Source organism: Albidovulum inexpectatum, assembly GCF_002927635.1.
Classification (GTDB): Bacteria; Pseudomonadota; Alphaproteobacteria; order Rhodobacterales; family Rhodobacteraceae; genus Albidovulum; species Albidovulum inexpectatum.
Map to the genome: position 1 here is coordinate 391,226 of NZ_PRDS01000001.1, position 55,808 is coordinate 447,033.

At 65.4% G+C, this 55,808-nt stretch carries 55 protein-coding genes, 1 tRNA gene, 1 pseudogene and 1 riboswitch (2 of these 58 running past the window's edge); of the genes and pseudogenes, 34 read left to right on the plus strand and 23 right to left on the minus strand.

Translation table 11 applies throughout. The annotated features are described in order from the left end of the window. The 8 genes and pseudogenes from LV82_RS02020 to LV82_RS02060 all read left to right on the plus strand — a co-directional run. Window positions 1–694, plus strand: the 3' portion of a protein-coding gene (locus LV82_RS02020) for an NAD(P)-dependent oxidoreductase (RefSeq protein WP_104069017.1). 743 nt of this gene lie to the left of the window's left edge; 694 of the gene's 1,437 nt are visible here — the last part of the coding sequence; the start codon falls outside the window, past its left edge; the stop codon is at window positions 692–694. Window positions 695–703: 9 nt separating this feature from the next. Beyond that, window positions 704–1,417: a hypothetical protein gene (locus LV82_RS02025; protein WP_104069018.1), complete on the plus strand. Its 714-nt coding sequence runs from the start codon at window positions 704–706 to the stop codon at window positions 1,415–1,417. A 58-nt stretch (window positions 1,418–1,475) separates the two neighbouring features. Beyond that, window positions 1,476–6,014, plus strand: coding sequence for a glutamate synthase large subunit (gene gltB, locus LV82_RS02030; RefSeq protein WP_104069019.1), 4,539 nt, complete (start codon window positions 1,476–1,478; stop codon window positions 6,012–6,014). A gap of 152 nt (window positions 6,015–6,166) precedes the next feature. Next, window positions 6,167–7,135: pseudogene (locus LV82_RS15095) on the plus strand (Hint domain-containing protein). A gap of 33 nt (window positions 7,136–7,168) precedes the next feature. Next, window positions 7,169–7,933 carry a monofunctional biosynthetic peptidoglycan transglycosylase gene (gene mtgA / locus LV82_RS02045; RefSeq protein WP_104069022.1) on the plus strand — a complete coding sequence of 255 codons (765 nt, stop codon included), beginning with the start codon at window positions 7,169–7,171 and terminating at the stop codon, window positions 7,931–7,933. A gap of 58 nt (window positions 7,934–7,991) precedes the next feature. Further along, complete coding sequence (gene fzlA / locus LV82_RS02050; RefSeq protein WP_104069023.1) at window positions 7,992–8,657, plus strand: FtsZ-binding protein FzlA; 666 nt, start codon at window positions 7,992–7,994, stop codon at window positions 8,655–8,657. A gap of 31 nt (window positions 8,658–8,688) precedes the next feature. Further along, a complete protein-coding gene (gene queG / locus LV82_RS02055; protein WP_104069024.1) occupies window positions 8,689–9,795 on the plus strand; it encodes a tRNA epoxyqueuosine(34) reductase QueG in 1,107 nt (368 codons plus the stop codon). Window positions 9,796–9,836: 41 nt separating this feature from the next. After that, window positions 9,837–10,031: a hypothetical protein gene (locus LV82_RS02060; RefSeq protein WP_104069025.1), complete on the plus strand. Its 195-nt coding sequence runs from the start codon at window positions 9,837–9,839 to the stop codon at window positions 10,029–10,031. 39 nt (window positions 10,032–10,070) lie between these two features. On the opposite strand, the gene dxs is transcribed toward LV82_RS02060, so the two are convergent. The 6 genes from dxs to LV82_RS02090 form a co-directional block, all read right to left on the minus strand. Beyond that, entirely contained in the window at window positions 10,071–12,002 is a 1,932-nt protein-coding gene (dxs, locus tag LV82_RS02065; RefSeq protein ID WP_104069026.1) for a 1-deoxy-D-xylulose-5-phosphate synthase, read from the minus strand. 13 nt (window positions 12,003–12,015) lie between these two features. Then, on the minus strand, window positions 12,016–12,876 hold the full coding sequence (locus LV82_RS02070; RefSeq protein ID WP_245873036.1) for a polyprenyl synthetase family protein: 861 nt from the start codon (window positions 12,874–12,876) through the stop codon (window positions 12,016–12,018). A gap of 3 nt (window positions 12,877–12,879) precedes the next feature. Next, entirely contained in the window at window positions 12,880–13,116 is a 237-nt protein-coding gene (locus LV82_RS02075) for an exodeoxyribonuclease VII small subunit (RefSeq protein WP_104069027.1), read from the minus strand. After that, the gene (locus LV82_RS02080; protein WP_104069294.1) at window positions 13,113–14,042 is read right to left on the minus strand and encodes a histone deacetylase family protein; all 930 of its coding nucleotides are present in this window, start codon (window positions 14,040–14,042) and stop codon (window positions 13,113–13,115) included. Before LV82_RS02080 ends, LV82_RS02075 begins: the two co-directional genes overlap by 4 nt. Window positions 14,043–14,138: 96 nt before the next feature. Beyond that, window positions 14,139–14,855, minus strand: a complete 717-nt coding sequence (locus LV82_RS02085; RefSeq protein ID WP_104069028.1) for a response regulator — start codon at window positions 14,853–14,855, stop codon at window positions 14,139–14,141. Beyond that, window positions 14,852–15,361, minus strand: a complete 510-nt coding sequence (locus LV82_RS02090) for a MarR family winged helix-turn-helix transcriptional regulator (RefSeq protein ID WP_104069029.1) — start codon at window positions 15,359–15,361, stop codon at window positions 14,852–14,854. Before LV82_RS02090 ends, LV82_RS02085 begins: the two co-directional genes overlap by 4 nt. 165 nt (window positions 15,362–15,526) lie before the next feature. Here LV82_RS02090 and LV82_RS02095 point away from each other — a divergent pair, with 165 nt between their 5' ends. Then, entirely contained in the window at window positions 15,527–16,396 is an 870-nt protein-coding gene (locus LV82_RS02095) for a branched-chain amino acid aminotransferase (protein ID WP_104069295.1), read from the plus strand. Between the two features lie 22 nt (window positions 16,397–16,418). Here LV82_RS02095 and LV82_RS02100 read toward each other — a convergent pair whose 3' ends face one another. From LV82_RS02100 to LV82_RS02110, 3 genes are read right to left on the minus strand one after another with little or no spacing between them, the layout of a single operon-like run. Then, window positions 16,419–17,297, minus strand: a complete 879-nt coding sequence (locus tag LV82_RS02100; RefSeq protein WP_104069030.1) for an SDR family oxidoreductase — start codon at window positions 17,295–17,297, stop codon at window positions 16,419–16,421. A 55-nt stretch (window positions 17,298–17,352) separates the two neighbouring features. After that, complete coding sequence (locus LV82_RS02105; RefSeq protein ID WP_104069031.1) at window positions 17,353–18,192, minus strand: SDH family Clp fold serine proteinase; 840 nt, start codon at window positions 18,190–18,192, stop codon at window positions 17,353–17,355. After that, window positions 18,189–18,488, minus strand: coding sequence for an Rdx family protein (locus LV82_RS02110; RefSeq protein ID WP_104069032.1), 300 nt, complete (start codon window positions 18,486–18,488; stop codon window positions 18,189–18,191). Before LV82_RS02110 ends, LV82_RS02105 begins: the two co-directional genes overlap by 4 nt. A gap of 172 nt (window positions 18,489–18,660) precedes the next feature. Between LV82_RS02110 and LV82_RS02115 the strand changes: the two genes are divergently transcribed. The 6 genes from LV82_RS02115 to LV82_RS02140 all read left to right on the plus strand — a co-directional run bounded on the left by LV82_RS02115 (window position 18,661) and on the right by LV82_RS02140 (window position 23,342). Continuing rightward, window positions 18,661–18,909, plus strand: a complete 249-nt coding sequence (locus tag LV82_RS02115) for a hypothetical protein (RefSeq protein WP_104069033.1) — start codon at window positions 18,661–18,663, stop codon at window positions 18,907–18,909. A gap of 1 nt (window position 18,910) precedes the next feature. Then, window positions 18,911–19,282 (plus strand): hypothetical protein, encoded by a 372-nt coding sequence (locus tag LV82_RS02120; RefSeq protein WP_104069034.1) that lies wholly within the window; start codon window positions 18,911–18,913, stop codon window positions 19,280–19,282. Then, complete coding sequence (locus tag LV82_RS02125) at window positions 19,275–20,342, plus strand: sulfotransferase (RefSeq protein WP_104069035.1); 1,068 nt, start codon at window positions 19,275–19,277, stop codon at window positions 20,340–20,342. The genes LV82_RS02120 and LV82_RS02125 overlap by 8 nt, the downstream gene beginning before the upstream one ends. A 108-nt stretch (window positions 20,343–20,450) precedes the next feature. Further along, window positions 20,451–21,932: an AMP nucleosidase gene (locus tag LV82_RS02130; protein ID WP_104069036.1), complete on the plus strand. Its 1,482-nt coding sequence runs from the start codon at window positions 20,451–20,453 to the stop codon at window positions 21,930–21,932. A 139-nt stretch (window positions 21,933–22,071) separates the two neighbouring features. Further along, window positions 22,072–22,359, plus strand: coding sequence for an HU family DNA-binding protein (locus LV82_RS02135; protein ID WP_104069037.1), 288 nt, complete (start codon window positions 22,072–22,074; stop codon window positions 22,357–22,359). A gap of 89 nt (window positions 22,360–22,448) precedes the next feature. Next, complete coding sequence (locus LV82_RS02140) at window positions 22,449–23,342, plus strand: DMT family transporter (RefSeq protein ID WP_104069038.1); 894 nt, start codon at window positions 22,449–22,451, stop codon at window positions 23,340–23,342. On the opposite strand, the gene aroC is transcribed toward LV82_RS02140, so the two are convergent. Beyond that, a complete protein-coding gene (gene aroC / locus LV82_RS02145) occupies window positions 23,291–24,445 on the minus strand; it encodes a chorismate synthase (RefSeq protein ID WP_104069039.1) in 1,155 nt (384 codons plus the stop codon). The two genes, LV82_RS02140 and aroC, sit on opposite strands and share 52 nt — an antisense overlap. 105 nt (window positions 24,446–24,550) lie before the next feature. Beyond that, window positions 24,551–24,659: riboswitch (TPP riboswitch) on the plus strand. A 202-nt stretch (window positions 24,660–24,861) separates the two neighbouring features. Between aroC and thiB the strand changes: the two genes are divergently transcribed. From thiB to thiQ, 3 genes are read left to right on the plus strand one after another with little or no spacing between them, the layout of a single operon-like run. Continuing rightward, window positions 24,862–25,860, plus strand: a complete 999-nt coding sequence (gene thiB, locus LV82_RS02150; protein ID WP_104069040.1) for a thiamine ABC transporter substrate binding subunit — start codon at window positions 24,862–24,864, stop codon at window positions 25,858–25,860. Beyond that, complete coding sequence (locus tag LV82_RS02155) at window positions 25,836–27,398, plus strand: thiamine/thiamine pyrophosphate ABC transporter permease ThiP (protein WP_104069041.1); 1,563 nt, start codon at window positions 25,836–25,838, stop codon at window positions 27,396–27,398. Before thiB ends, LV82_RS02155 begins: the two co-directional genes overlap by 25 nt. Continuing rightward, window positions 27,391–28,086, plus strand: coding sequence for a thiamine ABC transporter ATP-binding protein (thiQ, locus tag LV82_RS02160; protein WP_104069042.1), 696 nt, complete (start codon window positions 27,391–27,393; stop codon window positions 28,084–28,086). The genes LV82_RS02155 and thiQ overlap by 8 nt, the downstream gene beginning before the upstream one ends. A 51-nt stretch (window positions 28,087–28,137) precedes the next feature. On the opposite strand, the gene LV82_RS02165 is transcribed toward thiQ, so the two are convergent. The 5 genes from LV82_RS02165 to dapF all read right to left on the minus strand — a co-directional run bounded on the left by LV82_RS02165 (window position 28,138) and on the right by dapF (window position 33,107). Continuing rightward, complete coding sequence (locus tag LV82_RS02165) at window positions 28,138–28,920, minus strand: cytochrome c1 (protein ID WP_104069296.1); 783 nt, start codon at window positions 28,918–28,920, stop codon at window positions 28,138–28,140. Window positions 28,921–28,940: 20 nt separating this feature from the next. After that, window positions 28,941–30,263 carry a cytochrome b gene (gene petB, locus LV82_RS02170; RefSeq protein WP_104069043.1) on the minus strand — a complete coding sequence of 441 codons (1,323 nt, stop codon included), beginning with the start codon at window positions 30,261–30,263 and terminating at the stop codon, window positions 28,941–28,943. A gap of 11 nt (window positions 30,264–30,274) precedes the next feature. Continuing rightward, entirely contained in the window at window positions 30,275–30,841 is a 567-nt protein-coding gene (gene petA / locus LV82_RS02175) for a ubiquinol-cytochrome c reductase iron-sulfur subunit (protein ID WP_104069044.1), read from the minus strand. A 176-nt stretch (window positions 30,842–31,017) separates the two neighbouring features. Continuing rightward, window positions 31,018–32,271 (minus strand): tRNA (N(6)-L-threonylcarbamoyladenosine(37)-C(2))-methylthiotransferase MtaB, encoded by a 1,254-nt coding sequence (gene mtaB, locus LV82_RS02180; RefSeq protein WP_104069045.1) that lies wholly within the window; start codon window positions 32,269–32,271, stop codon window positions 31,018–31,020. Then, window positions 32,268–33,107: a diaminopimelate epimerase gene (dapF, locus tag LV82_RS02185; protein ID WP_104069297.1), complete on the minus strand. Its 840-nt coding sequence runs from the start codon at window positions 33,105–33,107 to the stop codon at window positions 32,268–32,270. Before dapF ends, mtaB begins: the two co-directional genes overlap by 4 nt. Window positions 33,108–33,201: 94 nt before the next feature. Here dapF and LV82_RS02190 point away from each other — a divergent pair. The 9 genes from LV82_RS02190 to LV82_RS02230 all read left to right on the plus strand — a co-directional run bounded on the left by LV82_RS02190 (window position 33,202) and on the right by LV82_RS02230 (window position 39,328). Then, window positions 33,202–33,277 (plus strand) — tRNA-Lys (locus LV82_RS02190). Between the two features lie 79 nt (window positions 33,278–33,356). Continuing rightward, the gene (locus LV82_RS02195) at window positions 33,357–33,971 is read left to right on the plus strand and encodes a ribonuclease D (RefSeq protein ID WP_104069046.1); all 615 of its coding nucleotides are present in this window, start codon (window positions 33,357–33,359) and stop codon (window positions 33,969–33,971) included. Beyond that, window positions 33,952–34,944 (plus strand): KpsF/GutQ family sugar-phosphate isomerase, encoded by a 993-nt coding sequence (locus LV82_RS02200; RefSeq protein WP_245873037.1) that lies wholly within the window; start codon window positions 33,952–33,954, stop codon window positions 34,942–34,944. The genes LV82_RS02195 and LV82_RS02200 overlap by 20 nt, the downstream gene beginning before the upstream one ends. Before the next feature lie 4 nt (window positions 34,945–34,948). After that, entirely contained in the window at window positions 34,949–35,572 is a 624-nt protein-coding gene (locus LV82_RS02205) for an LPS export ABC transporter periplasmic protein LptC (RefSeq protein WP_104069047.1), read from the plus strand. 2 nt (window positions 35,573–35,574) lie between these two features. Continuing rightward, window positions 35,575–36,081, plus strand: coding sequence for a lipopolysaccharide transport periplasmic protein LptA (gene lptA / locus LV82_RS02210; protein ID WP_104069048.1), 507 nt, complete (start codon window positions 35,575–35,577; stop codon window positions 36,079–36,081). Then, window positions 36,081–36,842: an LPS export ABC transporter ATP-binding protein gene (gene lptB, locus LV82_RS02215; RefSeq protein WP_104069049.1), complete on the plus strand. Its 762-nt coding sequence runs from the start codon at window positions 36,081–36,083 to the stop codon at window positions 36,840–36,842. The genes lptA and lptB overlap by 1 nt, the downstream gene beginning before the upstream one ends. A 30-nt stretch (window positions 36,843–36,872) precedes the next feature. Then, a complete protein-coding gene (locus tag LV82_RS02220; protein WP_104069050.1) occupies window positions 36,873–38,192 on the plus strand; it encodes an RNA polymerase factor sigma-54 in 1,320 nt (439 codons plus the stop codon). A gap of 59 nt (window positions 38,193–38,251) precedes the next feature. Continuing rightward, a complete protein-coding gene (gene hpf, locus LV82_RS02225) occupies window positions 38,252–38,827 on the plus strand; it encodes a ribosome hibernation-promoting factor, HPF/YfiA family (RefSeq protein WP_104069051.1) in 576 nt (191 codons plus the stop codon). Window positions 38,828–38,863: 36 nt separating this feature from the next. Beyond that, window positions 38,864–39,328, plus strand: a complete 465-nt coding sequence (locus LV82_RS02230) for a PTS sugar transporter subunit IIA (protein ID WP_104069052.1) — start codon at window positions 38,864–38,866, stop codon at window positions 39,326–39,328. Window positions 39,329–39,394: 66 nt separating this feature from the next. Here the strand turns inward: LV82_RS02230 and LV82_RS02235 are convergent, their stop codons facing one another. The 7 genes from LV82_RS02235 to cysQ all read right to left on the minus strand — a co-directional run bounded on the left by LV82_RS02235 (window position 39,395) and on the right by cysQ (window position 47,295). After that, window positions 39,395–40,807, minus strand: coding sequence for a nodulation protein NodH (locus LV82_RS02235; protein ID WP_104069053.1), 1,413 nt, complete (start codon window positions 40,805–40,807; stop codon window positions 39,395–39,397). A 9-nt stretch (window positions 40,808–40,816) separates the two neighbouring features. Next, window positions 40,817–42,529 (minus strand): DUF5927 domain-containing protein, encoded by a 1,713-nt coding sequence (locus LV82_RS02240; RefSeq protein ID WP_245873038.1) that lies wholly within the window; start codon window positions 42,527–42,529, stop codon window positions 40,817–40,819. Beyond that, the gene (locus LV82_RS02245) at window positions 42,526–43,536 is read right to left on the minus strand and encodes a glycosyltransferase family 2 protein (protein ID WP_245873039.1); all 1,011 of its coding nucleotides are present in this window, start codon (window positions 43,534–43,536) and stop codon (window positions 42,526–42,528) included. The genes LV82_RS02240 and LV82_RS02245 overlap by 4 nt, the downstream gene beginning before the upstream one ends. A 112-nt stretch (window positions 43,537–43,648) precedes the next feature. Further along, on the minus strand, window positions 43,649–44,635 hold the full coding sequence (galE, locus tag LV82_RS02250; protein WP_104069055.1) for a UDP-glucose 4-epimerase GalE: 987 nt from the start codon (window positions 44,633–44,635) through the stop codon (window positions 43,649–43,651). Window positions 44,636–44,641: 6 nt separating this feature from the next. After that, on the minus strand, window positions 44,642–45,535 hold the full coding sequence (gene galU, locus LV82_RS02255; RefSeq protein WP_104069056.1) for a UTP--glucose-1-phosphate uridylyltransferase GalU: 894 nt from the start codon (window positions 45,533–45,535) through the stop codon (window positions 44,642–44,644). Window positions 45,536–45,700: 165 nt separating this feature from the next. Further along, window positions 45,701–46,501 (minus strand): 3-deoxy-manno-octulosonate cytidylyltransferase, encoded by an 801-nt coding sequence (locus LV82_RS02260; RefSeq protein ID WP_104069057.1) that lies wholly within the window; start codon window positions 46,499–46,501, stop codon window positions 45,701–45,703. Further along, the gene (cysQ, locus tag LV82_RS02265) at window positions 46,501–47,295 is read right to left on the minus strand and encodes a 3'(2'),5'-bisphosphate nucleotidase CysQ (protein ID WP_104069058.1); all 795 of its coding nucleotides are present in this window, start codon (window positions 47,293–47,295) and stop codon (window positions 46,501–46,503) included. The genes LV82_RS02260 and cysQ overlap by 1 nt, the downstream gene beginning before the upstream one ends. Before the next feature lie 118 nt (window positions 47,296–47,413). Between cysQ and LV82_RS02270 the strand changes: the two genes are divergently transcribed. After that, window positions 47,414–48,253, plus strand: coding sequence for an ABC transporter permease (locus tag LV82_RS02270; RefSeq protein WP_342750170.1), 840 nt, complete (start codon window positions 47,414–47,416; stop codon window positions 48,251–48,253). Window positions 48,254–48,276: 23 nt separating this feature from the next. Here the strand turns inward: LV82_RS02270 and LV82_RS02275 are convergent, their stop codons facing one another. Beyond that, on the minus strand, window positions 48,277–48,924 hold the full coding sequence (locus tag LV82_RS02275; protein ID WP_104069059.1) for an alpha-ketoglutarate-dependent dioxygenase AlkB family protein: 648 nt from the start codon (window positions 48,922–48,924) through the stop codon (window positions 48,277–48,279). Window positions 48,925–49,094: 170 nt separating this feature from the next. On the opposite strand from LV82_RS02275, the gene dnaK reads away from it, so the two are divergent. The 6 genes from dnaK to LV82_RS02305 form a co-directional block, all read left to right on the plus strand. After that, window positions 49,095–51,008 carry a molecular chaperone DnaK gene (dnaK, locus tag LV82_RS02280; protein ID WP_104069060.1) on the plus strand — a complete coding sequence of 638 codons (1,914 nt, stop codon included), beginning with the start codon at window positions 49,095–49,097 and terminating at the stop codon, window positions 51,006–51,008. Between the two features lie 72 nt (window positions 51,009–51,080). Then, window positions 51,081–52,223 (plus strand): molecular chaperone DnaJ, encoded by a 1,143-nt coding sequence (gene dnaJ, locus LV82_RS02285; protein ID WP_104069061.1) that lies wholly within the window; start codon window positions 51,081–51,083, stop codon window positions 52,221–52,223. A 127-nt stretch (window positions 52,224–52,350) separates the two neighbouring features. Continuing rightward, window positions 52,351–53,112 carry a RadC family protein gene (radC, locus tag LV82_RS02290; protein ID WP_104069301.1) on the plus strand — a complete coding sequence of 254 codons (762 nt, stop codon included), beginning with the start codon at window positions 52,351–52,353 and terminating at the stop codon, window positions 53,110–53,112. A gap of 100 nt (window positions 53,113–53,212) precedes the next feature. Continuing rightward, window positions 53,213–53,866 carry a protein-L-isoaspartate O-methyltransferase family protein gene (locus LV82_RS02295; protein WP_104069062.1) on the plus strand — a complete coding sequence of 218 codons (654 nt, stop codon included), beginning with the start codon at window positions 53,213–53,215 and terminating at the stop codon, window positions 53,864–53,866. A 44-nt stretch (window positions 53,867–53,910) separates the two neighbouring features. After that, the gene (locus LV82_RS02300) at window positions 53,911–55,275 is read left to right on the plus strand and encodes a TolC family outer membrane protein (protein ID WP_104069063.1); all 1,365 of its coding nucleotides are present in this window, start codon (window positions 53,911–53,913) and stop codon (window positions 55,273–55,275) included. Between the two features lie 67 nt (window positions 55,276–55,342). Further along, window positions 55,343–55,808 carry the 5' portion of a hypothetical protein gene (locus tag LV82_RS02305; protein ID WP_104069064.1) on the plus strand. The gene runs 125 nt beyond the window's last position, so 466 of the gene's 591 nt are visible here — the first part of the coding sequence; its start codon is at window positions 55,343–55,345; its stop codon lies beyond the right edge, outside the window.

Here is a 55,808-nt window from a genome sequence, read left to right on the forward strand (position 1 = left end):
CCTGAACGTCCCCAACGCCACCGCCCCGGGCATCGTCCGGGCGATCGATTACCTGACGGCATCGAACCGCAAGTCCTTTGGCGACGAGGTGCCGGAATTCGACTCGGGCGAACTGAACGCCGAAGGCAAACGGGTCGTCGTGATCGGCGGTGGCGATACCGCGATGGACTGCGTGCGCACCGCGATCCGCCAGGGCGCGAAATCGGTCAAGTGCCTGTATCGCCGCGACCGCGCCAACATGCCTGGCAGCCAGCGTGAGGTCGAAAACGCCGAGGAGGAGGGCGTCGAATTCGTCTGGCTGACCGCGCCGCGCGGATTTGTCGCCGAGGAGCGAGTCGAAGGCGTGATGGTCAGCCAGATGCGGCTGGGCGCGCCCGATGCCACCGGCCGGCGCAGCCCCGAAGTGATCGAGGGCGCCGATTACGTCGAGCCCGCCGATCTCGTTATCAAGGCCCTGGGCTTCGAGCCCGAGGATCTGCCGCGTCTTTGGGGGGTCGAAGGGCTGGACGTCACGCGCTGGGGCACGATCCGCGCCGACTTCCGCACCCATGCGACCAGCCTGCCGGGCGTCTTTGCCGTCGGCGACATCGTGCGCGGCGCCAGCCTTGTGGTCTGGGCAATCCGCGACGGGCGCGAAGTGGCCGAAAGCGTGCTGGACTATCTGGCCGATGCCCCGGCCATCGCGGCCGAATAGGGGCCGCGGATGGCAAGGCGAATCGTTTCACTGCTTGCGCTTCTGGCGCTGTCGACGCCTGCGGGGGCCGGCGCCCGCTTTTCGCCGCCTGCCGGCTGCGAGGTCTATGCGACCATCCAGATGCGCGGCTGCCAGGTGTCGAACCATTACCGGTGCGCGGCCGACGCACCGGGCGATCAATGGGCCATCTACCTTGATGGCAACGGGCCCTTCTTTCTCAACCGGATCGATGCCGAGACCCGCTGGATCATCAGCCACGATCTGGTCACCGGCGCGGCAGAGCGGCTGAGCAAGGAAATCGACCCGGCCTCGTTCACCACCCTCATCGAGACGGGGCGCGACGACTATGACTTCCAGACCGAAACCACGGCGGGCGTGACACGCCGCTATGTCGGTTTCGACCGGCTGACGGGGGAAAGCGTGACCATCGGTGGCGTGACCTTCGAGCGCACCGAATTCGACCTGACGGCACGCGACGCCGATGGCAACCTGCTTTGGCACCGACGGGGCCGGCAGCTGATCCAGCGCGACTGGCGGCTGTTCCTGGCCGATCAGGAAACCTTCGAGACGCCACTGGGCGGCGCGGACCTCATCGTCAGCACCCCGGTGACGATCGCCTTGCCCGGCGAGGATGGCTTTCTGGCCGCCGAGCCGATCCACGAATGCAACATGCTGATGACCCGCGCCGCGCCGCCCGCCGGCGGTGCCCGGGTCCTGCAATGAACGACACGCGCGCCCCAGGTCCAGATCCATGGCCGGCGCAAGAAAGAGGAGACGACCGATGACGCGGTTCGACGAGAACTGGGCAGCCGCCGAGGAGGCCAAGCGCAAGTGGATGAGCGAGCATTCGCTCTATCGCGCCGATGACGAGCACGCCTCCTGCGGCGTGGGCCTTGTCGTGGCGCTGAACGGAAAGCCCAGCCGCAAGGTCGTCGAAAACGGCATCGATGCGCTCAAGGCCGTGTGGCACCGGGGCGCCGTCGATGCCGACGGCAAGACCGGCGACGGGGCCGGCATCCATGTGCAGATCCCGGTGCGCTTCTTCTACGACCAGATCCGCCGCACGGGGCACGAACCCGATCCGAATTCGCTGATCGCCGTCGGTCAGGTCTTTCTGCCGCGCACCGATTTCGGCGCGCAGGAAACCTGCCGGACCATCGTGGAAACCGAAGTGCTGCGCATGGGCCATTACATCTATGGCTGGCGGCATGTCCCGGTGAACACCCATGTGCTGGGCGAGAAGGCCAATGCCACGCGGCCAGAGATCGAGCAGATCCTGATCCGGAACGCCAAGGGGATCGACGAGGAAAGCTTCGAACGCGAACTCTACATCATCCGCCGTCGGATCGAGAAGGCCGCGCATGCCGCCGGGATTTCGGGCCTGTATTTCTGCTCGCTCTCCTGCCGGTCAATCATCTACAAGGGCATGATGCTGGCCGAACAGGTCGCGGAATTCTATCCCGACCTGAAGGACGAACGTTTCGAATCGGCCTTTGCCATCTATCACCAGCGCTATTCGACCAACACCTTCCCGCAATGGTGGCTGGCCCAGCCCTTCCGCATGCTTGCCCATAATGGCGAGATCAACACGCTGAAGGGCAACCTGAACTGGCTGAAGAGCCACGAGATCCGGATGGCATCCTCGACCTTTGGCGACCTTGCGGGCGACATCAAGCCGATCGTGCCGCAAGGCTCGTCGGACTCGGCCGCGCTCGATGCCGTTTTCGAGGTCCTTGTGCGCGCGGGACGCAGCGCACCCATGGCCAAGACCATGCTGGTGCCCGAGGCCTGGTCGAAGACCGCAACCGAAATGCCGAAGGCGTGGCGCGACATGTATGCCTATTGCAACGCGGTGATGGAGCCCTGGGACGGTCCCGCCGCGCTGGCCATGACCGATGGCCGCTGGGTCTGCGGCGGGCTGGACCGCAACGGCCTGCGCCCCATGCGGTATGTCGTGACCGGCGATGGGCTTCTGATCGCGGGCTCCGAGGTCGGAATGGTGCCGGCGGACGAATCCTCGGTGCGCGAGAAGGGCGCCCTGGGTCCGGGCCAGATGATCGCCGTCGACATGACCGAGGGCAAGCTGTACCACGACGCCGAGATCAAGGACCGCCTGGCGGCAAGCCAGCCTTTCGGCGACTGGCTGGAAAAGGTCGTGGACCTGAACGAGATCATGCGGGACGTGCCCGAAAAGGCCCTGCATGAAGGCGAGGCGCTGCGGCGGCGCCAGATCGGCGCGGGTTATACGCTGGAGGATCTGGAACAGGTCCTGGCCCCGATGGCCGAGGATGGCAAGGAAATGATCGCCTCGATGGGCGACGACACGCCGCTGGCGGTTCTGTCCAGCAAATATCGGCCGTTGTCCCACTTCTTCCGCCAGAACTTCAGCCAGGTCACCAACCCGCCGATCGACAGCCTGCGTGAGACGCGGGTGATGAGCCTCAAGACGCGGTTCGGCAACCTCAAGAACGTCCTGGACGAATCCAGCGCCCAGACCGAGATCCTGGTGCTGGAGAGCCCCTTTGTCGCCAATGCCGAATTCGACGAAATGGTGCGCCAGTTCGGCGACAATGTCGCCATCATCGACTGCACCTTCCCAGCAGGGTCGGAATCCGACGCCCTGCGCCAGGGGCTGGAGCGCATTCGCGCCGAAGCCGAGGACGCCGTGCGCTCGGGCGCGGGGCATTTGGTGCTGACTGATCAGCACCAGGGGCCGGACCGCGTGCCCATGCCGATGATCCTGGCGACCAGCGCCGTGCATTCGTGGCTGACGCGCAAGGGCCTGCGGACCTTCTGTTCGCTGAACGTCCGGTCGGCCGAATGCATCGATCCGCATTACTTCGCGGTGCTGATCGGTTGCGGCGCCACCACGGTGAACCCCTATCTGGCGCTTGACTCGATTGCCGACCGCATCCGCCGCGGCCTGCTGGAAACTAGCCTTGAGGACGCGGTGCGGCGCTATCGCGCGGCGATCGATTCCGGTCTGCTGAAGATCATGGCCAAGATGGGGATCTCGGTCGTGTCGTCCTATCGCGGCGGCCTGAACTTCGAAGCCGTGGGCCTGTCGCGCGCCATGGTTGCCGAGTATTTCCCCGGCATGCATTCGCGCATCTCGGGCATCGGCGTATCGGGGATCCAGCGCAAGCTCGAGGAAATCCACGCCCAGGCGTGGAACGGGCCGGCCAATGTCCTGCCGGTCGGTGGTTTCTTCAAGTTGCGCCGGTCCGGCGAGAAGCACGCCTGGGAGGCGCAGACGATGCACTTGCTGCAATCGGCCTGCGACAGGGCGTCCTATGACCTGTGGAAACAGTATTCCGCCGCGATGCGGGCAAATCCGCCGATCCATATCCGCGACCTGCTGGACATCAAGCCGCTGGGCCGGCCCGTGCCGATCGAGGAGGTCGAATCCATCACCTCGATCCGCAAGCGCTTCGTCACGCCGGGCATGAGCCTTGGCGCATTGTCGCCCGAAGCCCACATGACGCTGAACATCGCCATGAACCGCATCGGCGCCAAGTCCGACAGCGGCGAAGGCGGCGAGGATCCGGCGCATTCCCACCCGCTGCCCAATGGCGACAATCCCTGTGCCAAGATCAAGCAGGTCGCCTCGGGCCGGTTCGGCGTCACGGCGGAATACCTGAATGCCTGCGAGGAGCTGGAGATCAAGATCGCGCAGGGCGCCAAGCCCGGCGAAGGCGGCCAGCTGCCCGGCATCAAGGTGACAAAGCTGATCGCGCGGCTGCGCCATTCGACGCCGGGCGTGACGCTGATCTCGCCCCCGCCGCACCACGATATCTATTCGATCGAGGATCTGGCGCAGCTGATCTATGACCTCAAGCAGATCAACCCGCGCGCCAAGGTGACGGTCAAGCTGGTCGCGGCCAGCGGCGTGGGCACGATCGCGGCGGGCGTGGCCAAGGCCAAGGCCGATGTCATCCTGATTTCGGGCCATAATGGCGGCACGGGCGCCAGCCCCGGCACGTCGATCAAGTATGCGGGCCTGCCCTGGGAAATGGGTCTGACCGAGGCGCATCAGGTTCTGGCGATGAACAAGCTGCGTGACCGTGTCACGCTGCGCACCGATGGCGGTCTGCGCACCGGCCGCGACATCGTCATCGCCGCCATGATGGGCGCCGAGGAATTCGGCATCGGCACCGCCGCGCTGATCGCGATGGGCTGCATCATGGTGCGCCAGTGCCAGTCCAATACCTGCCCCGTGGGCGTCTGCACCCAGGACGAAAGGCTGCGCGCCAAGTTCACCGGCACGGCCGACAAGGTGGTCAACCTGATCACCTTCTACGCCCAGGAAGTGCGCGAGATCCTGGCCTCGATCGGTGCTCGCAGCCTGGACGAGGTGATCGGCCGGGCCGATCTTCTCAGCCAGGTCAGCCGCGGCTCGCCGCATCTGGACGATCTGGACCTGAACCCGCTGCTGATCACCGTCGATGGCGCGGACAAGATCGTCTATGACCGCACCAAGCCGCGCAATGCGGTGCCCGACACGCTGGATGCCGAGATCATCCGCGACGGCGCGCGCTTCTTCGAGGACGGCGAGAAGATGCAGCTGTCCTATGCCGTGCGCAACACGCACCGGACGATCGGCGCGCGCGCCTCGTCCCTGATCGTGCAGAAGTTCGGGATGCGCAACAACCTGCAGCCCGACCACCTGACCGTCAAGCTGACGGGCTCGGCCGGGCAGTCTCTGGGCGCCTTCGCTGCCCCGGGTCTGAAGATCGAGGTATCGGGCGATGCCAATGATTATGTCGGCAAGGGCCTGTCGGGCGGCATCATCGTCGTGCGTCCTCCGATGGTCTCGCCTCTTGAGGCCTCGGAAAACACGATCATCGGCAACACGGTCCTGTACGGTGCGACCGATGGCTATCTGTTCGCGGCTGGCCGCGCGGGCGAACGCTTTGCGGTGCGCAATTCGGGCGCGAAGGTGGTGGTCGAGGGCTGCGGCTCGAACGGCTGCGAATACATGACGGGTGGTGTCGCCGTGATCCTGGGACGGATCGGCGCGAATTTCGGCGCGGGCATGACGGGCGGCATGGCCTATGTCTATGACCCCGAGGGTACGGCCGAGTCGCTGATGAACATGGAAACGCTGGTCACCTGCCGCGTCAGCCATCCCCATTGGGAAGCCGAGCTGAAGGGTCTGATCGAGCGCCATGTCGCCGAGACCGGCAGCCGCAAGGCGCAGGAAATCCTGCGCCACTGGGCGACCGAGCGCGACCACTTCGTCCAGGTCTGCCCGAAGGAGATGCTGCCCCACCTGGCCGCGCCGCTGACGGACGAAGCTGCCGCGATGCCGGCCGAGTAGGCTCGACGACACATCTTGAATACGGGGCTGGCTATCGGGCCAGCCCCGCTTCCGAATGCCGGACCGTTGAATCGTCAGGATTGCGCCGAAAAATTCGACCGAACGGGTCCTTGCTATCCAGACGAGTGAAAATTTTTCGGTAATCGCCCGGGATGCCAACCAACTATCTTGACCAGTTCTATCAACTAGACCCTGCTTTTCCCCCGCCGCCCGGCACGGCTGTAGCGTTCGTCAAGCTGACATTGACGGATCAGAACGACGACGACGATCTTGATCGTTTCAATGGGGACAGTCTCGACGGTATCGATATTACACGGTCCTGGCCCGGCGACACCGTGACGATCAACGTGCCTGGTATCGGCAACATCACCTATACTGGCACGACGTTCTATCTGGCTGACGGACGCAGATTCTTCACGCCGACCGATGGTCAGGTTCTCAGGAACGGGACATTCGTCTCCTCGACCTATGTAACGACACAGGGACCGCTTCTCGTCTCTCAACTCGGCCCGCCCTGTTTCACCGCTGGCACTTTGATCGATACGCCCGCCGGGCCGGTCCCGGTCGAGGACCTGCGTCCGGGCGACATGGTGATGACGCTTGATCACGGCGCCAGACCCCTGCATTGGGTCGGCCGCCGTACCGTTGCAGGTTCTGGCAAGTTCGCGCCCATCACGATCGAACCGGGCATTTTCGACAATGACATCCCGCTGGTTGTTTCACCCGAACACCGGATCCTGTATCGCGGATGACAGGTGCAGCTTTGGTTCGCCGAAGACGAGACGCTGGTCGCTGCACGACACCTCGTCGGCCTGCCTGGCATCAGGAGCAAGCAGATGCAGCGGGTCACCTATTATCACCTATTGTTCGAACGGCACGAAATCGCCCGCTCGAACGGCGCGTGGAGCGAAAGTCTTCATCCGGGTGGCTGGCTGATCGAACAGGATGAATCGTTGCGGACTGAAATCGCAGCGCTTTTTCCCGAAATCCTGTGTTCCGAAACGCAGGCACTTCCCGCGGCGCGGCGCGTCCTGACGGCGCGCGAAGCAAGCATCCTGCGCGATCTGCCTGAACGCTTTGCGGGCACAGGTTTCCCCGCCAATCGTCTGGCAATGCCTTGACCTTGGCCCGAAGGGCATGGTTGATCACGCCCGATGACGAAGGCCAAGAGCAAAACGCAGGCGAAATCGCGATCGGCGACTCGGAGGAAATCCAAGGGCCGGACCGCATCCAGCGCGACCCCCGGATGGACCTGGGGCCGCATCCTGCGTCTTGCGCGCAACGTGATGCTGGGCCTGATCGGCGCGGTTCTGGCGCTGGTCGTGCTGTTTTCCTTCGTCAATCCGGTGATGACGCCCTACATGATCGCCGAAAGCTGGCGCCAGGGCGGAATCCAGCGTGCGTGGGTCGATCTGGACGATGTCTCGCCCGAACTGGCCCGATCGGTCGTCGCGGCCGAGGACGCGAATTTCTGCCGCCATTGGGGGTTTGATCTGAAGGCCATCCGCGCCGCGATCGAGGAAGGCTCGGGACGCGGGGCCTCGACGATCAGCCAGCAGGTGGTCAAGAACGTGTTCCTTTGGCAGGGACGGTCCTGGCCGCGAAAGGCGCTGGAGGCGCTGCTGACGCCGGTGGTCGAAGCCGTCTGGACCAAGAGGCGTATTCTCGAGGTCTATCTGAACGTGGCCGAAACCGGCCCTGGTATCTTTGGTGTCGAGGCCGCGGCGCGGCACTATTTCGGGCGTTCGGCCGCCGAACTGACCCCAAGGCAGGCCGCGCTGATCGCCGCGATCCTGCCCGATCCGAAGGGTCGCAACCCGGCCCGGCCGTCCAATTTTTTGCGCGCGCGCGCCACATCGATCCTTGAAGGGGCGGCAACGATCCGCGCCGATGGGCGCGCTGATTGTTTCCAGCATTGAACCAGCCTTGGGGCGGCTTTATCACGGGCTGCATTCAAAAGCGTAACAGGGCTGTGCGATGACCCGTCTGTACCACTTTCCGCTTTCCCCCTTCTGTCGAAAGGTGCGCCTGACCCTGGCCGAAAAGAGGATCGAGGTCGAACTGGTCGAAGAACGGTACTGGGAACAGGACCCGGAATTCCTGCGCCGCAACCCCGCGGGCAAGGTGCCGATCTTGCGCATGAACGGGCGCAACATGGCCGAAAGCCAAGCGATCTGCGAATATCTTGACGAAATCGCGCCCGAACCCCGGCTGATGCCGCGCGACCCCGAGGCCCGATACGAGGTGCGCCGCCTCTGCGCCTGGTTCGACGACACGTTTCATGACGAGGTGACCTCGAAGCTGGTCTATGAGCGCGTCAACAAGAAGGTGATGAAGCTGGGCTATCCCGATTCGCGCAACGTCAAGGCGGGGGCGATGCGAATCAAGTTCCATCTGGACTACATGGACTGGCTGCTGGAACAGCGCCGCTGGCTGGCAGGAAACGAAATGACGCTGGCCGATTTCACGGCGGCCGCGCATCTGTCCTGTCTGGACTATATCTCGGATGTCGACTGGAACCGCAGCCAGAATGTGCGCGACTGGTATGCCAAGATCAAGTCACGCCCGGCCTTCCGTTCGATCCTGGCCGACCAGGTTCCCGGTTTTCCGCCGCCGCCGCACTACGCCGATCTGGATTTCTGACCCCGGCGGCCGGGGCCCAAGAGGATTGCCAATGGATGCCCGCGCCTTCCGCAACCGGCTGACAGCCAAGGCTCTGGAAGAGGGCTTCTCGCAGGTCGGCTATTGCGCGCCCGACGCCATTCCCGATGCCCCCGCGCGCCTTGCCAGCTTTCTGGAACAGGGGCGCCACGGCCAGATGCACTGGATGGCCGAACGGACAGGCTGGCGCGCAAATCCCGCGGCGCTCTGGCCCGAGGCGCGCACCATCGTGATGCTGGCTGAATCCTATACGCCAGACCATGACCCGTTGGCCGTATTGCAGCACAGGGATCGCGCCGCGATCTCGTGCTATGCACAGGGGCGGGACTATCACGACCTGGTCAAGAAGCGGCTCAAGCGCGTCGGCCGCTGGTTGATCGAACAGGCCGCAAAGGAAGGCGTCGAGGCGCAGATCAAGGTCTTCGTCGACACCGCCCCGGTCATGGAGAAGCCGCTGGGCCAGGCGGCGGGCCTGGGCTGGCAGGGCAAGCATACCAATCTGGTGGGGCGCCAGCTGGGCAGCTGGTTCTTTCTGGGGGCGATCTTTACCACGCTGGATCTGCCGAAGGACCAGCCCGAAACCGACCATTGCGGGAACTGCCGCCGCTGTCTGGACATTTGCCCGACGGCGGCCTTCCCCGCGCCCTATCAGCTGGATGCGCGACGCTGCATTTCATACCTGACCATCGAGCATCGCGGACCGGTGGCCGAGGATCTTCGCCCGGCCTTGGGCAACAGGATCTATGGCTGCGACGACTGCCTTGCTGTCTGTCCATGGAACAAGTTCGCACAGAAAGCGCGCGAGATCGGCTATGCCGCCCGGGTCGGCGCGCCGGAACTGGCCGAACTGGCCGCATTGGACGATGCCGCCTTTCGTGCGCGGTTTTCCGGTTCACCGATCAAGCGCATCGGGCGCGACCGGTTCGTGCGCAACGTGGCCTATGCCATCGGCAATTCCGGCCGGTCCGAACTGGCCCGCTCGCTGATGCCTTTGCTGAACGACCCCGACCCGGCCGTCGCGGATGCGGCGCGATGGGCGCTGGACCGCCTGCAAGGCCGGCAAGGTCCGGCCGACCGGCCCGCCGGGGGTGGAAATCAGACCGATTCGGCCCCATCATGATTCGTGGTCGGGCAATCCGGCCACAGCAATGGGAGGATCCGATGACACGACATATCGCTGACCGCAGAGAGCCGGACCATGGCGGGCGGGTAAAGCATTACGTGGCACTGGATCGTGCCATCGCACCGGAAGGCTCGCATCCTGCCTCGCGGCGTCTGGCCCGTCGCCCAAGGCAGGAATCCCAGCCGCCGCGGATACGGCATTTCCTGCGCATCGAACGGGGCATCACGGCCTGATGCCCTGCCCCGGCGCGACGGGCGCCGGGGAATTCGCGCTCAGGCGCGCTGATCGCGGACAATCCGCGCCACACCCAGAAGATCCAGAACCTTCGCTTCGATATGCGGGGCGTTCATTCCTGCCACGTCGTACATTTCGCGCGGGCTGGCCTGATCGATAAAGGTATCGGGCAGGAACATCGACCGGAACTTCAGCCCCGTATCGAAAATCCCCTCTTCGGCCAGAAGCTGTGCGACATGGCTGCCGAAGCCGCCGATCGCGCCTTCCTCGACGGTGATCAGCGCCTCGTGGTGGCGGGCCAGCTGCAGGACCAGCTCGCGGTCCAACGGCTTGGCAAAGCGCGCATCCGCCACGGTGACCGTTATCCCCCGCGCGGCCAGGTTTTCCCGCGCCTTCATCACCTCGGCCAGCCGCGTGCCGAAGGACAGGATGGCCACCTGCGACCCTTCGGCGATCAGCCTTCCGCGCCCGATTTCCAGCGGCCGGCCGCGCTCGGGCATCTCGACCCCCACCCCTTCTCCGCGCGGATAGCGGAAGGCGCTGGGCCGGTCGTCGATGGCGGCGGCCGTGGCGACCATGTGAACCAGCTCGGCCTCGTCGGCCGCGGCCATCACCACCATGCCGGGCAGGTTCGACAGAAAGGCGATGTCGAAGGCCCCGGCATGGGTCGCGCCATCGGCGCCGACCAGCCCGGCCCGGTCGATGGCAAAGCGCACCGGCAGGCGCTGGATCGCCACGTCATGCACGACCTGGTCATAGCCGCGCTGCAGGAAGGTCGAATAGATCGCGCAGAAGGGCTTCATGCCCGCGGCCGCCAGCCCCGCCGAGAAGGTCACGGCATGCTGCTCGGCAATGGCCACGTCGAAGCAGCGGCGCGGGAAACGCTCGGCAAACAGGTTCAGGCCCGTCCCGTCGGGCATCGCCGCCGTGATGGCGACGATCCTGTCATCCTCTTCGGCCTCGCGGATCAGGGCGCGCGCAAAGACCTTGGTATAGCTTGGCGCGTTCGACGGGGCCGATTTCTGCTTGCCGGTCACCACATCGAACTTGCCGGTCGCATGGCCGCGATCGGCCGCGCGTTCGGCCGGGGCATAACCCTTGCCCTTCTTGGTGAGCACGTGGATCAGCGTCGGCCCGGTGGCGCGCGCCTTGACCGTGCGCAACACCGGCAGAAGCTGGTCCAGATCGTGCCCGTCGATCGGGCCGACATAGGTAAAGCCCAGCTCCTCGAACAGCGTGCCGCCGACGGTCATGCCCTTCAGCATCTCCTTGGCGCGGCGGGCCCCTTCCTGGAAGGGTTCGGGCAGCAGGCTGATCGCGCCCTTCGCGGCGGCCTTCAGCTCCTGATAGGGCGCTCCGGCATACAGGCGGGCCAGATAGGCCGACATCGCCCCGACCGGCGGGGCGATCGACATCTCGTTGTCGTTCAGGATGACGATCAGGCGCTTCTTCAGGTGACCCGCATTGTTCATCGCCTCATAGGCCATGCCCGCGCTGATCGCGCCATCTCCGATCACCGCGATCGCGTCGCCCAGGCCCCCTTCGCAGGTCCCGCCCAGATCGCGCGCCACCGCAAAGCCCAGCGCCGCCGAGATCGAGGTCGAGGAATGCGCCGCCCCGAACGGGTCATAGGGGCTTTCCGATCGCTTGGTGAATCCCGACAGGCCGTCCTTCTGCCGCAGGGTGCGGATCCGGTCGCGCCGCCCGGTCAGGATCTTGTGCGGGTAGCATTGATGCCCGACATCCCAGATGATCTTGTCCCGCGGCGCGTCAAAGACCGCATGCAGCGCCACGGTCAGCTCGACGACGCCCAGCCCGGCGCCCAGATGGCCGCCCGTTTCGGATACCGCGCTGATCGTCTCGGCGCGCAGTTCATCGGCCAGCTGGCGCAGCTCGCGATCCGAAAGCGACTTGAGGTCGGCCGGAACCTTGACGCGGTCCAGAAGCGGGGTATTCGGTCTGTCGGTCATCGCTGGCCCCTGTTCAGGTTTCGCGACTGATAACGAAACGTGCCGCTTCTCTCAAGTTGTCTGCCCGCTGGCCATAGGGCGCAAGGGCCGCGATTGCATGTTCGACAAGCTCTTCGGCACGCTGGCGCGCACCATCGACGCCCAGAAGCGAAACGAAGGTCGCCTTGCCCGCAGCCGCATCCTTGCCCAGCTTCTTGCCGGCCTTGGCCGGATCGCCCTGCACGTCCAGCAGATCATCCGCTATCTGAAAGGCCAGCCCGATCGCGCGGGCGTAATCTCGCAACGGCCGGTCATCGGCACCCGCGAGGATCGCGCCGGCAATGGCCGAGAATTCGATCAGGGCGCCGGTCTTGGCGGCCTGAAGGCGGGTGATCTGGTCCATGTCCAGCGGCTGATCGGCGCTTTCGGCCGCGATATCCAGCGCCTGCCCCAGAACCATCCCGCGCGCCCCTGCCGCTTGCGCCAGTGCCGCGACCAGATCGATCCGGCGCGCGCCAAGGACCGGGTCACAGCACAATTCGAATGCCAGCGTCTGCAGCGCGTCACCGGCCAGCACGGCTGTCGCCTCGTCCCATTTCACATGGACCGTCGGCTGTCCGCGGCGCAGATCGTCATCATCCATGCAGGGCAGGTCGTCATGGACCAGCGAATAGGCGTGCAACGCCTCGACCGCGGCGGCGGCTGGCATGGCCTCGTCCTCGGGGATGTCGTGCAGGCGCGCGCCTTCCAGGACAAGGAGGGCCCGCAACCGCTTGCCCCCGCGCAGCGCATAGCGCATCGCCTGGATGACGGGCAGGTCCGGATCGGTGGCCAGCGCCTCGTCCAGCGCCGCCTGCACCCGTTCCTGGACCCGGCGCAGCCGGTCAGCGAACACCTCTTACAGCCCCTCGACCGGTTCGATCCCCGCGGGTTTGCCATCGGGGCCCAGCGTGATGCGGGCGACCTTTTCCTCGGCTTCCTTCAGCTTGCGCTCGCAATGGGCCTTCAGCTTCGCGCCGCGTTCATACAGCTTGATCGACTCCTCCAGCGGCACATCGCCCTGCTCGAGCTTGCGGACGACCTCTTCCAGTTGCTTCATGGCGTCTTCAAAGCTCAGCGCGTCGATCTCGCTCATTCATCCCGCTCCATCAGAACCCGAACATGCGCCGCGCAAGAGGCGCCCAGCGCGCGCAGATCATAGCCACCCTCCAGGCAGGATACCAGCCGCCCCGAACAGGCGTCTTGCGCCAGATCGCAGATCGCGCCCGTCAGCCAGGCAAAGTCGTCCTCGGTCCACATCAGATCCGCCAGGGGGTCATCGCGATGGGCATCGAACCCGGCCGAAACGAGGATCAGGTCAGGCCCGAAATCGCGCACGCGGGCAAGAGCCGCCGCCCAGGCCTCGCGCATCTCGGCCCCGCCCGAACCGGCTCGCAGCGGCAGATTGACGATCTGGTCATGCGCACCCCGCTCGGATACCGCCCCGGTGCCGGGATACAGGGGCATTTCGTGCGAGGAAACGAACATCGCGCGGGGCTCGTCCCATAGGACGTCCTGGGTTCCGTTGCCGTGATGGACATCGAAATCCAGAACCGCGACCCGCGACAATCCATGCGCCTGCAGCGCATGCCTGGCCGCGATCGCCACGTTGGAAAACAGGCAAAAGCCCATGGGCCGGTTTCGTTCGGCGTGGTGCCCCGGCGGCCGCATCGCGACAAAGGCCTTGCGTGGCGGGCCCTCCAGCACCGCATCCACCGCGGCGCAGACGGCGCCGACCGCGTGCAGGGCGGCCTCGAATGAACCGGGCGAGACATAGGTATCTTCATCCAGATGCGCCCAGCCGACATCGGGGATGGCGGCGCGCACGGCCTCCAGATGCGCGGGATCATGCGCGATCAGCACCTTCTCGGGCGCGGCGCGCGGGGCCGCGCGATGCTCCAGACCCGCGAATTCGGGCGCGGCCAGTGCCTGCCGAACCGCATGCAGCCGCGCGACCTGCTCGGGGTGACCGGGCGGGTTCACATGCGCATCCGCCGACGGGTGCGTGTATAGAAGCGTCATCTCCTCCCCCTGTCCAATCGCGCCGTCCAGACGACCCTGATCCTGCCCCGGCACGACGGAAGCCAGAGGCGGGCAACGCCTTCACAGGCGGAATGGCTATTCGGGCGACAGCATGTAGCCCGATCCGCGCACGGTCTGAAGATAGCGCGGCTGTCGGGGGTCCGTCTCCAGCTTTCTGCGCAGACGCGTGATCTGGACGTCCACCGCGCGTTCCTGCGCCTGGCCGGTTTCGCCGCGTCCTGTCACGCGCCCCAGTTCCTCGACCAGCTGGCTGCGGCTCAGCGGCTGATCGGGCCTGGCGGCGAAGATGCGCATCAGGGCGGCCTCGGTCGCCGTCAGGCGGATCGGGGAATCGCCGCGCCAGAGCTCGCCGCGTTCGACATCATAGCGCACGGGGCCAAGGCTCAGCATCTTGGGGCGCGCGGGCTCGGCGATGCTGGGCGTGCGCCGCAGGATCGCGTTGATGCGCAGGACCAGTTCGCGCGGCTCGAACGGCTTTGGCAGATAGTCGTCCGCCCCGGCCTCGAGCCCGGAAATGCGATCATCGGCCTCACCCTTTGCGGTCAGCAGCAGGATCGGGGTCGCAAGCCGTGTCCGCAGGTCGCGGGTCAGGCTGATCCCGTCCTCGCCCGGCATCATGACGTCCAGCACGATCAGGTCGAATTCCAGGCCATCGAGAAGGCGGCGCGCATGGGCGCCGTCGCGCGCGGTCGTCACCAGAAAGCCGTTCCGCACAAGGAACTTGCGCAACAGACTGCGCAGCCGTTCGTCATCGTCGACGACCAGTAGGTGAATGTCGCCCGCCTGGGTCATGCCTCTTCGTCCCGCAAGGCCAGATAGTGACGCCGCAATTCCGGATCCATCATCGCCTCCAGTACCTGCCGAAACCCCGCCACCGCGGCCGGGCCGGCCGCGCGATAGGCCGCGCGCATCCGCGCGCGCTGGGCCTCGGACAATTCGCGCTCCAGCTCCTTGCCACGTTCGGTCAGGTACAGATTGCGCTCGCGCTTGTCACGCTTGCCCACGCGCACTTCGACAAGCCCATCCGAGATCAGCGTGCGCAAGACCCGGTTCAGCGACTGCTTGGTCACGCCAAGCACGGCCAGCAGGGTGCTGACGGTCAGTCCGGGCTGGCGATTGATGAAATGCAGCGCCCGGTGATGGGCCCGGCCATATTCGTATTTCTCGAGGATGCGGTCGGGATCGGCCGTGAAGGCGCGATAGGCGAAGAACATCGCCTCGATCCCCTTGCGCAGCTGTTCGTCCGTCAGGAACAGCAGGCTTTCGCCGCCCTGTGCCTCCTGTCCCGGTCCGTCCATTTCCCTGCTCCCGTCCACGTTTCCATCGCGGTGGATTTTATGTCAGCGATGTTGACTTTCCAAGTTCGAACTGTTAGCGATTCCGCGATTTGGCGCAATATTATGTCCGAACCGGACCGATCGGACGAAACTATCGGAAATCCACCGCGCCTTCAGGAGGACAAGATGGCAGGGTCATATGACGACCGCGACGGCAAGATCTGGATGGATGGCAAGCTGGTCGAATGGCGCGATGCAAAGGTGCACATCCTGACCCATGCCATGCACTATGCGTCGTCCGTGTTCGAGGGCGAGCGCGCCTATGGCGGTCGGATCTTCCTCAGCCGCAAGCATTCCGAACGGTTGCATTTCTCGGCCTCCTGCCTTGATTTCGAAATCCCCTGGACGGTCGATCAGATCGAGGCCGCCAAGGAAGAGGTGCTGAAGGCCAATGGTCTGTCCGATGCCTATGTCCGGGCCATCGCATGGCGCGGTTCGGGCGAAGACATGGGCGTGGCGGCCCGGCGCAATCCCGTCCGGCTGGCCATCGCGGCATGGGAATGGGGCAGCTATTACGGCGATGCCAAGTTCAAGGGTGCAAAGCTCGACATCGCCAAGTGGAAGCGCCCCAGCCCCGAGACGATCCCCGTGCACGCCAAGGCGGCGGGGCTTTACATGATCTGCACCATCTCCAAGCACCAGGCCGAGAACAAGGGCTGCTCGGACGCGCTGTTCATGGATTACCGCGGCTATGTGGCCGAGGCCACCGGCGCCAACATCTTCTTCGTCAAGGATGGCGAGGTGCACACGCCGCTGCCCGATTGCTTCCTGAACGGGCTGACCCGCCAGACCGTGATCGGCATGCTCAAGGACATGGGCGTCACCGTGCATGAACGCCACATCCTGCCCGAGGAACTGGAGGGTTTCGAGCAATGCTGGCTGACGGGCACCGCGGCCGAAGTCACGCCGGTCGGCCAGATCGGCAGCTACAATTTCGAGGTGGGCGAGCTGACGCGGAAGGTCGCGCAGGAATACGAAAAACTGGTCCGGTCCTGACCACAGGCCAGCGCCGGAATCGTCACGACGTTCCGGCGCGGCCCGATCCTTCGGCTTCCAGAAGCGCTGTCAGGCCTGCGCGATAGTCGGGATACAGCAACCGGACGCCCAGTTCGTCCTTGATCCGGTCGTTCTTCACGCGCTTGGATTCGGCATAGAAACTTCGCGCCATCGGGGACATCTCGGCCTCATCGAAGGGCACTTCGGGGGGCGGCGGCAGGTCCAGAAGCTGCGCGGCATGGGTCAGGACGTCCTCGGGCGGCGACGGTTCGTCATCGGCAACGTTGTAGATTGCCCCGGGCCGCGGCCGCGCGATCGAGGCCGCCAGCACATTGGCGATGTCCTCCACGTGGATGCGGCTGAAATACTGGTTGGGCCGGATGATCCGCCGCGCCGTGCCCTTGCGCACCTTCTCGAACGGGCCGCGTCCCGGGCCATAGATGCCCGCCAGACGAAATATGTGCAGCGGAAGACCCGCGCGCGCGGCAAGGTCCTGCCATTGCCTTTCGGCCAACACGCGCAGCTTGCCGCGGCGCGTCGAGGGATTCAGCGGCGTTTCCTCGTCGACCCAACCGCCCTGATGGTCACCATAGACCCCGGTGGTTGACAGATAGCCCACCCATTCCAGATGCGGCGCGGCCTGCGCAATCCGCGAGCCCAGGGCCCGGAAGACCGGATCGCCCGCCTCGTCGGGCGCGATCGACAGCAGGACATGCGTCGCCGCATCCAGCGCGTCCTGCAGATCCTCGCCGGGCCAGATGCGCGCCTCTACCCCAAGCCGGGCCAGTTCGGCGGCCTTCTCGGGCGAACGCGTCGTGCCGATGATGCGCCAGCCATCCAGCCTGCGGCCCAGCGCACGGGCGGAATAGCCGTGTCCAAACGAAAGCAATGTCCTTGTCATGGTTCGCCTTCTTGCACCCCGCCCTGCGACAGGCAAGCCCGGTCGCGCGCGGGGCTCAGGGCCGGGCCTTGCCCGCCCGTCTTGGGGCCTCGCGCGGGATCGGCAGGTATTCCACCCCGCCCGCAGTCCGGATCGGTTGCGGATACAGCGTCATCAGGGTCATCACGTCATCGGGCATGTCGGTGGACACCGGCAAGCCCAGCGCCTTGGCCTCGGCCGCGGGGATCGGATAGTCATGCGTCCATGTGCCCATCGCCAGCTGCTCGGCGACGGCGCGCGCCTTGTCCTGCGGCAGATGCACGGCCAGAAGATCGGTTGCCGCCCTCACCACCTGATCCATCGCCTTCTGGCCCACATCCGCCAGGATCAGCGTCTCGTCGTCAAGTTCGGCCACCGGCTTGGCCTTGACCGCCGCAAGGATCGAGGCCGCCGGGAACTGGCCCAGCTGGGGATCGATCGGGCCCAGGACGGAATGCTCGCACATCACGATCTCGTCGGCGGCCAGCGCGATCAGCGTGCCGCCCGACATCGCGTAATGCGGCACGAAGACCGTGACCTTTCCGCGATGCGCCTCGACCGCGCGGGCGATCTGCAGGGCCGCGAGGACCAGGCCGCCGGGCGTGTGCAGCACGATGTCCAGCGGCATGTCCTTGTCGGTCATGCGGATCGCGCGCAGGACATCCTCGCTGTCCTGAATGTCGATATAGCGCATCACCGGAAAGCCCAGGACGCGCATCGTCTCTTGCCGATGAACCATCAGGATCACCCGGCTGCCGCGCGCCTTTTCAAGCCGCGAGATCATCGACAGCCGCCGCATGTCGGTGATGCGGCGCGCGACAAGAGGCTGCAGCATCGAAAGGATGAAGAACAGCCAGATCGCGTCGGACATGCTCATCGGGAACCGTCCCCCGCAAGGGCGCGGTCCACATGACCCAGCGCACGTTCGGGCGCGATCCGGTCGCGCAGGCGCGCCTTCAGCTCGCGGATATCGGGAAAGCCCCCGTCTCGCTTGCGGTCCCAGATCAGCTCGTCCCCAAGACGGATCTGGAAGACCCCGCCGGTGCCCGGGATCAGCGCGACCTCGCCCACATCGTCGGCAAAGGTCGAAAGGATCTCCTGCGCCATCCATCCCGCGCGCAACAGCCAGTTGCAGCCGGTGCAATAGGTGATCGAAACCCGGGGGCCAGCCATTCGCGCCTCTCAGCCGCCATACGCATTGAGATCCGAGGATAGGGGCTGACCCATCGCTTGCCAAGCGCTGCCCACCATGCGCGGCGCAAATACCTGCCGAACGGAAGTCTTGGTGATTCGGGCCAAAATCTGGCATGGTCTTCGCATTAGGTGCAAAGGTGGGCTATTGATCATGTTTTCATTTCTTCGCTCGGGACGTGTCCTGCGTCCCGCTGTTGCGTTTGCTGGCGCCCTGATCGCGCCGTCGATGGCTGCGGCCTATATCGGTCCGGGCGTGGGTGCGGGGGCGATCGCGGCGGTGCTCGGCGTGATCGGGTCAGTCCTGCTGGCCGTCGTCGCGGTTCTGTACTACCCGATCAAGCGCATGCTGAAAGGGCGCAAGGGCAGCGCCCGCGCCGAGGCCAAGAAACCGGCCGAGTAGGATGGAATGGGTCCTGCTGATCGTCGCGGCCGTTCTTGCAAGTGAACTGATCCTGCGTCTTCCGGTTCTTGCCGAGATCCGGCGGGTTGCGGATTTCTCGCGCCGCGCCGGTCATGTGCTGCGCTCCTCGCGCATTTCGGATCATTGGAAGGAATGGGTGCTGCCGCGCTATGCCTGGCGCATCGGGCGCGGCTCGGTCCTGTTCCTTGCGATGCTGATGATCGCCCTGGCGCCGGTCGCGATGGTCGGCCTGCTGTATCCCGGCGGGCTTGCGGCCTGGAGCGTGGCGCTGATGCGTCCCGTGGCCATGGCGACGCTGTGCATCGTATCGCTGGGCTATATCTGGCTGCGCATCCGGGTGACCCATGCCTGAAGGGACCGCGGCGCGGGGCGCGCAGGCACCGACCTCGTCGGGGTATTCCGCGCTTGACCGGATGCTGCACCGCCTTGCGCTGGCCTCGCCCGCGCGGGCCGAGATGCTGCATGACATCGAGCGCGCGGCATTCCTGAAGAGCGCGCCGCCGGATTCGGGCAACCACGTCTTCGTCACCGGTCTTGCCCGCGCCGGGACCACCATCCTGATGCGCGAGATCCATGCCACGGGCGCGTTCGGGTCGCTGACCTATGCCGACATGCCCTTTGTCCTGGCGCCGAATCTCTGGGCGCGCCTGCGCAGATCAAGCGCCCGCCCCGCGCATCGGGCCGAGCGCGCCCATGGCGACGGCATCGAGGTCGGCACCGACAGCCCCGAGGCGCTGGACGAGGTATTCTGGCGCGTCTTCGACGGGCGGGCCTATATCCGGCCCGACGGGCTTGTGCCGCATGCCCCCGGGCCCGACCTGATTCACGCTTATTCCGACCTGGTCCGCCTGATCCTGCGTCGCACCGGCAAGAGCCGCTATGTCTGCAAGAACAACAACCTGATCCTTCGGCTTCCGGCCCTGGCATCCGCCATGCCCAGGGCGCATTTCCTGATCCCGCTGCGCCACCCGCTTGACCATGCGGCGAGTCTCTTGCGGCAACATCGGCGATTTGCCCGGGCCGACGCCTTCACGCGCGACTACATGACATGGCTTGGTCATCACGAATTCGGAGCAACCCACCGCCCGTTCGTCTTTGGTCGCGCACCACGCGGGAACCCCGAGCATCTCGACTACTGGCTGGACCTGTGGATCCTTGCGCATCGGTCGCTGGCAGAGGTCGAACGGGCGCAGGACAGTGTCCTGTTCGTTCCGCATGAGCGGCTGGCCTCCGATCCCGGCCTGTGGCAACGCCTGGCCCGAAGGATCGAGGCAACCCCCGGCCCCGCGCGCGAGCTTCGCCCCCGCTCCGGCCAGCCCGGAGAGACGGGCCGCGCGCTTCCCCATGACCCCGCACTTGCCGAAACGGCCGAGGCGCTTCACGACGCATTGCTGCAACGCGCCATCGCCTGAGCGGTCGCGCCCCGGCATGCGGTCGCTTGCGAGACCGCGCAAGTTCTGGCACCAATCCACGACCCCGCGCGTCCACACGCGCCTTTCGAACGACAGGAGCCCTTGCCGATGCACGCTGACGGCCAGCTTCCCGTGCTGACACCGCCGACCACCCCGGCCGAGGCCTTCATGGATGCCACGGCGGCCGTGGACCGGCTCGAACAACTCTATTCCCAGGCCACCGCGTTCCTGGTCGAACAATTCTCGCGGGTCGTGCGTGGCGGCAAGCCCGACACCCGAATCCGCGCCTTCTATCCCGAAGTGCGCATCACCACGACCAGCCATGCCAAGGCCGACAGCCGGCTCAGCTTCGGCCATGTCCCGGTGCCCGGCACCTACTCGGCCACGATCACCCGGCCGGACCTGTTCCGCAACTACCTCATCCAGCAGCTTTCCCTGCTGATCCGCAACCACGGTGTCCCGATCACGGTGGGCCCGTCCGGCACGCCGATCCCGGTCCACTTCGCGGTAGCGAACAATCCCGACATCACGGTGCCGCAGGAAGGCGTGCTGGACTTCCCGCTGCGCGACGTCTTCGACGTGCCGGATCTGTCCACGACCAACGATGACATCGTGAACGGAACGGCGGCCCCGAATCCCGATGGATCGGGGCATCTTGCGCCATTCACCGCCCAGCGTGTGGATTATTCGCTGGCCCGGCTGGCGCATTACACCGCCACCGCGCCCGAGCATTTCCAGAACCACGTCCTGTTCACGAACTATCAGTTCTACGTGGACGAGTTCGAGGCCTTCGCCCGCCGCGCGCTGGCCGATCCGAATTCGGGCTACACGTCCTTTGTCGCGCCCGGCAACCACGAGATCACCACCCCGGACGGCGAGATTCCGCTGCTTCCGCGCATGCCGCAGATGCCGTCCTACCATCTCAAGCGCGAGGGCGGGCAGGGCATCACGCTGGTCAATATCGGCGTGGGACCGTCGAACGCCAAGACCGCGACCGACCATATCGCCGTCCTGCGCCCCCATGCCTGGCTGATGGTCGGCCATTGCGCCGGCCTGCGCAACAGCCAGTCGCTGGGCGATTTCGTTCTGGCCCATGCCTATCTGCGCGAGGACAAGGTCCTGGACGACGACCTGCCTGTCTGGGTCCCGATCCCCGCCCTGGCCGAGATCCAGATCGCCCTGCAGGAGGCCGTGGCCGAGGTCGCCAAGGTCGAGGGCTTCGAACTCAAGCGCATCATGCGCACGGGCACCGTCGCCACGGTGGACAACCGCAACTGGGAGCTGCGGGACCAGGCCGGACCGGTGCACCGGCTCAGCCTGTCCCGGGCGATCGCGCTGGACATGGAAAGCGCGACCATCGCCGCGAACGGGTTCCGCTTCCGCGTTCCCTATGGCACGCTTCTGTGCGTGTCCGACAAGCCGCTGCACGGCGAACTGAAGCTGCCCGGCATGGCCACCGAATTCTATCGCCAGCAGGTCGGCCGGCACCTTCTGATCGGGATTCGCGCGATGGAACGGCTGCGCGAAATGCCGCTGGAACGCATTCACAGCCGCAAGCTGCGCAGCTTCGAGGAGACGGCCTTCCTCTGATCCAGCACACTTGCAAAAAAACGTGCCGAAAAGGGCAAAAATGCTTGCCTAGACCCACGAAAACTTGTGTAGCAACACAATATCACGCCTGAATGTGAACAATGACCCCAACGGACGGGGCACAGTGAGGGAGACAGACATGTCCAAACCGATGACCAAGACCCAGCTCGTGGCGGCACTGGCCGAAGAAATGGGCGCAGACAAGAAGACCGCCTCGGCCGCGCTGGACGCGATCACCGCGGTCATCACGCGCGAAGTTGCCTCGGGCGGGGCAGTGACGATTCCGGGCATCGGCAAGTTCCAGTGCCGCGAGCGGCCCGAGCGCCAGGTCCGCAACCCGGCCACGGGCGAAACCATGACCAAGCCGGCCGACAAGGTCGTCAAGGTTTCGATCGCAAAGGCCCTGAAGGACAGCATCAACGGCTGACCGGTCTGCCGGCTGCCACCGGCAGGAAAGGGCCGCCCCGGCAACGGGCGGCCCTTCTTCATTCCAGCCTCGCTTGAAGGTGACGACCAATGGATCTGCGCGCGGTAGTGATGGGGCTGTCCTTTGCCCTGATGTGGTCCTCGGCCTTCACCTCGGCGCGCATGATCGTGGCCGATGCCCCGCCATTGGCCGCGCTGTCACTGCGCTTTCTGATCTCGGGGCTGATCGGCGTGGCAATTGCCCGCGCGATCGGCCAGAGCTGGCATCTGACCCGTCCGCAATTGCGCGGCGTCCTGATCTTCGGCCTGTGCCAGAATGCGATCTATCTGGGCCTGAACTTCGTCGCGATGCAATGGGTCGAGGCCTCGGTCGCCGCGATCATTGCCTCGACCATGCCGCTTCTGGTGGCGGTCCTTGGCTGGCTTGCGCTGGGACAGCGGCTGCGCCCTCTTGGCGTCGGGGGGCTAGTCCTGGGCTTTGCGGGTGTCGCCCTGATCATGGGGGGGCGCGTGTCCGGCGCCGTCGATCCGGCCGGCGTGGCGCTGTGCGTGGTCGCGGCGCTTGCGCTGGCCGTCGCGACGCTGGCCGTGCGCGGGGCGGCATCGGGCGGCAACGTGCTGATGAGCGTGGGCCTGCAGATGTTCGTCGGAGCCGCAATTCTGGGCCTTGCCTCGGTCGTGACCGAAACTTGGCAGGTCAACTGGTCGGCCCGGCTGATCGGCGCCTTTGCCTATACCACCCTTGTTCCGGGACTTCTGGCGACCTGGGTCTGGTTCCGGCTGGTCGATCGCGTAGGCGCGGTACGTGCCGCGACGTGGCACTTTCTGAACCCCTTTTTCGGTGTGCTGGTCGCCGCGGTTCTGTTGGGCGAAAGACTGACCCTGACCGACATGATCGGTGTTGCGATCATCGCGGCGGGCATCCTGGCGGTTCAGGTCTCGCGGCTGGAGCCGGGAAAGGCGTCGCTGTCGGCTCGGGCCTGAGGCCCGATGACACCGCGCCGCCCGCCCGTCTGCGCCCGGTCCAGCAGCAGATGATCCAGGATCACGCAGGCCATCATGGCCTCGCCCACCGGCACGGCGCGAATGCCGACACAGGGGTCATGACGGCCCTTGGTGACGATCTCGGTCTCTTCGCCCGTCACGGTGATCGTGCGGCGCGGCGTCAGGATCGACGAGGTCGGCTTGACGGCAAAGCGCACGACCACGTCCTGTCCGGTTGAAATACCGCCCAGGATGCCGCCGGCATGGTTCGATCCATAGACCGGCCCTCCGTCGGGGCCCATCGTGATTTCGTCGGCATTCTCGATGCCGGTCAGCTCGGCCGCGCCCATGCCCGCGCCGATCTCGACCCCCTTGACCGCGTTGATCGACATCATCGCGGCGGCAAGATCGGTATCCAGCTTGCCATAGACGGGCGCGCCCAGTCCGGGCGGCACGCCCTGCGCCACGACCTCGATCACCGCGCCGACGGAATTGCCGGACTTGCGCAGCTCGTCCAGATGCGCGGCCCAGATCGCGGCCGCATTGGCATCGGGGCACCAGAAGGGGTTGCGCTCGATCTCGGCCATGTCGAACCGGTCGCGGTCGGCCTTGAGCCGCCCCATCTGCACCATGTAGCCGGTGATCTTCAGATCCGGCAACAGATGACGCAGCACGGCCCGCGCGACGCCCCCCGCGGCAACCCGCGCCGCAGTCTCGCGCGCCGAGGACCGGCCGCCGCCGCGCGGGTCGCGGATGCCGTATTTCTGCCAATAGGTGATGTCGGCATGGCCGGGGCGAAAGCGCGCCGCGATCTGGGAATAATCCTTGGACCGCTGGTCGGTATTCTCGATCATCAGCTGGATCGGTGTCCCGGTCGTGCGGCCCTCGAAGACGCCCGACAGGATGCGAACCGCATCGGGTTCGCGCCGCTGCGTGGTGAACCGGTTCTGGCCGGGCTTTCGGCGGTCCAGCCAATGCTGCAGCATGGCCTCGTCGATCTCGACGCCCGGCGGGCAGCCATCGACGACCGCACCCAGCGCGGGCCCATGGCTTTCGCCCCAGGTCGTCACACGAAACAGATGTCCGAAGGTGTTCAGGCTCATGCGCGCTCCCCTTTCCGTGGGGCATAGCCGAGCGCGCGCCCGCGCTCAAGCCTTGGCGGCGGACAGGCGCCCCTTGCGACCGTCCCTGCGGCGGGCTAACCTTGCGCGTGGACCTCGGGGTGTCCCGGCACGGCGCCGGGACTGAGACGCGAACGCGAACCCGTCGAACCTGAACCGGCTAGCACCGGCGGAGGGAAAGGTCAGGCCGAATGGCCGGATCCATCTCCGCCCGCAACCAGCGGAGGACGCGAGATGAGACCTTCTTCTGACACGGTTGGCGGGACTGGCGCAGGAAATGCGCCCCGCGGGGCGCGAACATTCTTGCGCGGACCGGCCGACCCGGCTTGCGGCGCGGGTTTGCCAGGGGCGCGATCGCAACCGAGAGCCATTCATCATCACCACAGCGAGATCGTCCCATGACACGCCATTTCCTTCTTGCCGGCCTTGCCTTTGGCCTGTCCGCCCTTGGCGCGGCGGCCCAGGATCGCCCGGTCCTGACCGTCTATACCTATGACAGCTTCGTGTCCGACTGGGGGCCCGGCCCGCAGATCGAAGCCGCCTTTGAAGAGACCTGCAATTGCGATCTGCGTTTCGAGGCCGCGGGCGACGGCGCCGCGCTTCTGTCGCGCATATTGCTGGAAGGCGAGGGTTCGGAAGCCGACATCGTCCTGGGTCTGGACACCAACCTGACCGCGCAGGCCGCGCAAAGCGGCTTGTTCGCGCCGCATGGCCATGACGACGTGGCACTGGACCTGCCGATCGAATGGAACGACCCGATCTTCCTGCCCTATGACTGGGGCTGGTTCGCCTTTGTCTTCGACCGCAACCGCGTGGCGCAACCGCCCGTAAGCTTCGAAGACCTCGCCCGCTCGGACCTGAAGATCGTCATCCAGGACCCGCGCTCCTCGACCCCGGGACTGGGCCTTCTGTTGTGGGTCAAGGCGGCCTATGGCGAACGCGCCGGAGAAATCTGGCAGGCTCTGGCCGACAATATCGTGACCGTCACTCCGGGCTGGTCCGAAGCCTATGGTCTGTTTCTCGAGGGCGAGGCCGACATGGTGCTGTCCTACACGACCTCGCCAGCCTATCACCTGATCGCCGAGGGCGACGACAGCAAGGCCGCGGCCCCGTTCGAGGAAGGCCACTACATGCAGGTCGAGGTCGCGGCCAGACTGGCCCGGACCGATCAGCCCGAACTGGCCGATGCCTTCCTGGATTTCATGCTGTCGGACGCCTTCCAGTCGGTCATCCCCGAAACCAACTGGATGTATCCCGCACGGCGGCCCGAATCAGGCCTGCCCGAGGGATTTTCGACTCTCATCCAGCCCGCGCGCAGCCTGCTTCCGTCACCCGACGAGGCCGCCGCAATCCGCGATGAGGCCCTTGCCGAATGGCAAGCCGCGCTCAGCCGATAGAGCCCTGGATCAGGGCCGCCGCAAGCATTGCCGCGGCCCTGGTCGCCATCTTGACGCTTGGCACGCTGGCCGCCGTCGCGCGGCGGGCCGAAGGCCTTGGCGGGCTGGGATCCGCCGATTGGGCGGCATTGCGCTTCACGATCATGCAGGCGGGCCTGTCAGCGGCGCTGAGCGTGGCACTGGCCGTTCCGGTCGCCCGCGCCCTTGCCCGGCGGCGATTCCCCCTGCGAAGGCTCTTGATCACGGCCCTTGGGGCGCCATTCATCCTGCCCGTCATCGTCGCCGTTCTGGGCATTCTGGCTGTCTTTGGCCGATCGGGTATCGTGAACGACATCCTGGCGAGCGTCGGCTTGCAACGCATCTCGATCTACGGGCTTTGGGGGGTGGTCCTGGCCAATGTGTTCTTCAACCTGCCCTTTGCCGTCCGCCTGTTCCTGCAGGGCTGGGCCGAGATCCCGGCCGAGCGTTTTCGCCTGGCCGCAAGCCTGGGATTTTCGCCGCGCGATGTCGCCCGTCACCTGGAATGGCCGATGCTGCGGTCGCGCGCGCCGGGAGCCTTTGCGACGATCTTCCTGATCTGCCTGACCAGCTTTGCGATCGCGCTGACCCTGGGGGGCGGGCCGCGGGCGACGACGATCGAACTTGCCATCTATCAGGCCTTCCGTTTCGATTTCGATCTTGGGCGGGCCGCGACTCTGGCCGCGCTGCAATTGGCGCTCTGTGCGCTGACGGCGCTTGCCGCGGCGCGGTTCACCCTGCCCAGCGGGCATGGCGCGGGCCTGGATCGGACCGTCTGGCGCTGGGACGCCGATCGGTGGCTGTCGCGGATCACCGACGGTCTGGTGATCGTCGCCGCGGTCGCGTTCCTGTTGACGCCGCTCGGGGCGGTCATCGCGCGCGGACTGCCCGCGCTGGGAGATCTGCCCGCGCCGGTATGGAAGGCTGCCGGACGGTCTCTGGCCGTCGCCCTGATCTCGACCGGGCTGACGGTGGCCATGGCGCTGCCCATGGCACTGGCGCTTGCCGCACGGCGCCCCCCACGCGGGCTCGAGACCATCGGGATGCTGCCGCTCGCGACATCCTCTCTGGTGATCGGGACGGGATTGTTCCTGATGCTGCGGCCGGTTGTCTCGCCGTCCGATCTGGCTCTGCCGGTGACGGTCGCGGTGAATGCCGTCATGGCGCTGCCGTTCTGCCTGCGGGTGCTTGTTCCCCCGGCGCGCGAGCTGGCGGGCGGGTTCGGTCGGCTGGCCGATTCCCTTGACATGCGCGGCTGGGCGCGGCTGCAACACCTGACCCTGCCGCGCCTGCGCGCGCCGCTGGGGTTCGCCGCGGGGCTGACCGCCGCGCTGTCGATGGGAGATCTGGGCGTGATCGCGCTGTTTGCCGATCAGGACAGCGCGACATTGCCGCTGCAGCTGTACCGCCTGATGGGGGCCTATCGCATGGATCAGGCCGCAGGCGCCGCCGTCCTGTTGCTGGCGCTGTCTTTTGCCCTGTTCTGTCTGTTCGATCGAGGAGCGCGTGGCCATGCTTGAGCTGGACCAGATCGAAATCGAACAGGACGGCTTTCGGCTATGCGCTGACCTGGCTGTCCCGCGCGGCCAGAAGACGGCGGTCATCGGTCCTTCGGGGGCGGGAAAATCCACACTGCTGTCTGCCATTGCCGGGTTCATCGCGCCTTGCGCGGGCCGGATCCTGTGGGAGGGGCGCGATATCACGGGACTGCCGCCGGGACAGCGCCCCATGTCGATCCTCTTTCAGGACCAGAACCTGTTCCCGCATCTTTCGGTCGCGCGGAACGTCGCTCTTGGTCTGCGGCCGGACCTGAAACTGTCGCGCCTGGAATGGGATCGCGTGGACGAGGCGCTGCGCCGGGTGGGACTGACCGGGCTTCAGGACCGAAAGCCCGGCACTTTGTCGGGCGGACAGCAAAGCCGTGTCGCCCTGGCCCGCGCGCTGATCCAGGCACGACCCCTGATGCTGCTGGATGAACCCTTTTCGGCGCTGGGACCCGCCCTGAAAACCGAGATGCTGGACCTTGTCGCCGGGATTGCCGATGAAACCGAAGCAAGCGTTCTGATGGTCAGCCACGATCCGGCGGATGCGCTGCGGTTTGCCAGCCACACGATCCTTGTCGCCGATGGGCGCGCCCTGCCACCGCGGGATACCGGGGAATTGCTGAACGATCCGCCGCCCGCGCTTGCGGCCTATCTTGGGAAATGAAAACGCGCCCCGGTCGGGGGCGCGTTCCGTTATTGTCATGTCAGCCCGGGCTCAGGCCTTTTTCTTGCCCTTGTGCGGTGCCCACAGCTTCTTGTTCGTCAGATACAGAAGCACCGTCAGCAGGCCCAGGAACAGAACGGCGGTAAAGCCCGCGCGCTTGCGTTCCATCATCTTGGGTTCGGCGGCCCAGGTCAGGAAGGCCGCCACGTCCTTGGCCATGTGATGCAGGTCGTTGGGGCTGCCATCGGCGAATTCCACCTGGCCATCGGCCAGCGGCGGGGCCATCGCGATCAGCCCCCCGGCGAACGCCTTGTTTTCGTAGAAGGTCGTGCCGGCCTGTTCGACCTCTTCACCGGTATAGCCGGTCAGGATCGAATAGATGTACTCTGGTCCGCCGATACCGCGGATCAGCTGATTGATGCCCGTGCCGTAAGGGCCATGGAAGCCCGCGCGCGCCTTGGCCATCAGGCTGAGATCGGGCGCATTCTCCAGCGACGAGGGCGGGAAGTGATCGTTCGGCGTGGCCTCGCGCTCTTCCCCGGTTTCCTTGTCGATGACGGTGAACTGCCTGGCATAGGCCCGAACCTGGTCTTCGGGCAGGTGCGGTCCGCCTTCGTCGGCCAACGTCCGGATCGGAACGTATTTCAGCCCGTGGCAGGCCGAGCAGACCTCGGTATAGATCTGAAGGCCGCGCTGCAGCTGATGTTCGTCGAACTTCCCGAACGGGCCTTCGAACGAAAAGGCCACGTCCTCGGTATGGCCGCCTTCGGCACCAAGCGCCGCCCCGGACAGGGCAACAACCGACACGGCTGCGACAGCAAGTTTTCTCAGCATCTCGATCATTCCTTTCCGGATCACTCGGCCGGGGTGCCCTGGGCGCCGTAATGCGCGTTGAAGTCTTCCTCGATCGTCGCGGGCTGGGGCAGCGGCTTCTCGATGACCCCCAGGATCGGCAGGATCACCAGGAAGTACACGAACCAGTACGTCGCCCCGATCAGCGAGATCCAGGTATAGATCCCTTCGGCCGGCATGGCGCCCACCCACATCAGGACGATGAAATCGACCACCAGCAGGAAGAACCACCACTTGAACATCGGGCGATAGCGGCCCGAACGCACCCGCGAGGTATCCAGCCACGGCGCCAGCGCCATGACCGCGATCGCGCCGAACATCGCAAGGACCCCGAAGAACTTGGCGTCAACGATGCCGAAGGTCAGCCAGTTCACCAGGATGACGATCCAGACATCCGAGGTGAAGGCGCGCAGGATCGCGTAGAACGGCAGGAAGTACCATTCGGGCACGATATGCGCGGGCGTCGCCAGCGGGTTGGCCTCGATATAGTTGTCGGGATGGCCCAGATAGTTCGGCATGAAGCCGACCACGGCAAAGAACACGGTCAGGACCACGCCCAGCGCGAAGAGATCCTTCATCACGAAGTAGGGCCAGAACGGCAGGGTGTCCTTCCTGGCCTCTTCCTTGCTGGTGCGGCGCACCTCCACCCCGGTCGGGTTGTTGTTGCCCGTGGTGTGGAAGGCCCAGATATGCAGAACAACCAGCGCCGCGATCACGAAGGGCAGCAGGTAGTGCAGCGCGAAGAAGCGGTTCAGCGTGGCATTGTCCACCGCCGGCCCGCCCAGCAGCCAGGTCTGGATCGCGTCGCCGATGCCCGGAATGGCACCGAACAGGCCCGTGATGACCGTCGCGCCCCAGAACGACATCTGCCCCCAGGGCAGGACGTAGCCCATGAAGGCCGTGCCCATCATCGCCAGCAGGATCAGGATCCCGATGATCCAGGTGACTTCGCGCGGCTCCTTGTACGAGCCGTAGTACAGCCCCCGGAAGATGTGCAGATAGACGGCAACGAAGAACAGTGATGCGCCGTTGGCATGCAGATAGCGCAGCAGGTGGCCGCCATTCACGTCACGCATGATATGTTCGACGCTGGCGAAGGCCAGATCGACATGCGGGGTATAGTGCATTGCCAGGGCGATGCCCGTCGCGATCTGCAGAACCAGACAGAAGGTCAGGACGATGCCCCAGATCCACATCCAGTTCAGGTTCTTCGGCGTCGGGATCATCAGCGTGTCGTAAGCCAGCGCGACGATCGGCAGCCGCCGGTGCAGCCATTTCTCGAACGCCGACTTCGGCTCGTAGTGGTCGTGCGGAATACCAGCCATTGTCAGCCCCCTCAGCCGAGTTTGATCGTGTTTTCGTCAATGAAGGCCGCGACCGGAACGTGCAGGTTCTGCGGCGCGGGGCCCTTGCGGATACGGCCCGACGGATCGTAGTGCGAGCCATGGCAGGGGCAGAACCACCCGCCGAAATCGCCCGCGCCATCGCCAAGCGGCACGCAGCCCAGATGGGTGCACACACCCATCTCGACCAGCCATTCGGGGCGTTCGGGATCGATCAGGCGGTTTTCGTCGGTTGCCGGCGCGTCGGCGGGCAGGTTGGCGTTGCGGGCCAGCGGATCGACCAGATCCGACAGCTCGACGGCGCGCGCGGCCTCAATCTCTTCCTGCGTGCGGCGCCGGATGAAGACGGGCTTGCCGCGCCACTTGACCGTCAGCTGGGTGCCGACCTCGACACCGGAAATATCGACAAAGATCGAGCTGAGCGCCTGAACGTCAGCCGAGGGGTTCATCTGATCGACAAGGGTCCAGACGGCGGCGCCAGTGGCGACCGTGCCCGCCCCAGCCGTGGCATAATAGAGGAAATCCCTCCGGGTGCCTGCGTGTTCTTCTGCGTGGGACACGAGATCTTCTCCCTTCTGCGACCGTCATTCCGGCCGTGCAACGAACGGGCCGCAGTTTCCCGCAGCCTTTCCCGCGCGGTTATTAGCCGTCATTTCCCGGCCAGTCCAGCGGACAATCGGGCGCAGCAATGCGCAATGTGACGCGCCTGCACCAGCGGTCGGGCTGCGCCGGGGCTTCAGACCGTCAGGCGCGCGCCGTCATGGCCACCGATCGTGGCGGTGACGATCGCGCCTTCGGGCTGGTCGCTGGCGAAGGCAACCTCGGTGAACTGTTCGGTACGCCCGATTCGCGGCCCCTCGGTCAGAATGCGATGGGTACGGCCGATCTGTGCGTCCAGGTGACGCTGAAGCGCCGCCTGCCCCGCGGCGCGCAGCCGCGCGGCGCGTTCGCGGATCAGCGCCTTGGCGACCTGCGGCATCCGCGCTGCGGGTGTTCCCTTGCGCGGGCTGAAGGGGAAGACATGCAGGAAGATCAGGCCGCATTCCTCGACCAGCCGCAGGGAGTTTTCGAACATCGCCTCGGTTTCGGTGGGAAAGCCCGCGATGATGTCGGCGCCAAAGACGATGTCGGGGCGCAACCGCCGCGCCTCCTCGCAGAAACGGATCGCGTCGTCGCGCAGATGGCGGCGCTTCATCCGCTTCAGGATCAGGTCGTCGCCATGCTGCAGCGACAGGTGCAGGTGCGGCATCAGGCGCGGTTCGGTGGCGATGGCCAGCATCAGGTTTTCGTCGGCCTCGATCGAGTCGATCGAGGAAATGCGCAGGCGCGCCAGATCCGGCACAAGCCGCAGGATGCGCATGACCAGATCGCCCAGGCGCGGGCTTCCGGGCAGATCCGCGCCCCAGCTGGTCAGGTCCACGCCGGTCAGCACGACTTCCTGAAAGCCGCGATCGACCAGCCGCCGGATCTGCTCGACCACCACGCCGGCGGGAACCGAACGGGAATTGCCACGACCATACGGAATGATGCAGAAGGTGCAGCGGTGATCGCAGCCGTTCTGGACCTGCACATAGGCCCGGTGCCGGCCGAACCCGTCGATCAGGTGACCGGCGGTTTCCTTCACCGACATGATGTCGTCGACCATGATCTTCTCGGTCTGGCCGATCAGATCGGGAGCCGAAAGCGTGTTCCATGTTTCGGGCCGCATCTTTTCGGCATTGCCGACGACGCGGGTCACCTCGGGCATGGCGGCAAAGGTGTCGGGCTCGGTCTGGGCCGCACAGCCGGTGACGATGACCGGAACGCCGGGATTCTCGCGGGCAAGCCGGCGAATCTCCTGCTTGGCCTTGCGCACGGCCTCGGCGGTGACGGCGCAGGTATTGACCACGACCGCGCCATCCAGCCCGGCCTGCTGGGCCAGTTCCTTCATCGCCTCGGTTTCATAGGCGTTCAGGCGGCAACCAAGGGTCGAGAAGATCGGCGCGCTCATTCCACCTGCTCCATGAATTCGGCCGTCAGCCGGCCGTCAAAGACATGGGCGGTGGGCCCGGCCATCCAGACGCCATCATCGCGCCAGTCGATCTCGAGCCGCCCACCGTCGAGGTCCAGCACCACGCGCCGTCCTGTCAGACCGCGCAGATGCGCCGCGACCGCCGTGGCACAGGCCCCCGATCCGCAGGCCAGGGTGATCCCGGTGCCACGTTCCCACACGCGCATGCGCAGATGGTTCGGGCCAAGAAGGCTGGCGAATTCCACATTGGTGGCCTGAGGAAACAGCGGGTGGCGCTCGATCCCGGGACCCTCATCGGCAGGATCGATCGCGTCCGCATCCTCGACAAAGAAGACGCAATGCGGATTGCCCATGCCGATGGCGGCGGGGTCGCCAGCGATCGGCAGATGCAGCAGATCGACCTCGTGCGACAGGGGCACCTTGCGCCAGTCGAGGATCGGGTCGCCCATATTGACCTCGACCAGACCATCCACGCGGCGGCGCGCGGACAATTCGCCACGCTCGGTGACAAAGCACACCTGCCCCGCGCCTGTCTCGCGCAGGATCATGTCGGCCACGCAGCGCGAGGCATTGCCGCAAGCCCCCGCGCGCGAGCCGTCGGAATTCCAGAACTCCAGCGCGTAATCGGCGTCCGCGGCATCCAGGATCTCGGCCAGCTGGTCGAAGCCCACGCCGCGATGGCGGTCGCCCAGCGCACGCGCAAGCCCGGTCGTGACCACGCTGCCGCGCCCACGCGAGTCGATGATAACAAAGTCGTTCCCCGCGCCATGCATCTTGCGAAAGGTCAGGCCGGGGCTGTGTCCTGCGTCTGTCATGCGCGCCATATACGCCCCGGATCGGAAATTTGCCAGAGAGACCGATTTTGGCCTTGACCACCCCGCCGTGGATTCATAAAGAGGCGCCCGTGGCGGGCCCGTAGCTCAGTTGGTAGAGCAACTGACTTTTAATCAGTGGGTCACAGGTTCGAATCCTGTCGGGCTCACCACTGTTTCCCCAAATGACGGCATGTTGCGCGCCCGGCGCTGACGCGCTATTGCGCCCCTGATCTGACAAGGGGGCCATGGATGGCACATCACCTGCATATCGGCGACCTGCCTGACGGGCTTGATCTTGGGCCGGTCGTCGCGATCGACACCGAAACCATGGGTCTGGACCCACGCCGCGACCGGCTTTGCGTCGTACAGCTGTCCTCGGGCAATGGCGAGGCGCATCTGGTCCAGATCGCGCGCGGCCAGACCCGCGCCCCGAATCTCGAGCGTCTGCTGACCGATCCCGGCGTGCTGAAGCTGTTTCACTTCGCGCGGTTCGACATCGCCGCGCTGAAGAACGCCTTTGGCGTGACGACTGCCCCGGTCTATTGCACCAAGATCGCCTCGAAGCTCGTGCGCACCTATACGGACCGGCACGGGCTGAAATTCCTGCTGCAGGAGCTGTTGGGAATCGACATCTCGAAACAGCAGCAGATGTCGGACTGGGGCGCCGAGACGCTGAGCGAGGCCCAGATCGACTATGCCGCGTCGGACGTGCTGTATCTGCACCGCCTGAAGGCCGAGCTGGATGCCCGCCTGGAGCGTGAAGGTCGCACCGGGCTTGCGCAGGCCTGCTTCGACTTCCTGCCGACGCGTGCGACCCTGGATCTTCTGGGATGGGATGATGCCCGTGACATCTTCATGCACTGAGCCCTCTGGCGACCGCGAAAGGTTCCTTGCCACCGCGCGCCGGGTGATCGAGATCGAGGCGCGCGGCCTGGCGGCTCTGGCCGACAGCCTTGGCGACAGCTTCTCGGCCGCGATCGACCTGATCCTGAAGGCGCGGGGCCGCGTGATCGTCTCGGGCATGGGCAAGTCGGGACATGTCGGGCGCAAGATCGCGGCGACGCTTGCTTCGACCGGCACGCCCGCGCAGTTCGTGCATCCGGCCGAGGCCAGCCATGGCGATTTGGGCATGGTGACCGAATCGGACGTGGCGCTGGTCCTGTCCAATTCGGGCGAGACGCCCGAACTGTCCGACATCATCGCCCATACGCGGCGCTTCTCGATCCCGCTGATCGGCGTCGCCAGCCGGCCCGAATCGACCCTTCTGCGGCAATCCGACGTGGCAATCGTCCTGCCGCGCGCCGAAGAGGCTTGTGGCCAGGGGATCGTACCCACGACCTCGACCACGATGACGCTTGCCCTGGGCGACGCGATCGCCGTGGCGCTGATGGAGCATCGCCGCTTCACGCCCGAACATTTCCGCACCTTCCATCCGGGCGGCAAGCTGGGCGCGCGGCTATTGAAGGTCGCCGATCTGATGCATGTCGGCGAGGCGCTGCCGCTGGTCGGCGAAGCCACTCCGATGACCGACACGCTGGTCGAAATGAGCCGCAAGGGCTTTGGCGTGGTGGGTGTGACCAATACCGAGGGCCGGCTGGTGGGGATCATCACCGATGGCGACCTTCGGCGTCACATGCAGGGCCTGCTGGAACGCAGCGCGGCCGAAGTGATGACCCGCGATCCGCGCACCGTCGCGCCCGATGCGGTTGCCGAGACGGCTGTCGCGATCATGCGCGAACGACGGATCACCTGCCTTTTCGTCGTTTCGCCCGATGGACCGGGCCGGCCCGAGGGCTTGCTGCACATTCACGACTGTCTGCGCGCGGGCGTGGTGTAACGCCATGGCACGGCCGGACAATCCGCATTCCCGGCTGGTATTCTGGCTGAAGATCGCCCTGCCCCTGGTGGCGCTGGCGCTTCTATCCTCGATGTTCCTGCTGGCGCGCAGCCCGCAGCGCGGAACCCCGCCACCAGTTTCGCCCGAGGAGCTGGCCGCGCTGATCCGCGAGCAGCGCCTGCGCAATCCCGAATATGCCGGCGTGACCAAGGACGGCGCCGCCCTGCGCGTCTCGGCCGATCTGGCGCGGGCGCCGGGCGGTGGCGGTGCCGGCCAGTCAGCGCCGTCCGAGGCCAGCGCCGAAGGTGTTGCGGCCGATTACGCGCTTCCCGATGGACGGCACATCACCATCCTGGCGGGGCAGGCCCTGATGGACCGCGCCGACAGGGTCCTGCGCATGGCCGAAGGCGTCGAGATCGTGACCAGCACGGCCTGGCGGCTGACCACCCAGACGCTTCAGGCCGCGCTGGACCGCACGCGGCTGGTCTCGGACGGATTGGTCCAGGCCGAAGCCCCGTTCGGCACCCTGACGGGAGGAAGAATGGAGATCCGGCGCGAAGGCGAGACATATCTTCTGGTCTTCACCGACGGGGTGAAGCTGATATACCAACCTCGTAAACAGGAGTGATCATGCCCCGCCCTCGCCTTGCCGTCGCGCTTGCCTTGACCCTTGTCGTCCTGACGGGGATCGCGGGCGCGTTGCATGCGCAGGGCACGGCAATATCGTTCGGCGGATTGCGGGCGGATACCAGCCAGCCCGTCGAGGTCACCGCCGACAGCCTGACCGTCGATCAGGGCACCGGCACGGCGGTCTTTTCCGGCAATGTGATCGTCTCGCAGGGCGCAATGCGCCTGTCCGCGCAGACTTTGCGCGTGGAATATGCCACGGGGGACCAGAGCCGCATCGAGCGGCTGGTCGCCTCCGGCGGGGTCACCCTGGCCGCCGGCGCAGACGCGGCCGAAGCGCGCGAGGCCACATATGAGGTGGCGCGGGGGACCGTGGAGCTCGTGGGCGACGTGCTGCTGACCCAGGGGCAAAGCACGATCGCGGGTCAGCGTCTGGTCGTCGATCTGGCCACCGGCACCGGCCGGATGGAGGGACGCGTGCGCACCATCCTGGTTCCGGGGGGGCAGTGATGCCGGGCCTGCCCGACCTGGTCGCAAGGGATGGCGGCGCCGGACTGTCGGTGCGCAACCTGCGCAAGTCCTATCGGCGCCGACCGGTCATCCGCGATGTCTCGATCGAGCTGGCGCGCGGCGAGGTCGTGGCGCTGCTTGGCCCGAACGGATCGGGCAAGACGACGTGCTTTTACAACATCGCCGGGCTCATCCGCCCCGATGCCGGCCAGGTGCTGATCGACGGGATGGATGTCACGCTGCTGCCCATGTATCGCCGGGCGCGGCTGGGCATCGGATATCTGCCGCAGGAAGTGTCGATCTTTCGAGGCCTTTCGGTCGAAGACAACATCATGGCGATTCTTGAAATCGTCGAAAGCGACATCCACAAGCGGCGCGAACGGCTTGAGGAACTGCTGTCGGATTTCTCGATCACCCATCTGCGCCGCGCTCCGGCGCTGGCGCTGTCGGGCGGCGAACGCAGGCGGGTCGAGATTGCCCGCTGCCTGGCCTCGAACCCGAAATACCTGTTGCTGGACGAACCCTTTGCCGGGGTCGATCCGATCTCGGTCAGCGAAATCCGCGATCTGGTGCACGATCTGAAATCGCGGGGCATCGGCGTGCTGATCACCGACCACAATGTGCGCGAGACGCTGGAAATCGTCGATCGAGCCTATATCCTGCATGATGGCCGCGTTCTGATGAGCGGCACCGCAGACGAGGTCGTGCGCGATGACAATGTCCGACGCGTCTATCTTGGCCAGAACTTCCGCATTTCGTGACACGCGCCGAGGCGCTGCCAGAGGCCGGGGATGAGCCTTGCCCCGCGGACACGGCAGACCCTGACGACGCGGCTTGCGCTCAGCCCCGGAATGCGCCGCTCGCTTGCCCTGCTGCGCCTGCCCCTGCCCGATCTGCACGAAGACCTGGCCCACGAGGCCGAAACGAACCCGTTTCTGGCCTTTCGCCCCGGTCGCCTTCCGGGTGCCGCGCTCGACGCCGCCCTTGCCACGACGGCCGCGGGGGAATCGATCGCGCAAAGCCTGGCCCATCAGATTCGGATGCAGGGCCTGGACCGGACCACCGAAGCCGTGGCCCTGTTCCTGGTCGAGGAGCTGCGCGAAGACGGCTATCTGGATGTGGAACTTGACGAGATCGCCGAACGGTTCGGCCTGGAGCATGCGGTTCTTGATCGCGCGGTGGCAGCCCTGCAGGCATGCGAGCCGACCGGGATCGGCGCCCGCTCGGCCGAGGAATTCATGGCGCTATCGCTGCGCGAGACCGGGATATCGCCGGATCTGGCGCAGCGGCTTTGCCAGCGGCTGACCGAGCTGGCCGAAGGCCGCTGGTCCGCCTTGCGCCGCGACACCGGCCTGCCGGTGCGCGAACTGGAGCGAATCGCCGATTTTCTGAGATCCCTGCCGTCGGCGCCGCTGCAGGCCGAGGGCGACCCCGCATTGCCGATGATCCCGGAAATCGCAATCCAGCGCAGCCCCGACGGCCTGCTGTCGGTCCGGCCGGTGGCCGAGGCGTGGCCCGCGGTTCGCGTGCGGCGCCTGCCGGATGAGGCCCAATCGAACGCCGATCTGGTCGCCCTGCACCGGCGGGCGGTCGAAATCGCATCGGCGCTTTCGGCGCGATCGGCGACGCTGATTCGGATCGGCGAGCTGATCGCGCACGAGCAGGCCGAATTCTTCATCGGCGGGTTCGAGCGCATCAAACCGATGACGCGACGCGATGTCGCCTCCGCCCTGTCGCTGCACCCATCGACGGTCGGACGGGCGATCGCGGGCAAGGCCCTGGAGTTCGAGGGACGCGTGTTCGCGCTTGCAACCTTCTTTTCCCGATCGGTGCCGGGCAACGACACCGGCAACGGCCCGGCGCCTTCGGCATTCGATGTCCAGCGGCGCATCCGTCAGCTGATTGCCGCCGAATCCCCCGACGCCCCCCTTGCGGACGAGACGATCCGCGCCCAGTTGAAGAATGAAGGCGTTGACATGGCACGTCGAACTGTCGCCAAATATCGCAAATGCATGCGCATACCCTCATCCCACGGGCGACGGCGCCCAAAAGGCACCCCAAACGGGGCTGTGGCGGACTGCAGGCATTTGAAAAACCAAAAGAATCCGTAAAGCATACCCATCGGCGGCCCTGCCGCTGAACCGGGTGTGCAAAACTCACAGGAGGTGTCATGCGATACAAGATCAGTGGCCGGCAAATCGAGATCGGCGAAGCGCTTCAGACCCATGTGAAGAGCGAACTGACCGAGACGCTGGAGAAATATTCCCTGCGTCCGACGGATGGCACCGTGATCTTTTCGCGCGATGCGCATTACTTCGTCTGCGAGGCAACGGTGCACCTGTCCACCGGGCTGAACGTCTCGGCCAAGGGCCGCGCGACCGAGATCTATGCCGCTTTCGAGGATTGCCGCGAAAAGATGGACAAGCAGCTGCGCCGCTACAAGCGTCGCCTGCGGGACCACCACCGCGAACGCGCACAGCCGGTTGAATTTGCCGAAGCCTCCATGTATGTGCTCGCCGCGAATGGAGAAGCGGCCGAGGCCGAGCCCGAGGACTTGCAGCCCATCATCATCGCCGAGACGGAAACGCGGATTCCTTCGCTTTCGGTCGGCGAGGCGGTGATGCAGATGGAACTGGCAGGGGCGCCGCTTCTTGTGTTTCGGGACGAAAAGACCGGTGGCGTGGGTGTCGTCCACCGCCGGGAAGATGGGAACATTGGCTGGATCGACACCTCGGCCAACAGATAGGGCACCGGTTGAACGGTGCATGAACGGTTAGGACAGATGGACATATCCAGTTTCCTGGACCCGGCGGCTGTTCGGGTCCTGTCTCAGGCCAGCAGCAAGAAGCGGCTTTTTCACGAGCTCGCCGAAACGGCGCACACGGTCTATGGCATCGACAGTGCAGAGGCCGTGGACGCCCTGCAGGAACGTGAAAGCCTTGGGCCGACGGGTGTCGGGCATGGCGTTGCCTTGCCGCATGCGCGGCTGGAAAACCTCGATCGTGTCGTGGGTGTGTTCATCAAGCTCGAGAAACCGCTGGATTTCGACTCGATCGATCGCCAGCCGGTCGATCTGATCTTTGGCCTGTTCGCGCCGAAGGATTCGGGGGTCGAGCACCTCAAGGCCCTGGCAACGGTATCGCGCACGCTGCGCGACGAAGCCATCTGCGCCAAGCTGCGCGCCAATGACGCACCGGCAACGCTGCATGCGATCATGACCGAATCGCAGGCCAGCAAGGCTGCCTGATCGCTGCCCCAACCAAATCGGACGGGCGCCGGCCAAGGCCGGCGCCCGATCGATTTGCGCTGGCCGCTAAAGCCGCCAGCGGCCGAAGCCAAGGACCAGGTAATCCCTGGGCCAGGCTGCGCGGGCGGCGTCCTCGATCTCTTCGTCGGCCACAGCCTTGGCGGGATGGGGTGCCAGCTGCTCGAGAGCCGCAGGCGGTTCGCCCGGCCTGACGCCGACACTGCGCGCCAGCTGAGCAAGGTTGCGGTGCAGCTCCTCCTCTCGGCAGACCAGATCGGGAGGGGCGAATTGCGAAAATCCCTGGATCACGCCGATCTGGCTGGCCCAGAGCAGGTCCTGACGAACGGCCGTCTGGCCATTCAGGTTGGCCTTCACGAAGCGCAGGAAGGCCAGCAGCATCGCGCGCCATTCGTCCGGCGCAATCGGCGCATCCCGCGCATCCTCTTCGGGCAGCGCCACGTCGTGGTGGGACCGCAAGATCGCGCGGATGTCGGCCAGATCGTCGCGCCGCAGCAATGCGGCAAGGCATTCATTCGCGCGCGTGACGGGATGACGCAGGACGGTGAAGAATCTGTGACGCGGATTGCGCCGCAGCCAGGTCCGCAGGGTCTTTTGCGAGAATCCTTCGACAAGCCCGGGTTCATCCCCCAGCCCTGCAAGCCAGTCGCGCAGCGGTCGATCGCAGTTGGGCAGGATCGGCATGAAGACCAGCCCCGCCCCGCGCGCCGCCACGTGACGCGGCACGCCGGGGCCCCGGCGCGGTTCGAAATTCGGGGTGCGCGACAGATTGGCCCAGTCGATTTCCTTCAGCGCGGCGCGCATCTCGCCGGGGTTTCGGACCTTGTCTTCGGGCGGCTCGGGGTTCTGTCGGATCATTCCGGGCGCAAGCGTAGCGACACGCGACTCGACCCCAAGAAAGGACAGCAGGCCATTTATCACGTCGACTTCCAGCGCGTCTTCGTAATCCAGGTAAAAGGCCGTCTGTCCCGTCACCTGCAATGCCCGAAGAACGCGCAGCTGGAATTCCTGCCGTTCCCGCAGGAAGGCCTCGAACTCGGCCGGCTTGAAGGGTGGTTTCCATTCGATCCGGTCACGCACGTCGCTCAGCCGCCAGCGATTGGTGTTATAGGCGATCTTCAGGCTGACATAGGAATCCACCGGGTTGCGGGTCAGCACGATCTTTGCGCAGCGCGGATCGTTCAGAAAGCTGTCCACGACCCGGGGATCGTGGTCGAAGAAGAACCGGAACCCGTTCAGGCCCGGCGCATTGCGGATCCGGTCAAGCAGGGCAAGCGGGTTCTTGATTCGCTCGGGCATGGTCATGCCCAGAAGCCGTCTGGCGCCCGGCCTTCCAAGATGATCCGGGTTGAAGGCTTCGCCGTGGCAATGGATGTCCTCGACCTGCTCCAGCGTCGCCTCCAGCAGGTTGGAACCGGTGCGCATCTCGGCGAGAATCACGAAATAGTCGAAGCGCTGCATTGGGCCTTCCTATTGCACGATCCTGGGGCGATCGGACGTTCTGCCAACCGGATGCGGGCGGACGGCAGGGAAATCGCCGATCAGCTTTGGCTGCATCCCGGCATTCTTCAGCCGTTGCAGGAATTCGGGCAGCCCCCCCAGATCGACCATGCGCGGCACTTCGGTCACGGCGGGAAAACCGCGCGGCAGGATCTCGTCCAGGATTTCCTGCAAGGGTTCGATCGGGTTTTCGACCATGTCTGCCAGCGACCAGATGCGCACCCGCGCCTTGACATACATCGACCGCAAGATGTCCACATGGTGGCTTTCGATGCGTTGAAGACGCGCCGCCTCGGCCTTGATCGTGGCGAAATCATCCTCGCGCTGCATCAGCGGAATCACCCAGGCACCGGTGATGACCGAAATCTGCGCGTTCGCATCCGTGGCCATGAACCAGTTGCAGGCCTGATTGTCGCGCGGGCTGAACTGGAAACACTGACGTTCGCCACGATTGTTCCATATCAGGTTGGTCAGAAAGGCGCGCGGGTTGTAGTCGCGCAAGGCGGCAGAATCGCTCAGACAGCCCTTGAATATGCGTGCGCCACCGGCGAACTCGGCCCGGCCGGGGGCAAAGAGGTGGCCGTGGACACGATGCCCCGTAACCTTTGTCAGCCAGCTGTCGAAATCCTCGAACAGATCCGAGAACCCGTGAAAGACCGAATATGGACCGGCGGTCTTGCCGTTCTCATGGTCCTGTCTGGGAAAACGGCTTTGCATGTACAGGCCCGGTCGGCCGCGCATCCGACGTTCGACCGCGCGTGAAAACAGCCTGTCGATCCGCCCGGGATCCGGATCGGCGCGCGTCCGTCCGCTTGGGTCAGCGGAAAGAAATGCCTGGTACAGCCGATCCGCGCCGGGCCAGATCTTGCGCGCAAAGAAGCAGTCCGACCTGCGAAGAAGCTGCAGGTGGTCGTCATAGAAGATGTGCGGCCGGCCGTTGACGTCGAACTTGGACAGCGTCAGCGAACGGCTTTCGATCCTGTCGGACCAGCGCCGCGCCATGGTCTGGAAATAGCTTTCATCGGGAATCCAGACCCAGCGGAAAAACCTGTCGATCCGCGTCCGATCGGGGTCATCCAGGATCGCAGACAAGGTCCTGCGCGTCAGGCACCACCACTGGCTGCCCAGATGGGGCACGATCCCGTCCGGCAAGCGGCGGCGGACGCCCAGTCTTCTTTGCAGGCTGACAGACAGATCGAACAGCTTTCGCTGCGACCGCCAGTTGAAGGGGAAGTACAGCGAAAACCGCTCGGCCTCGAGCCCGCCGACCGTCCAGTTCACGTCCGGCGTCGTGACGCTCTCGATGAAGTCGGTATCGGGTCGCGCATCGAGATAGTCGATCAGCTCGGCAACCGGACGAAGCGGCAGGCAGGCCCCCGAGCACAGATAGACATGGCGCACCGATGGGTGACGGTCGAGCATCTGCCGCGCGGCCGATCGTGTCGCCGAGACAAGACCGAACGACCCCCATTCGCACGCATGCCGCGGGGAAAAGCTGACGCAGTCCAGATCCGACAGCTCTGCGACCAGCCGCGAAAATCGTGGTGCGGGCACGCGGGCATCTACATGGATCACGATCGGGCAGCCTGCCTGCGCCAGATGGCGCGCAACCTGCGCCGCCCGGTGGAGTGCCGTGTGGCACAACATCACGAAGCCCAGCCGCGCATCGCATGTCGCAGTCATGCCCAGCTGCCCTTGGACATTAGGCCCATCAGTTCCAGCTGGCGCCAGCCGACATATTTCTGGGACCATTCGCACCACAGCATCTGCCGGTCGTGCAGGGCATCGGCATAGGCCTGATATTCGCGGCTGTCCGCGAAATGCTCGCCCCGTTCAAGCTCTTCGGTCACCTTGCGGCCGTAATCGGCCACGAACTTCGCGTGCAACAGGCAGCCCGAAGGCTTCTCGCCGCCCGAATCGTCATAGGTCAGGTTCAGGCCGCACGGCAGCAACATATGCGTCGAGCTGGCATAGCAATAGGGCCAGCGCCAGCGAACCAGAGGTATCTTGTTCAGCGATGGGGCCTGTTCCGGCCGATCCGGGAACATCACGCGCGCCCGCGGCCCGCCCTGGATCCACAGGTTCCGGTAAAGCGGATTGACAGAGATCATGTAATTGCCGCCATCGAACCAGCAGGCCGTCCTGAACGGATCCTCGCCCGGCTGGTACGCGACATCTCCCAGGGGGCGGTCGGGATACATGTCCAGCAGCATGGCCGGATAGGCGCGCAGCCGGCAATCGTCCAGCCAGTCGGTCAGCGCACGCAGCGGGCGCGTGTCACAGAAGGGGTAGACCAAGAACTCGTCCGCATCGACGGTCAGAACCCAATGGCCCGTGGCGTGGCGCATCAGGATCCAGTTCAGCCAGTCCATGCCGAAGCGCGCCTCGCGATAGCTGGACCGGGTCTGCCACAGCGACACGTCGTCCTGCCGCGCCAGAAGCTCGACCGAGCCATCATCCGAGCCGTTGTCGACCACCAGGAAATGCGCGACCCCCAGCTTGCGATAATAGTCCAGGAACCATGGCAGGATCCGCGCTTCATTGCGCAAAGTCGTCGCCAGCAGAATGTCGCCGGGGCGGATGCGTCCGGTCCGATCGGCAAGCGGGGTCAGGTCGCGGCGCCTGCGGAACGCGCGCCAGCGCAGACGCTTGCGCCTCAGCCGCAATCGGTATCGATCCCAGATGCCCAAGATGCTCCTTCACCGCGGCGGAACGGGCCAGCCGACCCGCCGGTTCACTATCGCGTTCCTCTTCCCCAAGGCACAATATGCCCTGCGGCTGCCGTGGTAAACACTTGGAAATTCAGGCGCTGTAGCCCGGTCCTTGATGCCAGCGCCACGCATCCTCGATCATCGCGGCCAGATTGGACCGCGCCGGCTTCCAGCCCAGCTCGCGCGCCGCGCGCTCGGAGCCGCAGACAAGGCTGACGGCGTCGCCTGCCCGGCGCGGCCCGTATGTCACCGGAACGTCTCGGCCCGTGACCAGCTTGGCCTGTTCGATCACCTCGCGCACGGTGAAGCCCTGGCCCGTACCCAGGCAGAACACGCGGCTGCCGCGCCCCTCGCGCAGCCAGCCGAGCCCGGCGACATGGGCATCGATCAGGTCGGACACGTGGACATAGTCGCGCACGCAGGTTCCGTCGCGCGTCGGGTAATCGGTGCCAAAGACCGTCAGGGCGGGTCGGCGTCCGTCGATCGCATCCAGGATCAACGGGATCAGGTGCGTTTCGGGACGGTGGAATTCGCCGATCTCGGCCTCGAGATCGGCGCCGGCCACGTTGAAATAGCGGAAGATCACGCTGTTGAGGCCATGGGATGCGCCGAAATCGCCCAACATCTGTTCGATGGCCAGCTTCGACTTGCCATAGGCATTGAGCGGCCGCTGGACCGAATCCTCGTCGAGCAGCACGCCATCCTGATCGCCATAGGTCGCACAGGTCGAGGAAAAGACGAAGTCGCGGCACTCGGCCGCCAGCGCGGCCTCGATCAGGTTCAGTGCGCCGGTCACGTTCTGGCGCCAATAGGTCGCGGGGTCACGCATCGCGTCGCCGACAAGGCTGAGCGCTGCAAAATGCATCACCGCAACCGGTTTCCAGCGGGCAAAGACCTGGTCCAGACGGGCGCGGTCCATCAGATCGCCCTCTTCCAGCGGCCCGAAGCGCACGGCATCACGCCATCCGGTCGAGAGATTGTCGAAGGTCACGGGCACGTACCCGGCCCGCGCCAGCGCCTTGCAGGCATGCGAGCCGATATAACCCGCGCCACCGGTAACCAGGACATGATCAACCATCGGACTCTACTCTGCGGCGTTGCGCATCGAGGTAATGCCGACGAGGAAGCTCATCAGCTCGTCCCGCAGCTCGGGCCGGGCCAGTCCGAAGGCCACGGTCGCCTGCAGGAAGCCGGCCTTGGAGCCGCAATCGAACCGCTGACCGTCGAATCGCAGGCCAAAGACCTTTCCGCCGCGGCGGATCTCCTCGGAAATCGCGTCGGTCAGCTGGATCTCGCCGCCCGCGCCGCTCTTGATGCGGTTCAGGTGCTGCAGCACCCTGGGTGTCAGGATATAGCGTCCGATCACGGCGAGGTTCGATGGCGCATCTTCGACGGCGGGCTTTTCCACCATGCCCTTGACCGAAACCAGCGTGCCCGAGTCGCTCTCGACATCCAGGATGCCATAGGACGGGCTCTTTTCCGGCGGGACCTCCATCGCGGCCACCATGCAACCGCCGGTCTCGCCATGCGCCTCGACCATCTGTTGCAGGCAGGGCTTTTCGGCCGCGATCACATCGTCGGGCAGGATCACGGCAAAGGGCTCGTTCCCGATCAGGCGCCGCGCGCACCACACCGCATGGCCAAGGCCCAGCGCCTTGTGCTGCCGGATATAGGCAATCGCCCCCGATTCCATGTTCGTCGTGCGCAGGACATCCAGAAGGTCCTGCTTGCCGTTGCGCTTGAGATGCGCCTCGAGTTCGTTGGCGTGATCGAAATAATCTTCAAGCGCGCTCTTTCCGCGCGAGGTCACGAAGATGAATTCCCGGATGCCGGCCGCGCGCGCCTCGTCGATGGCGTACTGGATCAGCGGGCGATCGACCAGGGTCATGATCTCCTTCGGGATCGACTTGGTCGCGGGCAGGAACCGCGTTCCCAGACCCGCGACGGGAAAGACCGCCTTGGTGACCTTGCGTTTCATCGACTTGCAATCCTTTACTCGAATACGTCAACTGGCCGCTTCCAACCGGCCCATCGGAATTTGAACCTCACATCCGCCCGAAAGCAGGCCGGACAAGTATCGCGACACAGCATAGACCGCCAAATGGGCGAAATGGAGTCGCAAATCCACCGGCCGGTTCATCCCCTATTCAAGCCCCATCTCGGCCAGCATGGATTCGATCCGGGGGACGTCTTCGGGGTTGTTCAGCTCCCAGAAGACGCGGCCGCGGGACTCGACCTCGACACACAGCACATGGCGGCCCTGCTCGAGGAAACGCAACTGCTCCAGCCCCTCGAGCTCCTCCAGCGGCCCGACGGGCCACGATGGATACGCTGCCAGCGCGTCCGGCCGATAGGCATAGACGCCGACATGGTGGAAGACCGGCGTCGGCGCGTCGTCCGCATAGGTCCGGCCGGTGAAGGGAATGACTTCCTTCGAGAAATACAACGCCCGCCCGCCGGCGCCAAACACCGCGGTCGTGCCACCGACACGGCCCGCGCGCCGGTCCTCGAGAAAGCCGTTCAGCGCGCGCCCGTCGCAGCGCAGGACCGGCGTTGCCAGTTCGGCCTGCGGATTGGCGCGCAATCCAGCGATCAGATCCTCGACGAACCAGTGCGGGGTCAGCGGCGCATCCCCCTGCAGGTTGACGACGATATCGTAACCGCCGCCCAGCGTCGCATGGGCCTCGGCACAGCGTTCGGTTCCGTTCCGGCAATCCGGGCTGGTCATGACGACCTCGCCGCCAAATGCCGCGACATGGTCGCGGATCCGCGCGTCATCGGTGGCCACGACGACCCGATCCACACCGGACACCGCGCGGGCGGCCTCCCAGCTGCGCCGGATCAGGCTGCGCGCCTCGCCCCCGGCGCCACGCAGTTCGACAAGCGGCTTGCCTGGATAGCGGCTGGACGCATGGCGCGCGGGGATGACGATGAGAACACTCATCACTTCACCAGCAGGACGCCCGGCGCATAGGCAATGAAGAACGGGTTCTCGAAACCCGGCTTGCCATAGGTCAGCGGCGTGTGGTCATCAAAGCGAACGACCTCGCCGCCCGCGCCGCGCAGCACCGCATCGCCAGCGGCCGTATCCCATTCCATCGTCCGGCCGAGCCGCGGATAAAGATCCGCCTCGCCCGTGGCGACCAGGCAGAATTTCAGGCTCGAGCCCGCGCTCTTCATGTCCTTGACGGCATAACGCGCGATATAATCGTCCGTCGCCTGGTCGCGGTGCGACTTGGATGCCACCACCATCAGCGCGCGGTTGTCGGGGACCGACACGGAAATCGGCACCTGTTCGCCAGGGGTATCCAGATCGAACGGGCCCCTTTCTTCCACCGACCGACCGTCGGGCAGTGTATAGAACAGCCGCCCCTTGGCAGGCGCATAGACCACGCCGCGAACAGGCAGGCAGTTTTCGACATAGGCGATATTGACCGTGAAGTCGCCTCGGCGCTGGACGAATTCCTTGGTACCATCCAGAGGATCGACGATCAGGAAGGTCGAGACATCCTGGTCATGACTTTCGGCCTGTTCCTCTGTCACCAGCGGAAGCGAGGGGAAGGCCTCGGAAAGTCCCTCGGAAATCAGCGCATCGGCAGCCTCGTCGGCTTCGGTCACGGGGCTGGCGTCGGCCTTGGCGCGCACCTCGAAATCGGGTGAGTCGTAGATCTGCATGATCCGCTCGCCCGCCTGCAGGGCAAGGCGGCGCATCACATGAAACAGGCGATCGTGGTCCAAAATTGCTGCTCCCCGGACTGCGATTGATCGGTCAGGACGACAACCTTATGATGCGACGGCAAGGAAACGGCAAGCTTTGCCGTTCATGATTGGCCAACCGGCGCCAGAACAGCCGGAAATGGAGCGACGGGAAGGCATGTTCTCGACCGAAACCCCCAGATCGCGCGGCGCGGCAGCGTGGCAGATCGCCGAACTGATTTACCACAACACCGTGCGAACGATACGCAAGGGGCATCGCCACGCGCTGATGGCGCTGGCGATGACGGTGCTGCAGACGCTGATCATGCTGGCCGCCTTTTACCTGATGTTCAGCCTGTTCGGCATGCGCAGCATGGCGCTGCGGGGCGATTTCATCGTCTATCTGCTGTCGGGCATCTTCGTGTTCATGATCAACATCAAGACGGTCGGCGCGGTTGCCGGCGCCGAGGGACCGACATCGGCGATGATGCTGCATGCGCCGATGAACACGGCGATCGCGATCTTCTCGGCGGCGCTTGCCTCGCTCTATACCCAGATCCTGTCGGTCATCCTGATCCTGCTGGCCTATGATCTGGCCTTCGGGCGCGTGGATATCGACGATCCGATCGGCACGCTGGGGGTGATGATCCTGGCCTGGGCCAACGGTGTCGCCGTGGGGATGGTCCTGCTGGCGCTGAAGCCGTGGTTTCCCAACCTCACGAGCATTCTGAGTACCGTGTACAAGCGGATGAACATGTTCTTTTCGGGCAAGATGTTCGTGGCCAACCAGCTTGGCTTCACGATGTTCTACATGTTCGCGTGGAACCCGCTGTTTCACATCATCGACCAGGCACGTGGATACGCGTTTCTCAACTACACACCGATGAAGACATCCCTGTCCTATCCGATCTGGGTCAGCTTCACGCTGTTCACGATCGGCCTGCTGGGCGAATGGTACACGCGGCAACACGCCTCGGTCAGCTGGGGCAAGGCGCGCTGATCCGCGACCGCCGGGCCCGCAGCCTAATCCACCACCCGCAGCGTCAGGTTGATCCTTCCGCCTTCGCGCAACAGCGCCGATGTGCCGGGCGCGACCCGGTCAATGCCATGGTAGGCCAGCCGCGCCGCGCCACCAAGGATCAGCACATCGCCCGAACGCAGCCAGAAGCTTTCGGTCCGGTCCCCGCGTTGGGTGCCGCCAATGCGGAACCGCGCATCGTCGCCCAGGCTGATCGACAGGACGGGCCAGGAAAAGTCGGCCTCGTCCCGGTCCTGGTGCAGGCCCATCCGCGCGTCGGGACCATAGAAATTGACCAGACAGCAATCCGGGTCGCGTTCGCGACTGACCAGCGCGCGCCAGACGGCCAACACGCTGTCAGGGATGGCTGGCCACGCCCGGCCATCCGGGTGGCGATCGACATAGCGATACCCGCGCCTGTCGGAATACCAGCCATAACGGCCGGCCGAGGTCATGCGCACCGACATCTCCTTGCCCCAGCGCGTCACGGGCGAAAAGAGCGGCGCCGCCGCCACGAGCGCGCGCAGATCTTTGACCATGCGCAACTGTTCCTCGTGCGACAGATAGCCGGCGTGCAACTCGGCTCCGCGGATGATGGCCGAAGGCCTTGGGCGTTCCGGGATCTCCCGGGGCGGGGTCGTCCTGTCTTGCATTATCACTTGCCTTCCGTAGCGCGCCGATGCTTGCAGGGCCAATGGGGGCTACTTATATACCGCACGAACCCGGTCGGGGCAGGTCAAGCCCGGGCCGCAACATTGGGATCGGGGCTGGGGGCCTCATCAGGACCTGGCTCCACATCATCGCCGAAGGAAAGGTACAAAAAATGGCTAAAGTGATCGGGATTGACCTTGGGACCACGAACTCGTGCGTCGCCATCATGGACGGTGCGCAGCCGCGCGTGATCGAAAACGCGGAGGGCGCGCGTACGACGCCCTCGGTTGTGGCCTTCACGGACAATGAAATCCTGGTCGGCCAGCCGGCCAAGCGGCAGGCGGTCACCAACCCCACGAACACGATCTATGCCGTCAAGCGCCTGATCGGCCGGCGCATCGACGACCCCGAAGTCGAAAAGGACAAGAAGCTTGTCCCCTACAAGATCGTGGACGGCGGCAACGGCGATGCCTGGGTCGAGGTGAAGGGCGAAAAGTACAGCCCCGCCCAGATCAGCGCCATGATCCTGCAGAAGATGAAGGAGACGGCCGAAAACTATCTGGGTGAAAAGGTCACCCAGGCGGTCATCACCGTCCCGGCCTATTTCAACGACGCCCAGCGTCAGGCCACCAAGGATGCCGGCAAGATCGCCGGGCTTGAAGTCCTGCGCATCATCAACGAGCCGACCGCCGCGGCGCTGGCCTATGGCCTGGACAAGAAAGAGGCCAAGACGATCGCCGTCTATGACCTTGGCGGTGGTACCTTCGACATCACGATCCTCGAGATCGACGACGGCCTGTTCGAGGTGAAGTCCACCAACGGCGACACCTTCCTGGGTGGCGAGGACTTCGACATGCGCATCGTCAACTACCTGGTTGACGAATTCAAGAAAGAGCATGGCGTCGATCTCAGCCTGGACAAGATGGCGCTGCAGCGGCTGAAGGAAGCCGCCGAGAAGGCCAAGATCGAGCTGTCCTCGGCCACGCAGACCGAGATCAACCAGCCGTTCATCAGCATGGACAAGAACACCGGGCAGCCGCTGCACCTGGTGATGAAGCTGACGCGCGCCAAGCTGGAAAGCCTGGTCAGTGACCTGATCAAGCGGTCGCTCAAGCCCTGCGAGGCCGCGCTGAAGGATGCCGGTCTGACGAAGGCCGATATCGACGAGGTCGTGCTGGTCGGCGGCATGACGCGGATGCCCAAGGTGATCGAGGAAGTGACCAACTTCTTCGGCAAGGAACCGCACAAGGGCGTGAACCCCGACGAGGTCGTGGCGCTGGGTGCGGCGATCCAGGCTGGTGTGCTGCAGGGCGACGTCAAGGACGTCGTGCTGCTGGACGTGACGCCGCTGAGTCTGGGTATCGAGACGCTGGGCGGCGTCTTCACCCGGCTGATCGACCGCAACACCACGATCCCGACGAAGAAGAGCCAGATCTTCTCGACCGCCGAGGACAACCAGTCGGCCGTGACGATCCGCGTCTTCCAGGGCGAACGCGAGATGGCGGCGGACAACAAGCTGCTTGGCCAGTTCAATCTGGAAGGCATCCCGCCGGCACCGCGCGGCGTGCCGCAGATCGAGGTCACCTTCGATATCGACGCCAACGGCATCGTGCATGTCTCGGCCAAGGACAAGGCCACCGGCAAGGAGCAGCGGATCACGATCCAGGCTTCCGGCGGCCTGTCGGATGAAGACATCCAGCGCATGATCAAGGAAGCCGAGGCGAATGCCGAGGCCGACCGCAAGCGGCGCGAACTGGTCGAAGCCAAGAACCAGGCCGAAAGCCTGATTCATTCGACCCGCAAGGCGATCGAGGAACATGGCGACAAGGTCGACAGCTCGACCGTCGAGGCGATCGAACTGGCCATCGGCGCGCTGGAAGAGGCGCTGAAGACCGAGGACGCCGGCAAGATCAAGGCCGGTATCCAGAACGTCACCGAAGCGTCGATGAAGCTGGGCGAGGCCATCTACAAGGCCAGCCAGGCCGAGGCCGAAAAGGCCGGATCGACGGATGACAATCCGCGTGACGTCGATGACGAGATCGTCGATGCCGAGTTCGAGGATCTCGACGGCGACAAGCGCAAGTAAGGCGACCGGAACCAACGGGCCGGCCCGACCGGATGGGTCGGGTCGGCCTGCGCGTTCCCATGGGGGTGACGAATGGCGAAACGCGACTATTACGAAGTTCTGGGCGTCTCGCGCGGCGCAACAGCCGAAGAGATCAAGAAGGCCTATCGCAAGAAGGCGAAGGAACTTCATCCCGATCGCAACCAGGACAATCCGGATGCCGAGGCGCTCTTCAAGGAGGTCAACGAGGCCTATGACGTCCTGAAGGACGAAACCAAGCGGGCTGCCTATGACCGCTTTGGCCATGCGGCCTTCGAGGGCGGAATGGGGGGCGGCGGCAGTGGCTATGGTCGGCAAGCGCATCACGCCGACTTCGCCTCGGCCTTCTCGGACGTGTTCGAGGACCTGTTCGGCGACTTCATGGGCGGCGGCGGGTCGCGCAACCGCGCACAACGCGGAAATGACCTGCGATACAATCTGCGCGTGACGCTGGAAGAGGCCTATCGCGGCACGCAGAAGGCGATCACGGTGCCCAGTTCCGTGCCGTGCACCGAATGCAACGGAACGGGGGCTGAAGGCGGGGCCGAACCGACGACCTGCCCGACCTGTTCGGGCATGGGCAAGGTGCGTGCCAGCCAGGGCTTCTTCACCATCGAACGGACCTGCCCGACCTGTGGCGGGATGGGCCAGACGATCAAGAATCCCTGTCGCGCCTGCCATGGCACGGGCCGGATCGAACGCCAGCGCCAATTGTCGGTGAACATCCCGCCCGGCGTCGAGACGGGCACCCGGATCCGTCTTGCGGGCGAGGGCGAGGCCGGCCTGCGCGGCGGGCCGCCCGGCGATCTCTACATCTTCATCGAGGTCAAGGATCACCCGATCTTCCAGCGCGACGGGGTGAACCTGTATTGCCGCGTGCCGGTGCCAATGACCACCGCCGCCCTTGGTGGCGAGGTCGAGGTACCGACGATCGACGGGGGACGCGTCAAGGTGAAGATCCCCGCCGGCACCCAGACCGGGCGCCAGATGCGGCTGCGTGGCAAGGGCATGCCGGCCCTTCGCGGCGGTGGCGTCGGCGACATGTTCATCGAAGTCGCGGTCGAGACGCCGGTAAACCTGACCGCGCGTCAGAAGGAATTGCTGCACGAGTTCGAGAAGCTCAGCAAGGACAACAACCCCGAAGGCTCGTCCTTCTTCTCGAAGGTGCGCAGCTTCTGGGACGGCATGAAGGGCTGAGCGCCCTGATACGGACAGGCGGTTCGGGGGGCGCGGTTTCCGCGCCCCTTTATCGTGCCGGGCCCGACCGGCATGCCCCGGCGCGCGCGTTAATCATTCCTAAACCATGGCGCGGAATTCTGCCGCCATGACCAGAACGCCCGCTTTCCATGAAGCGCCGATGCCGCTGTTCGACAGCGACGAGGCCGAACTTGCACCGCTGCCCTCGGGCCGCCTGCCGTCCTACATCAAGGACCACCGCCGCCGCCTGCGCGAACGGTTCATGCGTGGCGGGGCCGAGGCGATGCCGGACTACGAATTGCTGGAACTGGTCCTGTTTCGCGCCATCCCCCGGCAGGACGTCAAGCCGCTGGCCCGCCGCCTGCTGGATCGCTTTGGCGATTTCAACCGCGTGCTCTCGGCCTCTCCGGCGCGGCTGCGCGAGGTCAAGGGCGTCGGCGAATCGGTCGTGCAGGAACTGAAGATCGTCGAGGCCGCCGCGCATCGGCTGGCCCGGGCGCGGGTCATCCACCGCCCGGTGCTGTCGTCGTGGGACGCGCTTCTGGATTATTGCCGCACATCGATGGCGCATCGCGAAATCGAACAGTTCCGCGTGCTCTATCTGGACCGGAAAAACGTTCTGATCGCCGACGAAGAACAGGCCCGCGGCACGGTCGATCACGTGCCCGTCTATCCGCGCGAGGTCGTCAAGCGCGCGCTGGAACTGAACGCATCGGCGCTGATCCTTGTGCACAATCACCCTTCGGGCGATCCCACGCCATCCGAGGCCGACATCGCCGTGACCGCCCAGATCCGGCAGGCCGCCGCGATCATGGGGATCGTGCTGCACGACCATCTGGTGATCGGCAAGTCGCGCGAGGTCAGTTTCCGCAGCGAAGGGTTGCTGTAGGACCGCAGGTCGCAGCTTCCCGGGGGCTTGCCCCGTTGCGACCCCCTGCGATCTGTGGCAAGTGTGGACCAGTCAAGCAACAGATCGATGAGCTCTGCCGATGGCCGATTTTGCCTTGCGCCGTGAGATGATGGTGGACAGCCAGGTGCGCCCCAACGACGTGACGAAGTTCCCGATCATCGCGGCGATGCTGGAGGTGCCCAAGGAGGACTTCGTTCCCGCCCGGCTGCGCGAGGCCGCCTATGTCGGCACGAATATCGAACTGGGCAATGGCCGCGTGATCCTTGAACCGCGCAGCTTTGCCAAGATGCTGGATGCGCTGGACATCCAGCCCGAGGAAGTGGTTCTGGATCTGGGCTGCGCCTATGGCTATTCCTCGGCTGTCATCGCGCGGCTGGCCGATGCCGTGGTCGCGGTCGAGGAAGACCCCGAGATGGCCCGCGAAGCCGAGGCGCGTCTGTCGGCTGCGGGGGTGGACAATGTCGCCGTGATCGAGGGCAAGCTTGCCGAGGGTGCGGCCAAGCATGGCCCCTATGACGTCATCGTCGTCGAAGGCGCGGCCGAAACCGTGCCGCAGGTGATCCTCGATCAACTCAAGGAAGGCGGGCGTATCGGCTGCATCTTCATGGAACATGCGCTGGGGACATGCCGCATCGGCATCAAGACCGACGGCAAGGTGGCCTGGCGATTCGGCTTCAACGCGGCCGCGCCGGTGCTTCCGGGCTTTGAAAGGGACCGCGCATTCGCCCTGTGACGCACCAACGGGTCGACGAGCACGCAGGCAAGGGAGATCTCGACATGTTTCTGAAGGCGGCAAGATCCGTGATCGCCTCGTGCCTGATGGCCGTGGGCGTGTTCGGGGCGGTTCCGGCACAGGCGGAAACCCTGGCCGACGCGCTGGCCTCGGCCTATCGCAACTCGAACCTGATCGAGCAGAACCGGGCGGTTCTTCGCGCCGCGGACGAAGACGTCGCGGGCGCGGTCGCCAAACTGCGCCCGGTGTTGCAATGGGTTGCCGACTGGGACTGGACGGATACGCCGGCGGGCCGGTCCTCGACCGCCTCGCTTGCCCTTCAGGCCCAGATGACGCTGTTCGACTTCGGTCGCAATCAGCTGGGCATCCAGATTGCCGAACAGGCGGTTCTGGCGACGCGCCAGGCTTTGGTCAGCGTCGAACAGGACGTTCTGCTGTCGGCCGTATCGGCCTATTTCGGCCTGCGCAGCGCGCTTGAAAATGTCGCGATCAACGAAAACTCGGTCCGTGTACTAAACGAAACGCTGCGTGCCACGCGGGATCAGTTCGAGGTGGGCGAAGTCACCCGCACCGATGTCGCGCTGGCCGAGGCACGTCTTGCCGCCGCGCGGGCCGCGCTGGCGGCTGCGCGCGGGCAGCTGGCCGTTGCGCGCGAATCCTACAAGGCCGCGACCGGGCATTATCCAGGTCCTCTGGCGGGTGCGCCAAAGCCGCCTGCGCTGCCTGCCACGCTGGCCGAAGCGCAGAGGATCGCGCAGCGTTCCCATCCGGCAATCCTGCAGGCCCAGTATCAGGCAAAGGGCGCCGATCTTGGCGTCTCTCTTGCCGCCGCCCAGCGTCGTCCCAATCTGACCGGCACCGCCGGCGTCAGCCTGACCGAAGGCGGCACCGAGGCCGCCGCGCTTGGTCTCAGCCTCAGCCAGACGATCTATTCCGGTGGGGCGCTTGCCTCGGCACAGCGCAAGGCCGTTGCCAACCGCGAAGCCGCGCGGGCCGCTTTGCTGCAGACCAGCGTCAACGTTTCCCAGAACGTCGCCGCCACATGGGCGGATATCGAGGTCGCGCGCGCCCAGATCAAAGCGACCGAGCAACAGGTACAGGCGGCCCAGATCGCCTATGACGGCGTGCGCGAGGAGGCCAAGCTGGGCGCCCGGACCACGCTGGACGTTCTGGACGCCGAACAATCGCTTCTGGATGCGCGTGCCAACCGGATCCAGGCCCAGGCCAACCTGCAGGTTGCCTATTATTCGCTTCTGGCCTCGATGGGGCTTCTGACGGCCGAGAATCTTGGCCTGAACGTCCCGATCTATGACGCGGAAGCGTATTACAACGCAGTCCGGTCCGCACCGGCGACTTCGATTCAGGGGGACAGCCTGGACCGTGTTCTGAAGGCGATCGGCAAGAACTGATCGCGTCCTGGTTGTGAAGCCACGGCGCAAGGACTAGACTGTCAGGCGGAAAGGGAAGGTCACCATCATGTCTGACACCACCTCACATGCGGATATTCAGGACGTTCTGGCCTCTATCCGGCGCCTGATCTCCGAAGATGGAGGCCAGATGACGGCGGTCGAGGTCCGACAAGGCAATGACAGGCTGGTTCTGGGCCCGGCGCAACGCGTCGATGTAAGCCCCAAGCGCCCGGACAGCCACGAGGCCTCCAGCTCGGTCGATGCCGCGATCGCGGAACTCGAGCAGGCGGTAGCGAGCGGCGCGCTGCAGCTTCTGTCATCGGAAACGTCGCCCGAGAGCCGCGCGCCCGCCACCGCGCAGGACAGGCAAGACGCGCGTGAAGACACGCACAGGCTGACCTTGTCCGATCCCACCCCCATGTCGGACAGTCGGCACGCATCCGCGCAAGGTGAAGATCCAGGTGCCCCGCGGCCCGACGACACCACGCATCACTTCGACCCGGAAGACGAGGCCGATGCCGCGCTTCTGCGCG

Excerpts from the sequence above, each read along its gene's own strand:
- LV82_RS02025 (WP_104069018.1), top strand. The coding sequence starts at position 704 with ATGGCAAGGCGAATCGTTTCACTGCTTGCGCTTCTGGCGCTGTCGACG.
- gltB (WP_104069019.1), top strand. The coding sequence starts at position 1,476 with ATGACGCGGTTCGACGAGAACTGGGCAGCCGCCGAGGAGGCCAAGCGC.
- mtgA (WP_104069022.1), top strand. The coding sequence starts at position 7,169 with ATGACGAAGGCCAAGAGCAAAACGCAGGCGAAATCGCGATCGGCGACT.
- fzlA (WP_104069023.1), top strand. The coding sequence starts at position 7,992 with ATGACCCGTCTGTACCACTTTCCGCTTTCCCCCTTCTGTCGAAAGGTG.
- queG (WP_104069024.1), top strand. The coding sequence starts at position 8,689 with ATGGATGCCCGCGCCTTCCGCAACCGGCTGACAGCCAAGGCTCTGGAA.
- LV82_RS02060 (WP_104069025.1), top strand. The coding sequence starts at position 9,837 with ATGACACGACATATCGCTGACCGCAGAGAGCCGGACCATGGCGGGCGG.
- dxs (WP_104069026.1), bottom strand. The coding sequence starts at position 12,002 with ATGACCGACAGACCGAATACCCCGCTTCTGGACCGCGTCAAGGTTCCG.
- LV82_RS02075 (WP_104069027.1), bottom strand. The coding sequence starts at position 13,116 with ATGAGCGAGATCGACGCGCTGAGCTTTGAAGACGCCATGAAGCAACTG.
- LV82_RS02080 (WP_104069294.1), bottom strand. The coding sequence starts at position 14,042 with ATGACGCTTCTATACACGCACCCGTCGGCGGATGCGCATGTGAACCCG.
- LV82_RS02085 (WP_104069028.1), bottom strand. The coding sequence starts at position 14,855 with ATGACCCAGGCGGGCGACATTCACCTACTGGTCGTCGACGATGACGAA.
- LV82_RS02090 (WP_104069029.1), bottom strand. The coding sequence starts at position 15,361 with ATGGACGGACCGGGACAGGAGGCACAGGGCGGCGAAAGCCTGCTGTTC.
- LV82_RS02095 (WP_104069295.1), top strand. The coding sequence starts at position 15,527 with ATGGCAGGGTCATATGACGACCGCGACGGCAAGATCTGGATGGATGGC.
- LV82_RS02100 (WP_104069030.1), bottom strand. The coding sequence starts at position 17,297 with ATGACAAGGACATTGCTTTCGTTTGGACACGGCTATTCCGCCCGTGCG.
- LV82_RS02105 (WP_104069031.1), bottom strand. The coding sequence starts at position 18,192 with ATGAGCATGTCCGACGCGATCTGGCTGTTCTTCATCCTTTCGATGCTG.
- LV82_RS02110 (WP_104069032.1), bottom strand. The coding sequence starts at position 18,488 with ATGGCTGGCCCCCGGGTTTCGATCACCTATTGCACCGGCTGCAACTGG.
- LV82_RS02115 (WP_104069033.1), top strand. The coding sequence starts at position 18,661 with ATGTTTTCATTTCTTCGCTCGGGACGTGTCCTGCGTCCCGCTGTTGCG.
- LV82_RS02120 (WP_104069034.1), top strand. The coding sequence starts at position 18,911 with ATGGAATGGGTCCTGCTGATCGTCGCGGCCGTTCTTGCAAGTGAACTG.
- LV82_RS02125 (WP_104069035.1), top strand. The coding sequence starts at position 19,275 with ATGCCTGAAGGGACCGCGGCGCGGGGCGCGCAGGCACCGACCTCGTCG.
- LV82_RS02130 (WP_104069036.1), top strand. The coding sequence starts at position 20,451 with ATGCACGCTGACGGCCAGCTTCCCGTGCTGACACCGCCGACCACCCCG.
- LV82_RS02135 (WP_104069037.1), top strand. The coding sequence starts at position 22,072 with ATGTCCAAACCGATGACCAAGACCCAGCTCGTGGCGGCACTGGCCGAA.
- LV82_RS02140 (WP_104069038.1), top strand. The coding sequence starts at position 22,449 with ATGGATCTGCGCGCGGTAGTGATGGGGCTGTCCTTTGCCCTGATGTGG.
- aroC (WP_104069039.1), bottom strand. The coding sequence starts at position 24,445 with ATGAGCCTGAACACCTTCGGACATCTGTTTCGTGTGACGACCTGGGGC.
- thiB (WP_104069040.1), top strand. The coding sequence starts at position 24,862 with ATGACACGCCATTTCCTTCTTGCCGGCCTTGCCTTTGGCCTGTCCGCC.
- LV82_RS02155 (WP_104069041.1), top strand. The coding sequence starts at position 25,836 with ATGGCAAGCCGCGCTCAGCCGATAGAGCCCTGGATCAGGGCCGCCGCA.
- thiQ (WP_104069042.1), top strand. The coding sequence starts at position 27,391 with ATGCTTGAGCTGGACCAGATCGAAATCGAACAGGACGGCTTTCGGCTA.
- LV82_RS02165 (WP_104069296.1), bottom strand. The coding sequence starts at position 28,920 with ATGCTGAGAAAACTTGCTGTCGCAGCCGTGTCGGTTGTTGCCCTGTCC.
- petB (WP_104069043.1), bottom strand. The coding sequence starts at position 30,263 with ATGGCTGGTATTCCGCACGACCACTACGAGCCGAAGTCGGCGTTCGAG.
- mtaB (WP_104069045.1), bottom strand. The coding sequence starts at position 32,271 with ATGAGCGCGCCGATCTTCTCGACCCTTGGTTGCCGCCTGAACGCCTAT.
- dapF (WP_104069297.1), bottom strand. The coding sequence starts at position 33,107 with ATGACAGACGCAGGACACAGCCCCGGCCTGACCTTTCGCAAGATGCAT.
- LV82_RS02195 (WP_104069046.1), top strand. The coding sequence starts at position 33,357 with ATGGCACATCACCTGCATATCGGCGACCTGCCTGACGGGCTTGATCTT.
- LV82_RS02205 (WP_104069047.1), top strand. The coding sequence starts at position 34,949 with ATGGCACGGCCGGACAATCCGCATTCCCGGCTGGTATTCTGGCTGAAG.
- lptA (WP_104069048.1), top strand. The coding sequence starts at position 35,575 with ATGCCCCGCCCTCGCCTTGCCGTCGCGCTTGCCTTGACCCTTGTCGTC.
- lptB (WP_104069049.1), top strand. The coding sequence starts at position 36,081 with ATGCCGGGCCTGCCCGACCTGGTCGCAAGGGATGGCGGCGCCGGACTG.
- LV82_RS02220 (WP_104069050.1), top strand. The coding sequence starts at position 36,873 with ATGAGCCTTGCCCCGCGGACACGGCAGACCCTGACGACGCGGCTTGCG.
- hpf (WP_104069051.1), top strand. The coding sequence starts at position 38,252 with ATGCGATACAAGATCAGTGGCCGGCAAATCGAGATCGGCGAAGCGCTT.
- LV82_RS02230 (WP_104069052.1), top strand. The coding sequence starts at position 38,864 with ATGGACATATCCAGTTTCCTGGACCCGGCGGCTGTTCGGGTCCTGTCT.
- LV82_RS02235 (WP_104069053.1), bottom strand. The coding sequence starts at position 40,807 with ATGCAGCGCTTCGACTATTTCGTGATTCTCGCCGAGATGCGCACCGGT.
- LV82_RS02240 (WP_245873038.1), bottom strand. The coding sequence starts at position 42,529 with ATGACTGCGACATGCGATGCGCGGCTGGGCTTCGTGATGTTGTGCCAC.
- galE (WP_104069055.1), bottom strand. The coding sequence starts at position 44,635 with ATGGTTGATCATGTCCTGGTTACCGGTGGCGCGGGTTATATCGGCTCG.
- galU (WP_104069056.1), bottom strand. The coding sequence starts at position 45,535 with ATGAAACGCAAGGTCACCAAGGCGGTCTTTCCCGTCGCGGGTCTGGGA.
- LV82_RS02260 (WP_104069057.1), bottom strand. The coding sequence starts at position 46,501 with ATGAGTGTTCTCATCGTCATCCCCGCGCGCCATGCGTCCAGCCGCTAT.
- LV82_RS02270 (WP_342750170.1), top strand. The coding sequence starts at position 47,414 with ATGGAGCGACGGGAAGGCATGTTCTCGACCGAAACCCCCAGATCGCGC.
- LV82_RS02275 (WP_104069059.1), bottom strand. The coding sequence starts at position 48,924 with ATGCAAGACAGGACGACCCCGCCCCGGGAGATCCCGGAACGCCCAAGG.
- dnaK (WP_104069060.1), top strand. The coding sequence starts at position 49,095 with ATGGCTAAAGTGATCGGGATTGACCTTGGGACCACGAACTCGTGCGTC.
- dnaJ (WP_104069061.1), top strand. The coding sequence starts at position 51,081 with ATGGCGAAACGCGACTATTACGAAGTTCTGGGCGTCTCGCGCGGCGCA.
- radC (WP_104069301.1), top strand. The coding sequence starts at position 52,351 with ATGACCAGAACGCCCGCTTTCCATGAAGCGCCGATGCCGCTGTTCGAC.
- LV82_RS02295 (WP_104069062.1), top strand. The coding sequence starts at position 53,213 with ATGGCCGATTTTGCCTTGCGCCGTGAGATGATGGTGGACAGCCAGGTG.
- LV82_RS02300 (WP_104069063.1), top strand. The coding sequence starts at position 53,911 with ATGTTTCTGAAGGCGGCAAGATCCGTGATCGCCTCGTGCCTGATGGCC.